Below are 57,671 nucleotides of genomic sequence, written 5' to 3'. Positions count from 1 at the left end.
CTCCAACGAGGCCGCACTGCGCGCCCTGTCTGAGACCGGGGCCGACATGAACGCGCTGGAAAACCGCGTCTATGACGTGCTGACCATCGCAGCGGTTGCGGACGATCCCGAAATGGTCTCGCTGGCGATGGGTCTGGGCAACCGACCGGATCTTATCACCAGCGTCTATGACGGTACTGCCCTGATTGCCGCAGCGCATCTGGGCCATGCCGAAGTCGTCCGCCGCCTGATCGCCGGTGGCGCACCGCTCGACCACGTCAACAATCTGGGCTGGACCGCGCTGATGGAGGCCGTGGTTCTGGGTGACGGCGGCCCCGATCATGTCGCCACCGTGCGTGCGCTGGTCGAGGCGGGCGCGGACATCACCATCCCCGACCGCGATGGCGTCACGCCACTGCAACATGCCGAGGCGCGTGGCTACCAAGAGATTGCAGCGATTATCCGAGCGGCGTAAGAACGCTGAGGTTTTTGATCACGCAATAGTTCGTCAGCGGGCCAAAACAGACACAGCCCTATTTTTGGCTGCGCGGCCTGCTGTCATGATGCGGCCATTTGCCCATCGAGGTCAGACGGCGGCAATGTTCGCGTCTTTCCAGTTCAGGCAACCCGATCAGCAGGTGCAAAGAGTAGCTTAAATTACGCCAGATCCTGTCCAGCCGATGGGGAGTAGCTCAGTAGCTGAACGTGCTTTCCGAGGGAACGAACCGCAATTCCATCAACATGCTGGTCGCATCGTCGATGAAGACGAGCAGAGTGCAGGGATCCGCGCGATCCTCGAACCAGCGATGATCCGCCCCGTCGATCTGGATCAACTCGCCAAAGCATTCCCGGCGTGATCTGGGCTGATGGAATGTCCGACGCTGCTTACTGGACAACCACAGACCTGCGTCCTGCATCCATTTGCGCAATGTCTCACGCGAAACCTTGAACCCGTGATGTTCCGCCAGCATCTCGGCCGCCAGCGTCGGTCCGAAATCCTCATACTTTTCTATGACCGGGGCCACGGCATAGTCGCGCTTGGCGGCATGGATCTGGTTGTTCGGTGCCTTGCCGCGCGCCTTGTGTCGGATGCCGGCGCCACCCTCGGTGCGATACGTTTTAAGCAACCGAAACATCTGCCGCCTGGTCACGCCCAACAGGTTCGCGCCGTTCTGGACGCTCAGCCGTCCATCATCGACCTGCGCCAACACCTTGACCCGGTGGAAGTCGCGCTCGCTCATCATCACCAATCCCACGGCCACACTCCAATCCTGCTTCAACAGGGAAGTGTGACACTTCTACTTTGCAGATGTGGGACATTCTAACTTTGCAATGTGAACTCACGGTGAAGTGCCAGTTCTGATATCCTATTTTAATCCAATCGGTTCTGAATTTCCATCAGCTGGCTTTCGAAGATCTCTGCTGGTGTCCGGTAGCCGAGACACTTGCGCGGCGTTGCATTGAGGCGATGGCAAATCGACCTTAAATATCGATTTGTCAGCGCTGTCGGTGGCGTCGATCTGGGAAGGTAGCGGCGCAATCTGCTGTTCGTGTTCTCGACCGTTCCTTTCTGCCAGGGTGCCTGCGGATCGCAAAACCAAGCGTCTGCGCCGATCCCGTCTTTTAACTGCTGCCAAGCTGAGAACTCTGTCCCGCGATCGAAGGTGATTGATTGACGCGCATCCGCGGGCAGGGTCGCCAGACCTTTAACTAAGGCTTCCATGATCGGTTTTGACTGGCGGTCCTCATTGCGCATGACGACGGTATAGCGGCTGACGCGTTCCACCAAGGATGTCACATTCACCTTTCCATGCTCTTTGCGAAACATCATCAGATCGCATTCCCAGTAGCCGAACTCCGTGCGCTCGCCGATGCTCTCAGGCCTGTAAGACAGACTTTGGGCCTCAAAAATATGGGTGCGGTTGTGCCGCCGTTGCCCACGTGGCCTGCGGCGTTTGCGATGTTCCGGCAGGTGCCTGTAGAACTGTTCGGCAAGACCGCCTTTCGAGTAGGCGAAGCGATAGATCGTCTCGTGGCTCACGCGGACACTATGGCATTCCAAGCGCATCCGACCGGCGATCTGTTCCGGTGACCACCCGGCATCCAGACCCGCACGTACAGCGGCCATAACCTGGGGATGCAGGACCAGTTTGCAATGTACTGCACGGCGGCGTTCGTACATGTCCTGTGCGCTCAAAGCGTAGTAGCCGTTCAACGCGGGTAGTTCCTTGTCATCGTAGTGGTTGCGACGCAGATCCCGATAGACAGTCGATGCATCGCGGCCCAGGCGATCGGCTATCTCTGCGATCGGCACTTTGGCTTCACGCCACTTGGCAATCCTGCGGCGTTCTTCCAGGCTCAGGTGAGAGTAGGTGCGTCCCATTGATCAACTCCATGCAATACTCTGTTTTGATACAGAACTTGCACTTCATTTGTGAATCCACCCAGCTACAGGTTTGTTGCAACCATCCAGAAATGTCACCTGCTGCGCAAAGCAGGAATGTCACCAAGAGCGCCGGCGGTAGCAAGGCTTAGCAGCCCGGAGACCTCAAATATCGCAGGGTTGATAAGCCTTGCGGGATCGCTAAGCGGACGTTCGGGCGAGACGCGGCGAAGGTCTGGAAAGAGCCCACCTCTTTGGTTGCTGCGGTCGACGCGAATGACCGAAGCGACTTTACTTAGGCAACCACACAACGCTATGAATGAGCATGGGTAAACGCGGATGCTCAAACCATGTGGCCTGACTTGCTGAGATGAGCCGACGTCGGCATATCGAGCGGCTTCTGCCGGAGCTGAAAGCCTATGCCTACTGGATCAGTGATCGGCGCGAGGATGGGGACGATCTCGTGCAGGACGCCGTGGCCCGGGCCCTGCGCGCGGACTCGCCGCCGCGGCGTCTTGGCGAGTTCAGACCCTGGATGTTCCGGACGATCCGCAACCTGAACATCGACGAATTGCGCAAGCGCCGCGTCCGCCGGGAATATCTCGAGCGCGAGACACGTCTATCCGGTGAGATCTCAGATGATCCGAAACACGAGCGGGACATGCATGTCCGTGCGGCCTTTGCGACCTTATCGAGCGAGATGCGAGAAATTTTGACCCTGATCGACATTCTGGGCCTCAAGTACGACGAGGCAGCGCGCGTCATCGACGTGCCGCGTGGAACGGTGATGAGCCGGATCAGCCGCGCACGCCGCGCGCTTCGCGACCGGATCACCGGAGTCGAGAGCATCAAGCGGAGAACACCGTGACTTATCCCTGCGACAAGGACTGGGAGACCCTGAACGCCTATCTCGACGGCGAGCTGCGGGGGGCCGAGCGCCGCGCCTTTGCCAGACGTCTGGCCCGGGAACCGGACCTGGCCACCGCCGCGGCAGAGCTGCATGCCCAATCCGAAAGCTTGGCGCGAATGCGTCCCGTCGCCGATGCGGGATCGACCGTCCGGGTGCGTCCCGTCGCTTGGGGCGGAGCGATCGCGGCAACCCTGGCCCTAGTCGCATTTCTCGCGATGCCCGGGGCAGACCGAACAGACTTGACCTCGATCCACGAGACCTTTCTTAGGCAAAGCTTTCCGACCTCGGATGATGCCCTCGCCGAAGCGGGCCTCAGCGGGGGCGGTCCACTTCCCGACTTGTCCCCGGCCGGATTGGCGCTCGTGGCCGTGCGCGAGGTAGAGGGTGGCATCGCCGGCCACTATGCGGGCCGCAATGCCTGTCGTCTTACGCTTCTGAGGCTGGAGGACGGGACTGCGGACGGACCCGATGCGCCGGATGTCTGGATTGTCGGTGGACTGCGCTATGCCGTCCAAGCCGAGGGCATGAAACCCGACCGCTTTGCGGCGATCGAGACATATCTCAAGGCCGTGACCGGTCCGGATGGCAGAAACGCGGACCGCCTTGCCTTCGCGCGGCAGGTCTCGGAGACCGAGACCTGCGTCTGACGGGCGAAGGGTTCAGTCCCCGCCGCCCGCGACCTTTGCAACATATGCCGAGACCGTTTCGATCTCTTCCTCGCTCAAGGTGCCCTCGAAGGCGGGCATGACACCCACTCCGCTCGTGACGGCGACACGAACCTGGTCTACGCTGGGCTGAAGCTCGTCGAGGTTCGGGCCCACCTTGCCCTCGGCCTCCGCATCGGCGAGGACGTGGCAGAGCGCGCATTGGGGCTGCGCTGTCTCGTTGAAGATCGTCCGGCCGGCCTCGGGACCGGCCTCCTGCGCAGCAAGCGGTGTCGCCAGAAACGCGAGGAGGACGGTCGAAAGGCCTGCCGGACGCCCGTGGGAGTGCCGTCGGAGTTCCTTAGAATAAATTTTCATCGTCTCTTCCTTATCCGACCGTCACATCGACGGCATGGCCGAGCCAACCGTTATGCCCGTAGCCACGCTCGTTAGGCTCGAACTCCTTGGGCTGGGTGTCGCCATTGCCGTTGGTGGCGCGGCTCGTGAGCGTGTGGGTCCCCGCGCCCAGATCTGCGACGAGGACGAAGGGCCGCCAAGCATAGCGGCCCATGTCGGGCCCGAGGAGTTCGGCCTCTTGCCAGCTCTCGCCGCCGTCGGTGGAGACCTCCACCCCCGTTACGGCACTGGTGCCCCCCATTGCGAGGCCTGCGATCCTGACCTGTCCGGTTCCGGCATCCTCGAGCGGGCCGGTAATCCATGACTTGACGCTCATCTCGTACATCGAGGGCTGGGACGGGTCGCCTGAGACGCCCACGGGACGAACGCGGTAGCCGGTCTGCTGAATCTTGGCAGGGCTCTCCTCAGGGGTGAAAGCGAGCCGTTTGAGATATTTGACGTTGTTGACGCCGTAATAGCCCGGAACGATCAGCCGCAGCGGACCGCCATGGGCCAGCGGAATCGGCTCGCCGTTCATGTCCCAGGCCAGGATCGCCTGCTCCATCGCCTCCATGGGCACGGAGCGTTCGACCTGAATGCTCTCGGGCGGCAGGCCCTCGGGGATCTCCTCGCCCCCGGTTCCGGTCAGGAAGGCCATGTCGCCCGCGACGCCGCCCATGGCTTCGGCCACGGCGCGGATCGGAACCCCCGTCCAGATCACGTTGCCGGCCGCGCCGGTCGCCCATTGCGACCCGCTCGTCTCGTGATCGAAGAACGCGCGCCCGTTGCCCGAGCATTGCAGGACCGCGACCACGGTTTCCGACCCGAGCAACTTCAACTCGCCGAGCGTCATCGTGCCGGGTTCTCCGACGCCTTCAATCGACACTTCCCACGCGTCGCGATCGGCGACGATCTCCTCGGAAGGCGCGGGCAGGTTGTTGCGGATGTAGAGATCGCTCGACGGCGTGACGAGCGCATCGCCTTGCGCAGCGCGCGTGGTCTCAAGCGTCTCGGACGTATGGACGATCATGTCGTCCGCGTCCTTCCAGGCGACATAGGCGGGCAGTTTTCCGCCTTCCTGCGCGATCGCCGGCAAGCCTGTCAGGCCTGCGCCGGCAAGGCCGGCCGAGCCGATCAGGAATTGGCGACGTTTCACCGGGTATATAGTGGTCATGATGTCCTCCCTCCATATTCAAAGCCGCAATGGACTCAATAGAGAGACGGTCTGCCCGCACAGATTATTCCCTCGCGACGAAGAATTTCCGCCGCGAGGTTCCTAGCCGGGGAGCGCTTACCTCTGCCAGCCTTCGGTGGCCATGAGTTCCTGCGCCTCATCAGTTACGAGGAAGTTCAGAAAGTCCTGCGCCGCCGGGTCCGCGTCCGGGGAAATCACCACGTTGACGTCGCGCCAGATTTTCCGGGCTTCGTCGAGTTCCACCATCTCCAGTACGTCCTGATGGGTCAGCGGCCAGTTCGGCCAGGTAATCCACGCATCGGCATCCTGGTCCTGGAACTGTTGAAAGCTCGCTCCCGAGCCAAGTGCGTAGGCGACGATGTTCTTCCGGAACGCCGCAATGTCGTCGAGCCGCCCGAGACGGCCCGCCACGTCCTCCCAGGTCCCCGTGCCGGAGGTGTTGTAGACGCCCGCCCCTTCGGTCACGACAATGCGGATGTCTTCGCCGAGGAGATCCTCGAAACCTTCGATACCCTTCGGATTGCCCGCTTTCACGGCAATTACGACGGGGCGGATGTAGATCGGCTCGACATCGGCGTGATCGAAGGCCGGATAGGTCAGTAGAAACGCAGTCATCGACTGCTCCGACGTGCCCCACAGGATGTCTGCGTCGGCCTGAGCGTCAGCACTCCAGTCCGCTTCTGGCCCGGCAACAATCTCGACTTCCGTGCCGGTCTCTTCCTGCCAAACATCGGCGACCTTCTGGAACGCGGTATGCGGCCCGCCCGCGCCATAGAGCTTGACGATGCCGTCCTCGGGAGCGTGGGTGATACTCGGATCGGCGAGGTCCGTTTTGCCGACACGGTCGGAGAACACGTCGGCAGCCGCCGGCAGAGCCACCAGTGTCGTGGTGGCGATGAGCATAGTGAGGCGTATCATGGAACTTCCTTCATTGGGGATCTTCGACGGTGATTTGGCTCCGTCATAGATACTGACGGCCAAAGGACGCGGCCTATTCCCGGACAGAGACTCACAGTCGCGTCATCAGAGGACACGAAGAGCAATACGGAAAGCCGCGGGAATACCCGGCCCGGGTCGCACGTCTGTTAGGTACGTGTCCCTGAGTGGGGCAAGCCAATATTCCGACAATGATACGAAAGCCTTCAATGACAGACACCACCGCCGATGCGGGGTCAAACAGATCGATCTGGCCTGGCCTCGCCCTCACCGCCCTGATTGCCGCCGCTGCCTTTGGACTGCGCCTCGTCCCCGGGATAGACGCGCTCTCGCCGCTGATCCTGTCGATCCTTATCGGTATGGCGCTGCACAACATGATGGGTACGCCGGGCGCGGCGAAGCCCGGCGTCAACGTATCTCTGAAGGTCATTTTGAAGGCGGGGGTTGTGCTGCTTGGCCTGCAACTCACTATCGGTCAGGTTATCGAGGTCGGCCTGCGCGGCGTGGGTATTATCGCGGCCGCGCTCATCGCGACGTTCCTTTTTACCAAGTGGCTCGGGCGGCAGCTCGGGGTAGGCACCAAGCTCACCGAGTTGATCGCCGCTGGCACCTCGGTCTGCGGTGCCTCCGCCGTGATCGCCACCAACACCGTCACACGGGCCTCCGACGAGGACGTGGCCTATGCGGTGGCCTGCGTGACGGTGTTCGGCTCGCTGTCGATGGTGTTGATCCCGGTGGTCGAGGCGACGGTGCTCCATCTCGGCCCCGATGCCTACGGGCTCTGGACCGGTGCAGTCATCCACGAGGTCGCTCAGGTCGTCGCCGCGGCCTTCCAACAGGGCGATGCGGCCGGGCATACGGGGACGATCGCTAAGCTCACCCGGGTGATGATGCTGGCGCCTCTGGTTCTGACGCTCGGCCTCCTGGCCCGGCGGCGAAACGAGGGTGCCTCGGGTGCCGGCGCCCCGATTCCGTGGTTCGTTTTTGGCTTCGTCGCCATGGTGGGGATCGCTTCGTTGGGGATCGTGCCAACGGCCGCGGAGCCTTGGCACAAGGGCCTGACCCAGTTCCTTCTGGCCATGGCGCTCGCGGCGATGGGGCTCGAGACGGACATTCGCAAGCTCGTGGCCGAGGGCGCGCGACCCGCGCTCCTCGGGGCGGCGTCGTGGCTCTTCATCGTCGCGCTCGGGCTTGGTCTCGTTCTTCTTCTCGGGCCGAGCGGATGACGGAGGAGCTTGCAAACGCCGCCGCCAGGTCCCGGCGCCTTTCAGCTTTGGATGCGCCGCACATGACCGCGCTCAACACCTATGCAGAGGGCCTGCGCGCGGAGGGTCGCGACGTGCCATGGTTCGATCCGCACGACGGCGGTACGACGGCACGATGCCTGATCCTGCTGGAGCGGCCCGCGCGGCGCGGGGACGCGCCTCGGTTCGTTTCGTGTGACAACCCTGCACCGGCGCAGCGCAACCTGCGGCGGTTCTTGGCGGAAGCGGGTCTGACCCGTCGGCGGATCGTGATCTGGAACGCCGTGCCCTGGCTGCCGCCTGCGGGCACGGTGCGCAACACACCGTCCCGCATGACCGAACTACGTGATGGGCTGGCCCATCTCCCGGCGCTTCTGGGGCTCCTGCCCGCGCTACGCGCGGTCGTTCTGGCCGGACGCTCTGCCGGACGCGCCTCGCCCCTCTGCGCGGTCCCCGTCTTGCGAGTTCCGCACCCGTCGCCTGTCTATGTAAACGCAAACCCATCAGCGCGAGGTCGAATCGTGGCTGGGCTCTCTGAAGCCGCTTCGAAAATAGAATGTCCGACGACTGGCCGTCACTAGAGCACGGCACTGGCAGATTATTCGGCTCCGCCAATCAGACCCTTGAAGCAGACATACATATACGGCGCAGCGAATGACTATTCCGTCCGCATAGCGGTCCTCGGTGCGGTCCGCCGCGAAGGTCCGGTTCGAGCCCATACTGTTGCTATTTCCTTGCGAACCACCGTCCAATAAGGAAATCGGCGGCCGCAAAAATCGCGACGAAAACCAGTATTTCCAGCCACCAAGGGCGATCCGATGGCAGTGTGTACTGGAGGGCAAAGATCAGAAAACAGAGGACAATGGCCCTCGCCAGAACTTTCATTGATTATCTACCGCCAGCAAAGTCATTCGTATCCTGCCCACTTCTACTGTTGCGTGACAGCGAAAAGTCGACTGATCGCTTCGTCCGCACAGCCGACTTTTGGCTAGATTATCCAACGTCAGCTTTCGGAGCCGGTCTGTGCCGCAGCTGCGCGCTTTGCCGCGTAATGCAACTCCAGCTTGGACGGTCGGCCGGGTGAGCGACCATTCTTGACGTAGCCGTTCTTGGCACTGACCGGTTTGACCTTCGGCTTTGGTGCAGCCTTGTCCTGCTCCTCCTTGATATGGGCCAGGACGGCGCTGAGGTGCTTGTTCTCGGTAATCGCCGCGTGGGTTATCCGGCGCTCGGGGTTCATGATCGTGTAGGGTAGGGCGACACCTTTGGCGCGGACCTGAATGCGCCCGTCGGCCAGTTCGTAGACATCGACATATGTCCCGGCGAGGCTGCGTGTTAGATCGTTCACCGCCAGCTTGATCCGTTTGCGGTCGTATTTAAGCATCAGATCCTTGGTCACATGGCGTTTGTCGCGCAGACAGAAGACTTCGCTGAACCGATCCGGCTCAATGTTCAAAGCCCGGTGCAGATTGTCCGACCGGGCCGGGGCCTTTGCGAATTTGGCGTTGTAGCGCTCGATGAAGCCCGGAAGAAAAACGTTTCCGTCTTCGATTGAGGATACGCCTGCGAGACGCAGTTCCTTGACCAGCCGATCCTGCAAAGTGCGGTTGGCGCGCTCTACGCGGCCCTTGGCCTGGCTGCTATTGGCGCACAGTATCTCGATGTTCAGCTCGGCCAGCGCGCGACCGAATTGGGTCATGCCCGTCATGTGCTGGTTCGGCTTTGCAACCCGAAAGACCGTGTGTTTGTCGCTGTAGAACGCCACGGGGCGACCGTATTTGAGCAGGTAGCTTTCCAAGGCCTCGAAATAACTGAACGTGCTTTCCGAGGGCACGAACCGCAATTCCATCAACATGCTGGTCGCATCGTCGATGAAGACGAGCAGGGTGCAGGGATCGGCGCGATCCTCGAACCACCGATGATCCGACCCGTCGATCTGGATCAGCTCGCCAAAGCATTCCCGGCGTGATCTGGGTTGATGGAACGTGCGGCGCTGCTTGCGTGACAACCACAGACCTGCGTCCTGCATCCAATTGCGCAATGTCTCACGCGAGACCTTGAACCCGTGATGTTCCGCCAGCATCTCGGCCGCCAGTGTCGGTCCGAAATCCTCATACTTTTCTTTGACCAGGGCTACGGCATAGTCGCGCTTGGCGTCATGGATCTGGTTGTTCGGTGCCTTGCCGCGCGCCTTGTGCCGGATCCCGGCACCGCCTTCGGTGCGGTACGTCTTGAGCAACCGAAACATCTGTCGTCTGGTCACGTCCAACAGATTCGCGCCGTTCTGGACACTCAGCCGTCCATCATCGACCTGCGCCAACACCTCGATCCGGTGGAAGTCACGCTCGCTCATCATCACCCATCCCATGTCTGCTCTCTCTGCTTGCTTTCCTCGGCAGGGAGAGTGACATTCCTGAATTGCACATGGGTGACATTTTAGCTTTGCGGCTACACAGGTTTGCTTCGCATAATCCGTCTTATGTTAAAATGGAACTTTTCATGTGTGGTTCAATGCAACAGATATTTCACGCCTGCGAGACCACATCCGATCGTGCCGGTAAAAGCACCGTGCATGAGACTGGGAAACACGCGACCATAGATGACCCAACCGATACTGTATCCATAGATCGCAAGTAGTCCAATTGCGGCGGCTTGCGCCAGTGCGACGCCCGTATCTAACGAATAGAGCCCCGGCGCCGCAACCAAGATCAGAACCGTCGGCACGGTGACGGCAGCGAGTGTTGGCGCGCTGTGATGCCAACCTTTTTTGATCTCGGACCAACCGAACGAGTGACGCGTTTGAACCGCGTCAGAGGATATCTTGGCGAAGGCTTCCGCAAGCACGATGGCAAAGATCGACCCGAACAGGATAACAGCCGTCTCGACCGGGCCGTCCGACCCGTGGCCGAGGGCAAGCAGCAACGCCATGACAGTGATTGACCCATAGATCACCCCATGCGCGTTGCGTCCAATTCGCGCGATTTTCGCCTCGACTTTTCGAAGGACGGTCTCGTCCGCGCTATCGTTCATGATCGCATCCCTGGTGAAAACCGCCATCACAATGTTCGATCAGGCGGGCCGTGTCGTCGTCGGTCCAGTCGTCGGGGTCTGTCACGGCGATCCAGGGCCCGATGTAGTCGGGTCCGTAATAGGCATGGCCATGACCGTCCGGTGCGGTGTTTGCCAGCGCCAGATCAATGGCTAACTGAAACTGGGTGACGACGGGCATGAACCGCATGTCGGGCGACACATCCGGTCCCGGTTCCTCGTTCATCCAGTCCGGCGCGCGCCAGAACGAAGCGGGTTCGTATAATACAATCGGATCGCTGGAATATTGCAGATAGACGATCCGCATATCGCCCCACCCATCCGGCCCGCCGCCATCATCGGTATGCGAGGCAAAACGCACCAGCTGGCCGTCCCCGAGAACGGGGGCAATCTCTGGCGTGCCTTCGTTGCGCGACGCGACAATTCCTTGCCACATGGTGGAAGGGAACGGCGGACCGGCCCACATCGCGCCGTCGATGGGATCGTCCAGCAGCGCGAACAGGTCGGTGCCGTGCATCGAGGACCAAGACCCAAGGCTGAGGCCGTGGATGTAGAGCCTTGGCCGCGCATCATCCGGCAAATCGCGCCAGTATTTGTGAACCGTGCTGATCAGCGCCTCGGCCTGGTCGAGGCCGGAGCGTGTTTCCAAGATCAGTGCGAGCGGTGATTGCAGGTAGGAATATTGCGCCGTGACCGTCGCAGTGTCGCCGCCGTGCATGTATTCGACGGTATCGACCGCGCCGGGGTCCATCCAGCCCGTGCCCGTCGGCAGCGCCAAAATCAGCACCTCGCGGTCGAAGCCGCCCTGCCGGACAAGTTCCGCCAAAGCAATGTCGGCGCGCTCCTGCGGGTCGTTCGACTGCGCCCGGCCGACATATACGCGGATTGGCTGTATTGCGTCGCGCCCGGTAAAGGCCGCAATGTCGTCGGCATCCGGCCCGGTCAGCACATAATCACGCCCCGGCTGGCCCAATGCACCCCAGTCCACATGCGATCCGTCGCCCCCTGTCGCCGTGCCCGGCGGAATGGGCGGTGCCGTATCGAACAGGTTCTGCGCAACGGTTACCGAATTATCGAGACCCGCAATAATCCGGTCCAACACGCCATCGCGTGTTACGATTACGACCACAAGGATCGTCAGCACCAACCCCGTCACATTCGCCGTTCGCGCAGGCATGAAGCGGTAGAGCCAACGCCGCAACCGGTTGAACAGCCACTGCAGCGCGTAACCGACCAGAACCAGTATGGCAAAGACCCCCAGCGCCACGAGGATCATCTGCACCGTGTTGACGGTCTCGACCGACTCCATGCCCATGCGGGTTCGGATGCCGTTCTGCCAGCCCCGTGCCTGCACCAAACACAGGGCAAGGATGATCCCCACCGGAATGCCCGTAAGCAGACGGGCGATCATCACGGTGCGGCCTTTCGGCTCCGGTAGCTCCATCAGTCGGTAAAGCGCAATCACGCCGCGCCCGATCAGATAGCCAATCGCCGTGACCACACCGCCAAGCACTCCCTGCACTATTGCGCCGCGCGGTATCAATGTGGGCGTCAACGAGGCCGCGAAGAACAACAGCCCCAAAAAGAGCGGCAGGACGTAAAGACCTGTCTTGTCAAAAAAGCGCATCGTGATCTCCTCAGTGGATCGAAAATATTGTCCGAAGTTAGGGTGAATAGAAACCCGAACGCGGCGACGGCACCGGACCAAACGTGCATCTTGTCGAAGGCTCAAAAGATTGACGTTTCGATCAACGTCATGAAAATCGTGCCTGCATCCGCCGCCCCGGCAGTCCCAAGGGAAACGGGATATAGTCCGTCTTCAAGTGAAGGATATTGACAGAACTTCAGCGGCCCCCGCGTCTGCGGCGTGGTGCGGACGTATCCGCATGGGCTTCGCGGCGGAAAATATAGATGCCCGATCCAAGGATGATCGCGAGACCCCACCACGTCAACGCATCGGGAAAATCGCCAAAGACAAGAAATCCGAGGGCGGTTGCCATCACGATCTCAAGATATTGAAACGGGGCCAGACCTGCCGCATCGTTCGTGCGGTAGGCAGAGGCGATCAATACGAAAGTGATCGCCGCGACGGCACCGGCGCACAGGATCATCGCGAAGGATCCGACGTCGCGCAGGTCCGGCACCAGCCCGTCCATGCCCGCGCCGTTCAACCCGACCGCAATTGCGATCATTACCAGCGCCGCGTAGACTGTCGCGCCGCATTGCACCGTCAGCCCGGACCGCGTGCGGGTGGCTATTTTCATCACGATCATGTTCAAGGCATATGCAACTGCGGATGTAAGCGGAAGCGCCGTCGCCCAGCCATAGGCCGCAAAGCCCGGACGGATCACGATAAGGGCGCCAAGCAGTCCGACTGCGACAGCAATCAGGCGGCGCCGCCCGATCGTTTCACCCAATAGAATTGCAGCCAAGATGGTCAGGATCAGCGGTTCGACAAAGAAGATGGCGATGGCCGTGGCGATGGGCATCACCGCAAAGGCGGCGATCAGGGCACTCAGCGAGATCGCGAGCAAACCACCCGACAGTGCCACGACGGGCGAAAACATCGCTCCTTCCAGCCGGTGCCGCAGCAACCACGCAACCGGAAACAGAAACACGCCCTGCGCCAGAATGCGCCAAAGCGTGACACCTGCGGGCGACATCGTATCACTCAGCAGCTTGGCAAAGGTATCTCCCACAGGCAGAAGAAGCATCGCGACAATCATGTAAACCATGCCGCGATTGACTTGATCGGCTACGGCGGGGCGCAGGATTGGCAGATTGGTCGTTTGAATCATCGTAGAACTCCAAACATAAAAGCGGCCCTTGAAAACAGGGGCCGTTCAAATCCGGGCGTTCGGGACAATGTGGTTCGGGAAGGTCGCACCCATGACGCCATCACGGGTCTTCCTTCGACCAGCTTTAGAAGATGAGACAAAGCATTGGCAAGCCTGTTCCTGCCATAGCAGGTATGCGCTGCCGCCATATCGGTTTCGGATTCCGAGCGGCCCGCAAGCGCCCTGAACAAGATTCCGAACGCGAAGGACAGAAAAGCCGACCAACCGGGCGACGGTCCATCCCGGTCACGCGGACGCGGCGACATCCCCCGTCAATTCTGCCCGCGCCGCGCAGCAAAAATATCCACTACAGCCGCGCAGGAACGAACCGTTACTCCTGTCATGTGCGTCACGCGATCTACCGACGGCGAGCGGTAAGGGTTTCGCCGTCCGTCGTCGTAAGGGTCAATGTGCCGGTCTCGTCGATCTCGTAGCCGGTCACGCCCGCAAGGATCGTCAACAGTTTCCGCTCCTGATCCAGCAAGGCAGGCGGACAGGCCATCATCGTGGTTCCGGTCTGGCCGATCGACAAAGCTTCGCCCGTATCTACAAAGCTGCCGATAATTTGGTTGCAGGTCGCGTTTCCCGTCAGGGACCCGTCGGCCGTGAACACCAGATGAGCGTTGCTGTTGTCGATCACCTCCGCACCATCGACGTCCTCGACGGCCCAAGGCTGTCCGACCAGGGTTGGATTGGCGGACTGTTCCATCAGGTAATCCGCAACAGCTTGGTAAGCGGGCAAGGACGTCGGATCGCTGGCCGCATTGCCCGCGACCGGATGCGACGCAAAGCGCACGATCACCATGTCTGCGGTTGGATCAATATAGATCGTCTGGCCGTGCACGCCGCGCGCCGCAAAGGCGCCGTTGTCGTTGTGGCTGACCCACCACATGCCGCGATAGCTCCATCCGGGCAGCAGATCATAGCCTGCCTTTGCAAAAGCATCCTTGTTCCCGCCTTTGCGGATCCGTTCAATCGCTGCGGCGGGGATCACCTGTTCGCCGTTCCATTTACCGTTCTGCAAAACAAGCTGACCAAGTCGGCCCATGTCCCGCAGAACGGCATTGAAACCACCCCCTGCAAACGAGGTGCCAATGCTATCCACAGTATAAAACCCGTCCCGCTCCGTTCCGATGCGGGACCAGATACGATTGGAAAGATATTCAGCCGCAGACACACCCGTCGTGCGTGCAACAAGCCACCCGGCTACATCCGCGTTGACTGTTTTGTAGCCGAACGCCTCACCGTGCGTGCCGTCCTGTTCTACCGTTTGCAGATACTCGAAATAACCACGCGGACCGGTGTAGCCTTCGGGCTTGGGTAAGGGGCTACCCGCTTCGGCGTAGGTCCAGACTTCTGCATCGGGATCAGCGTAATCTTCCGAATAATCAAGCGCCGTCGTCATTTCCAGCACCTGCCGGACGGTGGCACTGCCAAAGGCAGTGTCGGCCAACTCCGGTATCAGATCGGCCATCAGGGCTGTTTCATCGACCAGCCCCTCAGCCACCAAGACTTCGGTCATGAGGCCAGTCAGGCTTTTGGTGACGGACATGGCCCCGTGCAGCGTGTTTTCGTCAAGACAGCCGTCGTAGTTTTCATAGACGATCCGGCCCTTGTGCATGACCAGCAGACCTTCGGTGTAATTGTAATCGAACGCCTCCTCCCATGTCATCGTCGCGTCGCCGCCAAGCGGGCTGAACGTCACGTTGTCGATGTTCGGGTCCAGCGCCCGCGGCAGCGTCGTGACATCACCGGGTGCCGTGGGCACAGCGACAGACGGCATCAACTCTCGAAAATGACACACCGTCCAGCGCAGCTTGGGAAAGGCAAAGTAGTCCGGATCCGTGAACCGGATTGTTTTGTCCGGCGGCGGAGGAAACCCCTGCATCCATTGCATGGTGACCGGGTCAGACTCTGTCGCGTTCAATCTTTCCTGCGCCATGGCGGCACCTCCGAGCGTCAGCACAGCGGCAACTGTTGCAGTCAATTTTCTCAAGGTCATCCCATGTCCTCTCAATTCAATTCCTGAACGCCGCCGCCGGACACCGTCAAAATCTGACCGCTGATCCAGCTTGCGGCGGGAGAGCACAAGAACAGCGCCGCGTTGGCCATATCCTGCGGTTCGCCCAAACGGTGGATCGGCGTGTGTTGCAGCATCGCATTCTCAATGTCGTCGTTCAGGACCGAGTTCAGCGCCGCCGTGCGCGTAGCACCGGGGGCCACGCCATTAACGCGAATTCTGCGGGGGCCGAGGTCAAACGCGATATTGCGGATCAGATGGTTCGTGGCGGCCTTGGACGAACCATAGGACGCCATGCGCTGGTTTTTGTTTTCGCCCGCCATGGACGTGATTGCGAGCATTGAGCCCCCGCCCGCCTTCTCCATCTCGGGTGCGGCAAGCTGGGCCAGCCGGAACAGGGAAAAGACGTTCAAATCATAGGCAAACCGGAAATCATCCATCGACATGTCGAACGGCTTCGGACCACCGCCACCCGCATTGCTGACGAGAGTGGTCAGCTTGCCGAGCTGGTCCACGGTGTCACCGACCGCCGCCTTGAGATCGGCCTCCTTGGTGACGTTGCAGGTGCCATGCGCCGCTCGGCCACCATTCGCGGTGATGGCGTCTGCCACATCTTTGGCGGCATCGGCATCCAGATCGGTGATCATAACGGCTGCGCCTGCTGCGGCGAACGTTTCTGCGATTGCGCGTCCGATTCCCGCACCTGCTCCGGTAATCAATGCCACCTCGTTGCCGAGGGTGAAATCTACAGGATTATACATCATTTTCTCCTTTCGCGCAGTCGCGGTCGATCCGCGGTATGCGGCGGTTTCCGGGCGTTCAGGAAGATTTTTAAGGATCTGTATGCGACGCCATCGCTGTCCTTCGATTTTGGACGTATGGGCCAAATCGTTTCGGTCAAGGCGCAACAAATTCGCCCGAGTTTGCCGGATCGGCTCCTGAAATGGTCAAAGCCGGGGAACAATGCGGCAGATATCAAGCAAGAGCCCCAGAGCCCGAAAGCCCAAAGCTTGGAAGAATACGCGCGTTATCCGCGCAGCGTGCAATATCGCCACGCGCGGATTCCATGGACGCAAGAACCTTCAGACATATTTGAAAGTCCTTACGGCTTTCCCTCGCTTACATCAGGAATTGCATTTACGTATTCCCGAAGCCTTACCGTACACCGACGCATACAATATCAGGATACCAGCTATGGCACAGGCTCCAACTTACTTGAAACGGGACTCCTTGAAAGTAGATCCGTTGCTTGCCGAATTTGTCGAACAGCAAGTGCTGCCCGCGACAGCTGTATCCGCTGACGAATTCTGGCATGGCCTTGCAGAACTGGCCCACGAATTCGGCCCCCGCAACAGGGTGTTGCTGCAAAAACGTGCCGACCTTCAGGCGCAGCTGGATATCTGGCACCGATCCCACCGGGACGCCCCACATAAGGTGTCATCCTACAAGACCTTTCTGAAAGAGATCGGCTATCTTGTTCCCGAAGGCGATGATTTCTGCATCGAGACCGAGGATACCGACGCCGAAATCGGATCAATCGCCGGTCCGCAACTTGTCGTGCCATCGACCAACGCGCGTTTCGTCCTGAATGCCGCGAACGCCCGCTGGGGCAGCCTGTATGATGCGTTCTACGGCACCGACGCCTTGGGCAGCCTTCCCCGCAATGGTGGGTTCGACATGGGTCGTGCAGCGCGTGTCGTGTCGCGAGTCGCTGTGTTTCTGGATGAAAATTTTGCAGCCGAGGGCACCAGCCACAACGCCGCCGCGTCCTATACGGTCGAGGACGGCAAGTTGCTGGTCGACGGTCAGCCCCTGATCGAACCGGACCGATTTGCAGGATTTGCCGGCGATGTATCCGCACCCACCGCGATCGTCCTGCGCAACAATAACCTGCACGCGATCCTGCAATTCGATACCGATCACCCCATCGGCAAGGCTTCGCCTTCGGGCCTCTGCGATGTGATCCTCGAATCCGCGCTTTCCGCCATTGTCGATCTTGAGGACTCAGTCGCCTGCGTCGATGCCGAAGACAAGGTGCTGGCCTATTCCAATTGGCTCGGTCTGATGAAAGGCGATTTGTCTGACACGTTCGAAAAGAACGGCGAACGGATTACGCGCGCACTCAAACCCGACCGCCGCTATACCGCGCCCGATGGCACGGACCTGACACTGCACGGACGCGCACTGCTGCTGGTGCGCAATGTCGGCCATTTGATGACGAACCCCGCAATTCTTGATCGCAACGGCGAAGAGATTTTCGAGGGACTGATGGACGCGATGATCACGACGGCCATTTCCCTGCACGACCTGAGCAAGTTGAGCGGACAACGCAACAGCCGCACCGCATCCATGTATGTCGTCAAACCCAAGATGCACGGCCCCGAAGAAGTTGCCTTTGCAAACGACATTTTCACGCACGTCGAAAAGGTGCTGGGCCTGCCGCAATATACCGTGAAGCTGGGGATCATGGACGAAGAGCGACGCACTTCGGTCAACCTCAAGGAATCGATCCGCGCGGCGAAGCATCGCGTGTGTTTTATCAACACGGGCTTTCTGGATCGAACCGGGGACGAGATTCATACCTCGATGGAGGCCGGCCCGTTCAGCCGCAAGGATTTCATCAAGCGCAAGGGCTGGATCACGGCCTACGAAAACCAGAACGTCGACATCGGGCTGGAATGCGGGTTGAGCGGTCGCGCCCAGATCGGCAAGGGCATGTGGGCCATGCCCGACAAGATGGCGGCGATGTTGGAACAAAAGATCGAGCACCCGAAAGCGGGCGCAAACTGTGCCTGGGTCCCTTCGCCCACTGCGGCCACGCTCCATGCGATGCATTACCACCGTGTAAACGTCTTCGATGTGCAGGCCGGTTTGGCCAAAGGTGGGCGGCGCGCGTATGTCGAGGCCCTGCTGGACATACCGACGGCGGCCTACCGCAAATGGACACCCGAACAGGTCCGGCACGAGGTCGAAAACAACGCTCAGGGCATCCTCGGCTATGTGGTGCGGTGGATCGATCAGGGGGTTGGGTGTTCCAAGGTCCCCGACATCAACGACGTCGGCCTGATGGAAGACCGCGCGACCTGCCGGATTTCAGCGCAGCATATCGCCAACTGGCTGCATCACGGTATCGTCAGCCGTGACGACACGATGGAAATCATGGAGCGCATGGCCGAGGTGGTGGATCGCCAGAACGCAGGCGACCCAGCCTACACGCCCATGGCCCCAGGGTTTACCGGTGTCGCGTTCAGGGCGGCCTGCGATCTGGTATTCGACGGGGTGGCCCAACCCTCCGGCTATACCGAGCCGGTGTTGCACGCCCGCCGACTTGAATTGAAGTCGCGGTTGGCAGATTAAGCGGATCAGTTTGACACCTTTCGCGATTATCAAATGATTGCGAAAGGTGTTGTGTCGTTGCAGGTAGTGGTCGCGTCGGGTGATCTGGACCATCCTGCACACAACTCAGATTTCGGGATTTTATCATGTCAGCCACCTATTTCGCACCCACGGGCGGTCATCCACCGCAAACGCAACTGCTGACGGATCGCGCGATTTTCAAAGATGCCTATGCGGTGATCCCCAAGGGCACGATGCGTGATATTGTAACCAGTTTCCTGCCGTTCTGGGATCACACACGCCTATGGGTGCTGGCCCGGCCCTTGACAGGATTTGCCGAAACGTTTTCGCAATACATCATGGAAGTCCAACCCGGAGGCGGGTCGGACAAGCCCGAACTGGACGACCATGCCGAAGGTGTCCTGTTTGTCGTCGAAGGGTCGTTTACTCTGACCATCAACGGTAAGGATCACGAACTGGCGACAGGTGGATACGCCTATCTGCCCCCGTCGTCGGGATGGACCCTGCGCAATACCTCGCAAGCGGTGACGCGGTTTCACTGGATCCGGAAATCATACGAGTCTGTCGACGGCATTGATATACCCGACGTCGTGATCGCCAACGAAAACGACATTGATCCGACCGTCATGCCCGATACGAACGGTGCCTGGGCGACCACCCGGTTCGTCGATCCGGCTGACCTGCGCCACGACATGCATGTCACCATCGTGACATTCCAACCCGGAGGCGTGATCCCGTTTCTGGAAACCCATGTCATGGAACACGGGCTCTACGTGTTGGAGGGCAAGGCAGTCTATAATCTCAACAATGACTGGGTCGAGGTCGAGGCAGGCGATTACATGTGGCTGCGCGCGTTCTGCCCGCAAGCCTGCTATGCGGGCGGGCCGGGGCGCTTCCGCTATCTGTTGTATAAAGACGTGAACCGGCACATGAATCTGCGTCCCCTTTCCAAAGGTTAGCGTGGACGTATGCCCCCGATGGCAGCGGTCAGCTCACGGGCAGCATCAATCACCGCAAGGCTCAGACGCGGAATGTCATTCGCACCCACGCGACTGGTCGGGCCAGAGACGGAAATGCCGGCAACGGGTTCGGCGTTTACATCAAAGACGGTCGCGGCGATGCAGCGCATGCCGAGGTTTTTTTCTTCTCCGTCAAGAGCGTAACCACGGTCGCGCGTGGTTTCGAGGTCGGCCAACAGCGCGTCTTTATCTGTTATCGTATGCAGCGTGAACGCGGTAAGCGGTGCGCCGTCTATGGTCCGTTCCAGATGACCCGCATCCATTTCGGCGAGCAGCGCCTTGCCAATACCTGATGCATGCATGGGCGACAACGATCCGGGCGGAAAGAACGCGCGGATGTTTGAATGGGTCTCGACCTGACTGAGAAACAGGACCGATCCGTCCCGTTCGGCGCCAAGGTTTGCCGTTTCGCCCGTATTCTCCATCAGCTTGCGCAGGACCGGCCGGGCGCGATCGACCAACGACGTGCGCCGCAGGAACCGCGACCCGATCACAAAGGCCGTAGGACCGATGTGCCAGATCTGTTCCACAGCGTCGAATTCCACAAGACCCCGCCCCTCCAGCGTGACAAGCACACGGTAAACCGTTGCAGGCGCTTGACCCATCTCGGTCGCGATCGTTGTCAGCGCCTTGCCTTGCGCTTCGCTTAGAAACTCAAAGACCTCCATGGCGCGATCCAGCGACTTGATCGTGTTCTGGGATGTCTTGTCATCCCAATCGCGCGGTCGCCCGCGTGCACGTCGACCCGTCGAAGAAAGATTGTCTTGGGAATCCATAGAATGCCTCTAATTTTATTGGAAAGACTTTTTCACCTTATGAAAAATATAAGAGACTGACAACAAACCAAAATATATCCCGCACCTATTTTGAAATACAATTTCAAAAAAATAGCGTCGCAAGGGACGGACCCTTAGAACGGATGAAAATGACCCAGGAGTCCGCCATGAGCTTTCAAAACCCAGTCTTCATTCCCGGCCCGACCAACATGCCCGAGCATATCCGTCAGGCTTGCTACATGCCGACGATCGATCACCGCTCGCCGATGTTTGGCAAGATGCTGCACCCGATCCTGGACGGTGTTCGCCGGGTTATGAAATCGCAAAGCGCGCATATCTTCATTTTTCCGTCAACCGGCACCGGCGGCTGGGAAACGGCGCTGACGAATTGCCTCAGCGCAGGCGATAAGGTTCTGGCCGCCCGCAACGGCATGTTCAGCCATCGCTGGATCGACATGTGTCAGCGTCACGGGCTGGACGTTCAGATTGTGGAAACCGCCTGGGGCGACGGTCTGCCTGCGGACAAATACGAAGAGATACTGAAGGCGGACACCAACCGCGAAATCAAGGTCGTGCTGGCCACCCACAACGAAACCGCGACAGGCGTCAAATCCGACATCGGGGCCGTGCGAAAGGCGCTGGATGCTGCAGAACACCCGGCCCTTCTGTTCGTCGACGGTGTATCCTCTATCGGGTCAATGGATTTCCGGTTCGACGACTGGGGCGTTGATGTGGCTGTCACCGGTTCGCAAAAGGGCTTTATGCTGCCCGCCGGACTGGCGATCGTCGGGTTTTCCGACAAGGCGATGAAAGCTACTGAAACAGCCACCCTGCCCCGCACCTTTTTCGACGTGAAGGACATGCAGAAGGGGTATGACAACAACGCGTTCCCCTATACTCCGCCCGTCGGCCTGATGCGCGGGCTCGAAGCTTCGTTGAAGCTGATCGAGGATGAGGGTTTGGAGAATGTCTTGGCCCGTCACACCCGGATCGCAACAGGCGTGCGCCATGCGGTCGATGCGTGGGGCCTGAGACTTTGCGCCAATTCGCCCGAAGTTTATTCGGATTCCGTTTCGGCCATCCGCACGCCAGAAGGATTCAACGCGACGGACATCGTCACCCGCTCCGCCGACAAATACGGCATGGCGTTCGGCGTGGGCCTTGGCGAGGTTGCGGGCAAGGTTTTCCGTATCGGTCATCTTGGCCTGCTGACGGACGCGATGATGCTGTCGGGTCTGGGTGTCGCGGAAATGGTCATGGTGGACCTCGGGCTTGATATCAAGCTGGGCTCCGGCGTCGCCGCCGCCCAGGAATTCTATCGCCACGGATCGTGAAGGACATGAATGAGATGTATATCCCCACATATCAGGACATGCTGGACGCACATGAGCGGATCGCGCCGCATATCGTCCGCACACCCGTCTTGACGTCGCACTACCTAAACGAACTGACCGGAGCCGAGTTGTTCTTTAAATGCGAGAACTTCCAGACACCGGGTGCGTTCAAGGTGCGCGGCGCGACAAACGCTGTCTTCGGGCTGGACGATGCGCAAGCTCAGGCGGGCGTGGCGACACATTCGTCAGGCAATCATGCGTCCTGCCTATCCTATGCGGCCATGCTGCGCGGTATCCCCTGCAACGTGGTCATGCCGAAAACCGCCCCGCAGGCCAAGAAGGACACCGTGAAACGGTATGGTGGCAAGATCACCGAATGCGAGCCCTCTACGTCGTCGCGCGAAGAAACCTTCGCCCGCGTTCAGGCTGAAACGGGCGGTGATTTCGTCCACCCCTACAACGATCCGCGCGTGATCGCAGGACAGGGCACCTGTTCCAAAGAATTTATGGAGCAAACCGATGGTCTGGACATGATGGTTGCCCCCATCGGCGGAGGCGGCATGATTTCCGGCACTTGCCTGACGCTGTCCACTCTGGCCCCCGAGGTGAAGATCATAGCCGCCGAACCAGAGCAGGCGGACGACGCCTACCGCAGCTTCAAGGCCGGTCACATCATCGCTGACGACGCACCCAAGACGATCGCCGATGGTCTGCTGGTCCCACTGAAGGAACGGACCTGGCATTTCGTGTCCAACTACGTGACCGATATCCAGACGGCCTCGGACGCCGAAATCATCGACGCGATGAAGCTGACGTGGAAGCACCTGCGGATCGTGATGGAGGCCAGCTGCGCCGTGCCATTGGCCATCATTCTCAAGAACAAGGACTACTTTGCCGGCAAGCGCGTCGGCGTGATTGTAACCGGCGGGAATGTCGACCTCGACAAACTGCCATGGCTCAACTGAGGACCGACCATGAACAAGCAACCGGATTTTGAAGATTTTGAAGTCGGCTACGACATCCCCGCCAAACCAGGCATGGATGAAGCCGATATCCAGACCCCTGCCCTCGTGCTGGACCTGGATGCGCTGGAACGCAACATCAAGAAAATGGGCGACTACGCCAGGGACCACGGGATGCGTCACCGCACCCACGGCAAGATGCACAAGTCGGTAGACGTGCAGAAGCTGCAAGAAGACCTTGGGGGTGCCTGCGGTGTCTGCTGTCAGAAGGTGTCCGAGGCCGAAGTGTTTGCGCGTGGCGGCATCAAGGACATTCTGGTGTCCAACCAAGTGACCCAGCCGGCCAAGATCGACCGTCTGGCCCGTCTGCCCAAGCTGGGCGCGCGCGCGATCTGCTGCGTGGACGATGTGAACAATGTGGCCGATCTGTCGGCGGCGGCGGTCAAGCACGGCACGCAGATCGAATGTCTGGTCGAAATTGACTGCGGCGCCGGCCGCTGCGGCGTGACGACGACGCCCGCCGTCGTCGAGATTGCCAAGGCCATCGATGCGGCCGAGGGGCTGAAGTTCTCTGGCATCCAGGCCTATCAGGGCGCCATGCAACACATGGATGCCTACTCCGACCGCAAGGCGAAGATCGAAATCGCAGTGGCGCAGGTCAAGGACGCGGTCGATACGCTGAAAGAGGAAGGCCTTGAGTGCGATATCGTCGGCGGCGGCGGCACCGGATCTTACTATTTCGAAAGCAACTCGGGCGTTTACAACGAATTGCAGTGCGGCAGCTATGCCTTCATGGATGCAGATTATGGCCGTATCCTTGACGCGGATGGCAACCGCATCGACCGGGGCGAATGGGAAAACGCATTCTTTATCCTGACGTCCGTCATGTCCCACGCAAAGGCCGACAAGGCGATTGTGGACGCCGGCCTCAAAGCGCAGTCCGTGGACAGTGGATTGCCGGTGATTTTCGGACGTGATGACGTGGAATACGTCAAATGTTCCGACGAACACGGCGTCGTGGCTGACCCAAATGCAGTGCTCAAGGTAAACGACAAGCTGCGGCTTGTGCCCGGCCACTGTGATCCGACCGCAAACGTGCACGATTGGTATGTGGGCGTGCGCAACGGAAAGGTCGAAACCGTCTGGCCCGTTAGCGCCCGAGGCAAGGCCTACTGAACGGATAAAGGGGGCCCGGCAAGAAGCCGGTGCCAAGTCGTTCGCATGCGGTGGCCAACCCTTTGGTATGCATGCGGGCGCACGAACACGCGTGCGCCCCACCACTGTCCCGGGCGCGTGCCTTGAGCCATCGATATGGCTCACACATTGAGGGCCGGAAACAGCGGACCCCCGTTTTAACAAGAGGATTTGCCGGATGCTGATCGTTCCAGAACGCGAAATTTCTAATTTGATGACCCGCGATGCGGCCTTCGAAGCGGTGGAGAAGGCGTTCGCAGCCATGGCGTCCGAAGACGCCTATAACTTCCCCGTTATCCGCGAGGCAATCGGCCACGAGGACGCACTTTACGGCTTCAAGGGCGGGTTCGACAGGGCAGGTCTGACACTGGGTCTAAAGGCGGGGGGCTACTGGCCCCACAACCTCGAAAAGCGTGGCGAGATCAATCATCAATCGACAGTTTTCCTGTTCGATCCGGACACGGGCAAGGCCAAGGCGATGGTCGGCGGCAACCTTTTGACGGCCCTGCGCACGGCGGCCGCGTCTTCCGTATCGATCAAACATCTGGCACGCAAGGATGCGAAAGTTCTCGGCATGATCGGGGCGGGCCATCAGGCGACGTTCCAGTTGCGTGCGGCCCTTGAAACGCACAGGTTCAAGAAAGTTATCGGCTGGAATTTCCACCCCGACATGCTGCCCAACATCGAAAAGGTCGCGAATGAGGCAGGCGTTCCGTTCGAGGCGGTCGATCTACCCAGCATGCGCGACGCCGATGTTATCATCTCGATCACTTCCGCCTTTGCACCGTCGCTGATGGCCGATCATGTCAGTCCCGGAACTCACGTGGCCTGCATGGGCACCGACACCAAGGGCAAGCAGGAAGTCGAGGCGGCTTTGTTGGCGCGCGCATCCGTTTTCACCGACGAGGTCGCGCAATCCATTTCCATCGGCGAAGCACAACACGCCATTGCCGAAGGTCTGATAAAGGAAAGCGATGTGGCGCAACTGGGCGCTGTCATCAACGGCACTCACAAGGGCCGTGCGTCGGATGATGAAATTACGCTGTTCGACGGGACCGGCGTCGGACTGCAAGACCTTGCCGTCGCGGCCTCGGTCGTTGATCTGGCCGTGGCCAAAGGCATCGCCATCGAGGTCGATTTCTGATGACTGCTATCGCTGCAGACCGCTCGATCTGGCCCGGTCTGCCACACGTATGCTCAACCGCGACGGACGGCACGACCAAGGTTCGGCCGATGTCGCTGTCCGGTTGCGCGGGCAAGCTGGCTGAACCATGGATCTGACGACACTGCTATTGCCGGTGTCCTTATTGTTCGTCGGGGCGGTCCTCGTCCTGAACGGTCTGTGGATGCTGGGGCGGATCGAAGACCGCGAGATCACGATCATCAATTTCGTGACAGCCACCATCACGGGCGCTGTTGCCCTGTTGATCGTGCTGAACGCAGATAGCGCCGCCGATATCGGTGCTGCGGCGTTGACGATGCTGTTCAGCGTCACCTACCTGTGGGTCGGCTTCAATCGCGTGTTCAGGTTGGACGGGCGCGGTCTTGGCTGGTTCAGCCTGTTCGTAGCCGTCACCGTTCTTCCGCAGGGTCTATCCGTTCTGTCGAATGCGCAAGGCATCATGGAGATCTGGCTGGGCCTCAGCTGGCTGGCGTGGTCGGGTCTGTGGTTGATGTATTTCTTCGCCCTCGCCTTGCGGCGTAATATTGCAACGCACACGGCTTTTGCGACGCTGGGCACGGGGGTTGCTACCGCCTGGGTCCCTGCACTGGTGCGGATCTACGGAGTGGCGGCATGACGACACGCATCGTCATCAATGGCTTTGGCAGGATCGGGCGCACTGTGCTGCGGCAAATCCTGACCATACCCGCAAACGACGATATAGAGGTCGTGGCGATCAACGACATCGCTCCTCTTGAAACCTGCGCCTACCTTTTCAAATACGACAGCGTCTATGGCCCCTACCCTCTTGCCGTCGTCGGGATAGGCCATGCGCTGCGCATCGGTGATCTTAGCATTCCGGTCTGGTCCCAGCCCGATCTTGCCAAGGCCGATCTGTCAGAAATAGATGTCGTGCTGGAATGCACTGGCCGTGCAGTGACACAGGATGTAGCCGACGCAGGCCTGGTGGCGGGTGCGGCCGCAGTCCTGATCTCGGGCCCATCGCCCGCGGCGGAAGTCACCGTTGTGCTCGGGGCCAATACTCATGATCTTGGCACAGCGCGGATCATATCGAATGCCTCCTGCACGACGAACGCAATCGCACCCCTCTTGCGGATCATCGACCTTGGCCTCGGCATTGAACGTGCACACATCACAACAATTCATTGCTACACAGGCAGCCAACCTACCGTAGATTTGCCCGGACAGTCACTCGAACGCAGCCGGGCTGCTGCGGTATCGATGATCCCCACGACAACCAGCGCCGCTGAGCAGATTATTCAAGTTCTACCAGAATTCCTGCGTCGCATCAGCGTGTCGGCAGTCCGCGTGCCCAGCTTGTCGGTCTCTGCGATCGACGCCGTTATTCAGGTGGCCGAGGACTGTGAAAAGCGGCTCAGCGAATTCATTGAAGAAGCCTTCGAAGACGATCCAATCATCGGGCTGACGTATGACGCGTGCGTATCCACCGACATGCGAGGGCGGTCGGAATCACTTGTCATCGCAACCCGCGAAACGGCTGCGATACAGCACAAACAACTCCGCCTCTTTGGGTGGTATGACAACGAATGGGGCTTTTCGGCCCGCATGATCGACATGACCCGCCGCATTGCCGCGCGGGATGCAAAGAGGAAACACGATGGATCAAGCTGACGCACAAAAGCAAAAAGAACGTCAGGCGGCGTTGGACTATCATGAATTTCCCAAGCCCGGAAAACTTGAAATCCGCCCAACCAAACCGATGGCCACTGGCCGCGATCTGGCCCGTGCCTACAGCCCCGGAGTAGCAGAGGCTTGCATTGAAATCTCGAAAGACCCCGCCACAATAAACCGCTACACCGCCAAACGTAATCTGGTCGCGGTCATCACCAACGGGTCCGCGGTGCTGGGACTCGGCAACATCGGGGCAGCCGCGTCCAAGCCTGTGATGGAAGGCAAGGCCGTCCTGTTCAAGAAGTTCGCAGGTATCGACTGTTTCGACATCGAAGTGGACGAGGACGATCCGGTTGAACTGGCCAATCTGGTCAAACGGCTGGAGCCGACTTTCGGGGCCGTCAACCTTGAAGACATCAAAGCGCCAGAGTGTTTCATCGTCGAACGCCAATGCCGCGAAACCATGAACATCCCAGTCTTTCACGACGATCAGCACGGCACCGCAATCGTGGTCGCCGCCGCCGCGACCAACGCGCTGCACATCGCGGGCAAACGCGCCGAAGACATCCGTGTCGTGGGGCTGGGCGCAGGGGCTGCGGGCGTGGCCTGTCATACCATGTTGCACAAGATGGGCGTGCCGTTGGCCAACATCACTATTTTTGACAAGGACGGTGTATTGCACGCCGGACGCACGGATTTGTGCCCCGAACAAATGGCCTTCGCCAATGCAGACGCTGACGTTGATTTGCAAGAGGCGCTGGTCGGCGCGGATATGTTCCTTGGCCTGTCCGGCCCCGGTTTGCTGAAGCCAGAACAGGTCAAACACATGGCCGACAACCCGATCATCTTTGCACTGGCCAATCCCACACCCGAAATTATGCCCGACATCGCACGGGCGGCATCCCCAGGGGCGATGATCGCCACGGGCCGTTCGGATTTCGCCAATCAGGTCAACAACGTGTTGTGTTTCCCGTTCATCTTCCGCGGCGCGCTCGACGTCGAGGCAAGCGACATCAACGACGCTATGAAACTGGCCTGCGTGGATGCAATAGCCGGGCTGGCGCGCCAGACGACAAGCGCCGAAGTCGGCGAGGCCTACAAAGGCGAACGCCTGACCTTCGGTCCCGACTATTTGATCCCGAAACCTTTCGATCCGCGCCTGTTGCCGACGATCGCGACGGCTGTCGCCAAGGCGGCGATGGACAGCGGTGTCGCCAGACGCACCATCGACCTTGACGCCTACGCACACGCACTTCAGGCGCAGGTGTTCAAATCTGCGCTGATCATGCGTAACGTATTCGACGCTGCCCGTCAGGCGAAACGCAAGATCGTCTTTGCCGAAGGCGAGGACGAGCGCGTCCTGCGTGCGGCCCAAGCCATGATAGAGGAAAATGCGGACACGCCCGTGCTGGTCGGTCGCCCCGACGTTATTCAGGCACGCCTGGACCGGGCGGGGTTGCCGATCAAAGCCGGTGTGGATTTCGTGGTCGTGAACCCGGAACGCGACGATCGGTATCGTGACTATTGGCAAACCTATCATCAGGCGATGGATCGCAAGGGTGTGACCCCCGATCTGGCCCGTGCCGTGATGCGCACAAATACCACCGCGATTGCCGCCGTGATGGTCGCGCGTGGTGACGCGGACAGCATGATTTGCGGCACATTTGGACAGTATCACTGGCACTTGAACTACGCGCAGCAGATGCTGGCCACGGACGGCTTGCACCCTGTTGCGGCCATGTCGCTGATGTTGCTGGACCAAGGGCCGTTGTTTGTAGCCGACACACACGTGAATGTGGAACAGACACCGGAAACGCTGGCCGAAACGGTGATTGCCGCTTCACGTCACGTCCGTCGCTTCGGGGTCGAGCCACAGATCGCCCTGTGTTCCGGTTCGCAGTTCGGCAATAACGACTGCCTGTCCGGTCGCGTCATGCGGGGCGGCCTCGCAATTCTCGACGCTGCACCGCGCGGCTTCGCCTACGAAGGCGAGATGCACACCGATGCGGCGCTTGACCCCGAACTACGCGAACGCCTGCTGCCCGGCAACCGACTGACCGGCAAGGCCAATGTGCTGGTCTATGCCAACACCGACGCCGCCGGCGCTGCACGCAATCTGCTCAGGTCCGTTGCGGGCGGGATCGAGGTCGGTCCAATCCTGATGGGCATGGGCAATCGTGTGCATATCGTGACACCGGGTGTAACACCAAGAGGGTTGCTGAACATCGCGGCATTGGCCGGGTCGGACGTCTCCAGCTACGGCTGACGCCTCAGGTCAGAACGCATGGAAAAAGAATATCGCGCTCATCCCGAAACCGATGGTCGCGATGATAAACCGCAAGGTGCGCATCGGAATATGGCGGGCCAGCGGTGCACCTGCATAACCGCCCGCCGTAGCCGCGAGCATCATTACAATTGCAGCATTCCATTCCACCAGCCCAGCAACGGCAAAGGCCATGACGGAAATCCCAGACAACGCAAAGGACAAACCACTTTTCAAGCCGTTCATCCGATGCAGATCTGTCATGCCCCACAGTGCGAAAAGCGCCAGCAGCACGATCCCCAGACCGCCATTGAAATATCCACCGTAAACGGCAACCGCGAAAAGGGCGATATTTCCGTAAGGGGCAACGCCATGGGTAGTGGCGGCGGCCCACCCACGTATCCGTTCGCCCCAAAGGAACACCAGCGTTGCCGCCAGTAGCAGGAACGGCACGATAACCGAAAAAGCGGCGTCCGAAGAGACCATCAAAAGCAGACTTCCGACCAGACCGCCCGCCAGTGTCACCAGTGTCAGACGCAACAGCAGCGATCGGTCGAAACTGCGCATTTCCGGAAGAAATCCCAAGGCACCACCAGCGTAACCTGGAAAGACGGCAACCGCGCTGGTCGCATTGGCGGCGACGGGCGGTATGCCGATAAAGATCAGGGCGGGCAGCGTCAGAAAGGTGCCCCCGCCCGCGACAGTATTAAGCGCCCCTGCCCCGAACGCCGCGATGATCAGTATGATGATGTCCAAAATATTGTTCCTTTTATCCCGAACCTACGACGCGTATCTCACACAAAGACACGGACCGTTTCCGGCCCGTGTCCCGTCGTCGCAATGTCTTGTTACGCCTTAGATATTGGCGGCGTTCGTCTGTTCCTTGCCCTTCAAACCCGTGCCGTGGCCGTGCATTCCGCCCGAAACTTCCTCGGTCGATTCCGCGGCCAGTTCTTCGGGCAGGATCAGGTTCAGAACGATCGCGATAAACGCAGCCGGCAGCAGACCGGACGTCATGAGGATGCGCGCCGTTTCGGGCAGACCCGCGACCGCACCGGGCTCAAGCTGGAGACCCAGCCCGATGGACAGCGAAATCGCGAAGATCACCATGTTGCGCCGGTTCCAATCCACGTCCGACAGCATCGAGATACCGGCGGCCACGACCATGCCGAACATCACGATCACACCCCCGCCAAGCACTTCGATCGGCACGGTGCGGATTACGCCGCCCACTTTCGGGATCAGGCCGCAGATGATCAGAAAGATCGCCCCGCAAGTGACCACGTGGCGCGACATCACCCCCGTCATTGCGATCAGCCCGACGTTTTGTGAAAATGACGTGTTCGGAAAACCACCAAAGATGCCCGCGAAAGCGGTGCCGATACCATCGGCGTAGGTTGCACCTTCGATCTCCTTGTCAGTCGCTTCACGGCCAGCGCCACCTTTGGTGATCCCCGAGACATCCCCCACAGTTTCAATGGCGGAAATGAAGGCCATCAGGCAGAAGCCGATGATTGCAGCAGCAGAGAACTCGAATCCATATTTGAATGGCTGAGGAAATGCGAACGCCGCGGAACGCTCCCAAGAACCCGCAACGGCGGACCATTCGAGAATACCCACACCCAACGCATAGAAGTAGCCCACGATCAGGCCGATCAGAACGGCGGATATCGACAACATGCCAGAGGTGAAGAACTTCAGGCCAAGGGTCACAAAGATCACGACCAAAGCGGCTGACCAGTTCAGCAGGCTTCCGTATTCGGGTGTTCCGATAGCCGGAACGCCGCCAGCCGCATACTGAATGCCCACCTGAACCAGCGCCAGGCCGATCATCGTCACGACCAGTCCGGTAACCAATGGCGGCAAGGCAAAGCGGATCTTGCCGATGAACAGGCCAAGGAAAGCATGGAACAGGCCACCGACGATGACACCGCCAAACAGGGCCGCCAAACCATCGACACCTTTACCCGCAACAAGCGGGATCATGATTGGGATGAACGCAAAGGATGTGCCCTGAACGATAGGCAATTTTGCGCCAACTGGTCCAAGAGTCACAGTCTGCAAAAGTGTCGCAACGCCCGCAAAAAGCATAGACATCTGAATGAGATACAAAAGCTCGGGGAAATCGGGGCTGTTGGATCCGAACCCGAAGCCCGCAGCACCGGCAACGATAATCGCCGGCGTTACGTTGGACACGAACATCGCCAGCACATGCTGGATGCCCAGTGGAATAGCGCGCGAAAGCGCCGGGGTGTAGTTGGGATCGCGGAGCTGCTCCGGGGTCCCGATTGAATTAGCGGCCATAGTCATTGTCCCTCCCTATGAAACCTGTGCCAGCCCCTCGCCAGCGTCCTCCGTAACTGCTTCGACCGAGTATGGGGTATCGAACCAGTGTTCCTCCAAATTTGCGCCGGTGCCGATACGGTCGACGACCGCGAACAAGCCGGGCACGGACAGCGGGGTCAAAACCCCATGCCACGTTCCGCGATGAAAATTGATTGCCTGCCCGCGAGCGGCCAGAAACGCGCGCGGCGTTCCGGGCACGCCGTCCTCATCTGGGGCGACGATGACAAGAAATTCGGTTTCCGACATCGGAATGAAGGCCTGACTTCCGTCTGGATGCCGCTCAACCATCTCGACACTGATTGGAAACGACTCGATCTCCCCACGAAACAGGCTGATGCCTGCACGGCCACCGTCGAAGTCGAGCTTGCCAAGATCGTGAAAACGGCCGCATTTGCCTTGGTTGATGATCTTGTCCGGTTGACCTTTGGCTACCATCAGGTCGCCGAACGGCGCAAAGGCTTCGGCGGTCAACGACTCAAGGGCGAGTGTCTTTGGCATTATGCGAATTTCTCCTCAAGGCGAATTTCGGCGATACGTTCGACCTGACGGCAGGCCTCTGCAAATTCCACGTCGCGGTCGTTCTCTATGCGGCGATGAAACGCCTCAAGGATTGACGCCTTGTCGTTGTCCTTGACGGCAATGATGAACGGAAAACCGTGACGTTCGACGTATTGCGCGTTGAGGCTTTGGAACATGTCGCGCTCTTGGTCTGTCAAAAGATCAAGCCCCGCACCCGCCTGCTCAGCTGTGCTTTCGGCGGTCAGTTGACCGGCTGCGGCCAGTTTTCCAGCCAGATCGGGGTGGGCCGTCAATACGCCAAGACGCCGGTCCGTTGATGCGCTGCGAAACACGCGGGCCAAGGCGTTATGCACGCCCACCGCACTGTCGTGGGTTGGTCCCAGCTCAAGGTCGAATGCCCCTTCGGCGATCCACGACGAATGCTCGAACACGCCACCAAATTCAGCAACAAACTGATCGCGCGACATCTCAGAAGGGCGTGTTGTGGTCATCGGAGGGTGTTCCTTCGTCCAGTGTTCGGCAATCTGAAGACGGGTGGCGAACCAAACGCGGTCGTGCGATTTCATATATTCTATGGCACGGCGCAGGGCGGCCGCACGGCCCGGGCGACCTACGATCCGGCAGTGCAAACCGATGGACAGGATCGCGGGGCGACCCGCCTGCCCTTCCTCATACAAGTAGTCAAAGCTGTCCTTGAGGTAGCTTTCAAACTGCGCCCCGTTGGTAAAGCCAGCCTGAATTCCGAACCGCATATCGTTGCAGTCCATCGTGTAGGGCATAATCAACTGATCGACGCCGCTTTCGTTGACCCAATAGGGCAAATCATCTGCATAGCTGTCGGCCACGTAGGCAAACTGCCCTGTTTGTGCTGCCAGACGCACGGTATTGTTTGAACAACGGCCGGTGTACCAACCCCTCGGTGCTTCGCCGGTCACCTCTGTGTGCAGTCGGATGGCCTCGGCCATCTGGGTGCGTTCCTCGTCCTCGGCCATGTCCTTGTGTTCGACCCATTTATAGCCATGAGACGCAATTTCCCACCCTGCCCGCTTCATTGCCCTGACTTGTCCGGGCGCGCGCGCAAGGGCCGTGGCGACACCGTATACGGTCACGGGAAGGTCAGACAGCATACGGTGAACCCGCCAAAATCCGGCACGGCTACCGTATTCATACAGTGATTCCATATTCCCATGACGCTGCCCCGGCCACGGCTGAGCCCCCGTAATTTCGGACAGAAAGGCCTCGGATGCGGCGTCCCCGTGCAGAATGTTGTTTTCCCCGCCTTCTTCGTAGTTTAGCACGATCTGCACAGCGACTGCCGCACCATTCGGCCAGTTGGCCGCCGGTGGATTTTCGCCATAACCTGTCATGTCACGGGGGTAGCGGTTCACGGTAGAAATCCCTTGCTGAGGTAGGCTGACCGTAAATCAAAACAATCCGGCTTTCTTTCAAATAAAACAAGAAAGACCCATAAGCGCAGTCGTCTTTGCCGTTCAGGCGTTTTGTGACCTATAAGCCGATAACCATTTGTCACAGGAGTCGATCATGGCTGGATATCTGACAACGCACGTCCTCGACACGGCGCGGGGCTGCCCTGCCAAGGGGTTGAAAATCGAGCTCTTCAAAATTGACGGCGAGACGCGCACACACCTCAAGACGCTGACAACGAATGATGATGGTCGCACGGACGAACAAATCATGCCCAAAGACACGTTCGTGGTCGGCATTTATGAATTGGTGTTCCACGCGGGTGACTATTTAGACGCTTGCGGCAACCCCGCCGAAAATCCTCGTTTTCTGAACGTAATCCCGCTGCGGTTCGGCATGTCAGAAGAGTCACATTACCACGTGCCGCTGCTGCTGTCCCCGTTCAGCTATTCAACCTACCGCGGCAGCTGAGACTTGATGGTCGCATTGCGGATTATTTTCGCGATGCGGTCGATCACGAACTCCATGAACAGGCGGGACTTTGGGTCCTGCCTGCGACGGTGGGTGAACAGACAAGCCATCTGGATCGGTTCCGGCCGCATTTGGGTCATCACCGGCACCAAAGTGCCCGCCGAAATGTATTCGGCCACCTCGAAAACCGGCTTGAGCGTGATGCCGTGTCCGGCCAACGCCCAGTCGGTCAAAACATCCCCGTCATCGGATTCGTAGCGCCCGCTGACCGAATACTTTTTGACCCCATCGGGGGTGACCAAGGGCCATTGGAATTCGGTCGCACCGGGAAACCGCAAATTCAAGCAATCATGATTTCCCTTGATCAGGTCCGAACCATCCTTGGGCATGCCTCGCTCTTCAATATATTCGGGGGACGCACACAGCACTCTTTCGACATCCGCAATCTTACGAATGCGGAGGGTGCTGTCTTCGGGCTGACCGAGGAAAAACGACAGATCAAGACCTTCGGTCGTTAGGTCAACCTTTCGATCAGTGAGGCGCAAGCGAATATTGACGTCAGGGTATTTTTTCAAGAACGCTGGCACCTGCGGTGCAATCAACCTGCGTCCGACGCCAAGGGGGGCCGCGACATACAAAGATCCCTTTGGATTGTCAGTTATGTTCACGACCTGCGCTTCCGCAGCTTCAACTGTCTCCAGAATCTCGCAGGCACCCCCATAAAACGCCTTGCCCTGACCGGTTGGGGTCAGGCTTCTGGTGGTGCGTCGAAATAGGCGAACGCCAAGCTTTTCCTCGAGCTGGGAAATGCGCGACGACGTCAAAGCCGGCGATATACGCAAATCACGTCCCGCGGCCGACATGCTGCCAAGCTCGTAGACGCGGACAAAGGTTTGCACGTTATCTAAATACGACATTATTCTGACTTTTTTGATGCTGCTTGGTGTTAAGGCAGGATAGCAGAACAATTCAACCTCGCATAGGCTGACCGCGACCGGATATTGAGGGAGAACCGTCATGTATGACGTTGCAATTCTGTGGGACTGGATCGCGTTTTCCGTGCGTTGGCTTCACATCATCACCGCCATGGCGTGGATCGGCGCATCATTTTACTTTATCGCGCTTGATTTGATGCTGAAGCCTAACACAAACCTACCCAGGGGAGCGCATGGAGAGGAATGGGAAGTTCACGGCGGAGGGTTCTATCACACGGTGAAATACCTCGTCGCTCCTTCCGAAATGCCCGAGCATCTAACTTGGCATAAATGGCAAAGTTACTCTACGTGGCTGTCCGGTGCCGCATTGCTGATGATCGTTTATTGGGTCGGTGGCCAACTTTATTTGCTCGACCCGACCAAGGTTGATCTGACCCTATGGCAGGGCATCGTGATCTCGGCAGGCTCCCTTACCATCGGCTGGCTGATCTATGACGCCGCCTGCAAATCAAGGCTCGCCGACACGCCGACGGTTCTTATGCTTCTGCTGTTTGTGATGCTGGTCATCATGTCATGGGGCTACAACCAGATATTCACAGGCCGCGCTGCCCTGCTGCATCTTGGCGCCTTTACCGCGACGATCATGACCGCCAACGTCTTCTTTCAGATCATGCCGAACCAGCGTATTGTGGTTCAAGACCTGAAAGAAGGCCGCACACCGGACGCAAAATACGGCAAGATCGCCAAGGTGCGCTCGACCCATAACAACTACCTGACGTTGCCGGTGGTCTTCCTGATGTTGTCCAACCACTACCCGCTGGCGTTCGGGACGGAATACGCGTGGATCATCGCCTCGCTCATCTTTCTGACAGGCGTCACGATTCGGCATTACTTCAATACGATGCATCGCACCGGGTCTGGCCCCCACTGGACCTGGGGGGCCACGGTCCTGATCATGATCGTAATCGCATGGCTGTCCACGGCGTCCACATGGGACGGCGACTATGACGCGCTCGAATCTGCTGAACTAACCTCCTACGAACAGCAATATGCAAACGTCGCGTCCTTTGACGAAGCCTACAGCACCGTCCTCGGCAATTGTTCCATGTGCCACGCGCGTGAACCGGTCTGGGGCAGCATGCAATGGGCCCCCAAAGGCGTCCACCTTGAAACCGAGGCTGATGTCGCGCGTCACGCCGAAGCCATTTACCTGCAGGCAGGCGTCAGCCACGCGATGCCGCCCCCGAATGCCATTCAGATGCCGGAAGAGGCGCGAAAAACGATCGTCGCTTGGGTGCGTGAGGGCCGCGCGAATACGGAGTGAAGCGGCATGAAAATCGGTCTTATTGGTTTCGGCAGCATCGGACGTGAAGTTCACGCAAGGCTCAGCCAAGAGCCGGAATTTTCATTCTGCGCCCTTACCCGATCAGCCATTGTAGATGCGCCAAAAAACCTCAGACAGTTTCATGATCGGGATCCCTTTCTTGCAACCGCGCCCGATCTGGTCGTTGAATGCGCCGGCCATTCGGCCGTCGTAGATCATGCCGAGGCATTGCTTCTATCCGGCTGCCCTCTTCTTATTGCGAGCCTCGGGTCGCTGGCGGATGCGGCACTATCAGCCCGTCTAACTGCAGCGGCCAAGACCGCCGGCGCGCGACTGATCTATCCGTCGGGTGCGATCGGTGCTTTGGACGTTCTGCGTGCTGTCGCCGCCGAAGGCAGCGTCGAGGTGCGCTATACCGGGACTAAACCGCCTTCTGCCTGGGTCGGTTCACCGGCTGAAAATCTGTGCGATCTGTCTGCACTGACCCAGCCTTGCAAGTTCTTCAGCGGAACCGCCCGTGAGGCCGCCAAGGGCTTTCCCAAGAATGCAAATGTTGTCGCAGCTCTCGCGCTTGCGGGGCCTGGGTTCGATGCGGTGCAGGTCGATCTGGTAGCTGATCCTGCATCGCGTGGTAACACACACAGCTACATGGTCACATCGGCGGCCTGTGTCTATGATTTCCGAATTGAGAACGCCCCAAGTCCATCAAATCCGCGCACGTCCCTGACCACGATCCTGTCTATTGTCGAAAGCATCCGCGCTTTTTCACACATCTGAACTGTAAGGTCCAAGCCATGCCCCATCCGCTCTTGTCTGCAAACGATATCGAAACCTATCAACGTGATGGCGTCGTTCTTGTGAAAGGCCTATTCACCGATCAGGTTGACCTGCTGCGCGCTGGCGTGGAACGCAACATGATGGAACCGGGCCCCTATGCAGCCGAAAATCTGCGGGATGGAGAGGCCGGACGATTCTTTGACGACTACTGCAATTGGACCCGTATTCCCGAGTTCCAGCAGGCCATCGAGGCATCTCCTGCGGCGGCCGTCGCGGCGGACTTGATGGGGTCCAGCACCGTCCAGCTGTTTCACGATCATGTCCTCGTCAAGGAGCCCGGGACATCCAAGCCAACGCCCTGGCACCAGGACGCGCCGTATTACTTTGTCGAAGGCAAGCAGACGATCAGTTTCTGGTCACCACTCGATCCCGTGCGCAAGGCTTCGCTGCGGTGCGTCGCGGGCTCACACAAATGGGACAGACCGGTTCTGCCGACGCGTTGGCTTGCAGAAACGAGTTTCTATCCGAACGATGCTGACTATATGCCTGTGCCTGACCCTGATAACGAAGGAATGGACATTCGTGAATTCGAGATGGAGCCGGGAGACGCGGTTGCGTTCAATTTCAAGACGTTACACGGCGCGCGCGGGAACGATTCAGGCAGACGTCGCCGGGCGTTTTCCCTTCGGTTGATTGGCGACGACGCACGCTATGTCGAACGCCCGGGACCGACCTCCCCTCCATTTCCAGATCATGGCATGGTGGCCGGTCAACAACTGCGGACCGACTGGTTTCCCATGCTTTTGCAAAGCTCTGGCTGAGGTCGGGGCGCATGATTTCCGTTACCGCGCCGGGTTTGATGGCGCAATTCGGAAGTTGGTTCGGGATTCGTAGCACCGGGCGGTCCGTTCTGCCGCATCGCTAAATCGCTGCAATTTCGCGTTCGCAGGCCATGATGTGGACCTTATCCGTGGATAAGGTCTATTCCAGACCGTCGACCAGCGCCGCGATGGCGCGTTCCAGCCGGGCGCGGTCCATGGTGGAAAAATCGCGGTCCAGCTTGATTTCCAGCCGACCCTCGGCGGCGGTGCATTTGACGTGACCCCTGCTGGTGGCAAGGTTGAAGGTCGTGCGCGTCTTGGTCTTGCCCCGGCTTTTGGATGGGGCGGTGGCGGGTGCATCCGGCAGATCGCCGGCGTAGCGACGCAGGACGGTCAGTTCGTCCTGCACACTGCGGTTGTCCCAATCCCGCAGATCGTCACGGACCCGGTCCACGATGCCGGGGTTGTCGTCGATTGCGCGGGCCAGATCGACACCCAGCTTGCGCGGGATTTCGGTGGGGTAGGCCAGCGCGCCACCGATGCGATCCAACAGCGTGGCGAAGCTCTTGATATAGCTACGCTTGGAGTAGGGCGCGGATTGAAAAAGCGTCGCGATGGCCCCGCGCAGATCCTGTTCGGGGGTCGCGGGATCAGCCGCATAGTTCTGGGCGACGTAGGCCATTTCGGCAAAGGACAGATCCTTGCGGATCACGTTTTCATCGACCATCCGGCGATACAGCCCGGCGACACCTTCACCACGGGGAAGCACAAGCGCGGGGATCGTGGACCAGCCATCGCCGTCCGCATGAAGCACGCGGTAGGCGGACAGGCGGCGGAACCCCTGGATCAATTCATAGCCGTCGCCGTCTGCGCGCGGCTCTACCCGGATGGGGTTGGATAGTCCCAGTTCGCGAATGGATGTCACCAACTCCGGCAACTCGTAATCCTGACCGGGCATCCTGTCGCGCACCAGCAGATGCGTATGCACGTCGTCCAGCGGGATTTCGGCGACCACCAGACCGGCATCGCGCAGGCGCACGTATTCGTGGGCCAGGCTGTCGTTTTCGGCCCGGATCGCGGTTTCGGCGTCGCGCCGGGCCTGAACGGCCTCTGCATTTTCGGCAATGGCGCTGGCCATCGGGCCACGCCGCAGGCCGGGCTGGCTGACCTGTAGTGCGGGATCCGCCTCCTCTGGCATGTCGATATCGAAGATGCGTTTCTTGCGGCTCATGCTTTCTCTCCTGTCTCGACCTTATCCGCGGATAAGGGTTGCGTGCCCTGCCCCATTGCCTGCCAGTGCGGCAGCATCGTTGCGTGGAATTCGTCATAAGCCTGATCAAAGCTGGCCCGTGCGCGACGCCATGTTTCCCGCGTCATGTCGCGGTAATCCATTTCGTAGATCGAGGCGAGAAACCGTCCCGACTGTTCGACCGCACGTGTCATTTCGACCGGATGCTGCGCGAGCTTTTCGCCGAAAACCTTTCCAAAGGCCTCTTGCATCGCGCGGTGCAAATCGTTGCCCGGCTCATACCGCGTCAGCAGGAAGCGGATGTCGGCAAAGGATTTCGGCAAAGTGACCTTGTCCGCGGACAAGGTGTCGCCAAACCCATGGGCGAGATCCTCTAACGCTTCTGACAACTGCCCGATGAATGACGTGGTGGAATCGTATTCCCAGTAGCCGGGGCCGGACGGGATATAAAGCATGTCGGCTGCGAACACGGCGTTCATCGACTGATAGCCGATGGCGGGCGGGCAGTCGAAAAAGATCAGGTCCCACTGGTCGTCCGGCAGTTGATCCAGATAGCGGGACACGGCGGCGAAGAACGACCATTCGGGGTTCAGATGGCGATACTGGGCAGAGGCGAATTCGACAAAGGCCGCGTTGGCGCAGGACGGAACAATGTCGATGGTCGGCCACGCCGTCGGCTGAATGAAGTCCGCGATGCGCAGGTCCTGCAACCCAAGACCGGTGATCGACGCGGGCAGGGTGCGGCGGGGCAGGGCGGTCCCGGACCCGGCGGCGGATGGGGTGGCATTGCTCGCCTCTGTCTGGCGAACGAGGTCGCGGGCCATGATGCCCCAGACAGTCTGCTCCTCGCTGACGTCGGTCAGGCCCATCGAATGGGACAGCGTCGCCTGCGGGTCAAAATCGACGCACAGCACGCGGTAACCTTCGAGTGCGGCGGCGTGGGCGAAATGCAGCGCGACTGTCGACTTGCCGGCCCCACCCTTGAAGTTGGCGATGGCGGTGCGAAAGGCGCGGCCCTTGGGGCGGGGTGGCATCAGGGACCGCCCGCGCGATCCCAGCTTGCGCCGCAGGATGTTGACTTCTTCCATCGTGAACCAGCGCTGGCGACCGTCCGGTTCGACCTTACCCGCGGGTAAGGTCGGGTCGGCGGCAAGGCGGCCACGGAACGTCGACTGGTTCATATGCAGGATCAGTTCCGACACCTCCCAACTGGAAAAGCGGCGCAGGGTCTTGGCGTTTTCGGGCGAGAAGGTCTGCTGCCGGATCCACCCCTGAAGCTTGAGCGATCGCGCCTGAATCTCGCGCAGGTCGGTATGAGTGAACATGATGCCTCGGACGTTAATTCTGTTACTTCGCCGATTTATGACGGATTTGCACAAAATGTCGAGATGTGTTTGTCTTCTCCATATCCTTATCCGCGGATAAGGGTCTGGCCCTGCGATAAATGAAAGCCGCAGGGCAGACCGATTCGCCGGGCTGGCAGGCGCGGGGCCATCGGGACGGTGTCGCTACCGTATCTTGGGGGGACACCGGATGCGGGATACCGCCGATTGAGGGGACATGGGGGCGATTTGACGGGACATTCTGAGCGTCCCCCAATACCAATATTATACCTGAAATTGATCTATGGATTTTTTGGGATGCCACTGAAACCGCGAATCCTTGACAGACGGGCGGGTTTCAACGCTAATCATGAAAAGTATCGCAAAAGCGTTTGAAGTGATGACCGCACGGTCGCTGCATAGTCCAGAAGGCGACATCCGGTCAGGTTGCCGGTGACACCCAAGGAGAACGCAAAAGACGATTCGATAAGAGGCACAGCATGCGGCAGGAGCGGGACCATGCAAACGAAACATGCGGCTGGACCCGGGGCAGGGGCCGTCAAATACGACATACTGACCGCGTTGCTGGTCATGGCAGCACAGGGCGATCCGGTCGAGGGGCGGTTGGCGCTGCGGCTGTCCTTGCTGATCACCGCGCGATACAACTGGCGGATGGGGCGGTTTTCGACGGGCCAGCGCGAAATCGCGCGGCTGTGGGGCGTTACCGAACGGACGGCGAAACGGGAACTGGCGCAGATGCGCACGCGCGGCTGGATCAGGGTCACACAACCTGCGGCACGCGGACGGGTCGCGACCCATGCGATCGACCTGGACCGGATCATCCGCGATTCCATGCCGTTGTGGCCGCAAGTCGGACCCGACTTTGAAGAGCGGATGACCGGTGCGCCGGCCCCGGTGGCGCCCCTGCCCGATAACAAGATCGTTCCGCTGCATCCGGCACGTGCCGCCGAAACGGGTGTCTGGGCGGGAGCGCAGGCGTTGTTGATGGCCCAAGACGGCGCGCTGTATCGCGCGTGGTTTGCGAGTCTGATCGGGACCGACGACGGGGCAGGGGGTCTGACCCTGACAGCACCGACACGGTTCATCGCGGATTACGTGCGTGAGCATTACATGCCGCGGCTATACGCGGCGGTCCGCCAGAGTGATGCGGCGATCGTGCAGATTACGATAGATAGCTCACCTGCATAATTTGGTGATCCGTTGATGCTGATGTGCAGGTTTTGCCGATCAGCCTGTGGCAGCTCCTCAAGCGGATCATGATTGAGGCGGAACTTCCGAAAGTGCCTTACCGTCGTTCAACGCGGTTTCGTGACGGGATCGGGACAGACGCAACAGTTGGTGAATAGAAAAAAGCTCGCTGCCAGGATGCAAGGGTGGGGGGACATCTTGTCAGATAGGTCCAAGAAGCAGACGACACATCGGTCACTATTGAACCCAAATAATTAAGATCTACTGTCGTTAGTCCCGTTACGCTTATTTCACATATTTCACATATTTCTATTGAAAGCTTTGCGTTCTGACCGCATATCTTTGAACAAAGAGGGAGATACGGAATGAACGAGAATACGCAGACTGAAGTCGAAAAAGGACTCGAAAAGCGCCTTCCGACCCCCGAAGAAATCAACAGTGCCGCCCATGCGGCCACGGCAATCGCGGTGGCGATGGATGCCGATGGAAATCTGAAGGTCTCTGGTCAAGATGGAGATTTCGTGCATATCGCGCCCGCCGTCGGTCACCTGATCGTCGACCTTCTGGGCCATGTGGCGTCAGGAAATATGGTCACGCTGGTTCCGGTTGGAACGATGCTAACGACACAGGAAGCGGCTGACATGTTAAATGTCTCGCGTCCTCATCTCACCAAACTTTTGAAATCGGGCGAGATCGAATTCGAGGAAGTCGGCAAACACCGTCGCGTTCCCCTTGAGGCGCTTGTCGCTTATCGAGATCGGAAGCGGCAGGATCGGGAAAATGCTCTGGATGAACTGGCGCGTCTGGGACAGGCGTTCGACGCGGCTTGAGTATTGTAGCCAATCCATTTGTCGTGATCTTGGACGCGAACGTGCTTTTCCCATTTCGCGTCCGGGATGTTCTTTTGACTTTTGCGCATGAGGGTCTGTTCCGCGCCAGGTTTACAGAGGAAATCATGGATGAGTGGACCCGGAATGTAATCGCGTTGAAGCCTGACCTCAGGGACAGTATCGATTCGCAAGTCGATGCCATCCGTCGGGCCTTTGATGAATGCTTTGTGACCGGTCACATGCCGCTTATTGACGGCCTCAAAATGCCTGACGAAAATGACCGTCATGTTTTGGCCGCTGCGATCCGCTGTTCTGCTCAAGTCATCGTCACAGAAAACAAGCGCGACTTTCCGCAAGCTCTGCTTGAAGAATACGATATCGAAGTGCTTGGCGCCGACGATATGCTTGCGACGACTTATGAACTATTCCCGTCAGTGGCTGCCCGTGCGCTTGGAAAAGTGCGCAGGCGATACCGGAACCCACCGATGGGCGTGAGTGAATTCCTGCTTGACCTGACAAGAGCCGGTCTTCCGAAACTGGCTGCGATCGGCAGGCAGGATATTGACTTGCTTTGAGTGGTTCGACCGCAAGAAAGCCAAGCATTTCCGGATTAGAAGCTAAGCTGCTTCCCATGAGGTGGACAGTTTCTGGCGTAAATCAAGCTGCTTTTCGCATCTGCTGATTGTGTTGAATATCCCTGGTTCTTGGTCAGTGGATCAGGACAGGCGGCCTGCCGCGGAAAGCCGTGTGTGACTTTAGTGGGTCATCCATTCCGAACGTCAAGGAGTATCCAGAACGCCTGGACGAACCCTCGCAAGGTTTCATTCTCCTGTCTTATCTTGCGCAATTCGCGTTGAACGACGGTGGCTTTTGCGGGAACGAAAAATTCCACGCCTTCAGGTTGGCTTTGGACCGCCTCATAGGGCAGGATGCTGACCCCAAAACCACGGCGCACGAACGACAGGATCGCGGTCGTGTTGCGGGCCTCCAGTGTGCTTGCGGTCATTGCCGCATCGATCATCGGTTCTCCGACAAGTCGGCATAGTGGATTTGCAATCAAAGGTTCCCGCAACAGCACGTCCCAATCCGATGCGCCACCCTGCGCCAGATGCGCCTGGTGAACCGCGCCTCCCTCTTTGCAAACGATGCCAAGATCATCGCACGCGATCACCTCGCCATGTGATACCTCGCCTTTGCGGGCAGAGATGATGCCGATATCCGCTTCGTCCCGTTGCACGCGGCGGCGCACTGCACCGGTGTCAACGTCGCTAATTTCGATGCGCACCTTGGCGTGTGTTTTGCGAAAAAGCGCGATCACATCCGGGATGAGCGAAACAGTGGCCGAAGGCACGGCAGCAACACGAACGATGCCCGCAGACGAGAGGGCGTGACGCCGAATGGCCAACGTGCTTTTGTCGAAGGTCTCTGTGGCGCGGCTGCTTTCTTCCAGCACCAATCGGCCCAGCGGGGTCAGGCGGCTTTTGCGGTCAGTTTCGAACAGGGGCGCGCCGATGTCGCTTTCCAGTTGCGCAAGCGTCATCGAGATGGCCGAGGGGGTGCGGTTTAACGCGCGTGCGGCGGCGGCCAAAGTTCCGGTTTCGGCAACCGTTCGGAACACGCGCAGCATCTCCAGTTTGATCGACATTCAGATTTCCTGTAGCTTCGTTCAATATTTTTAGAATGACTTAAGGCTATCAGAAGGTCTAGGCCATGGGCGAGCAATCAGGAGATTCCCATGACCGAGCGCACCCAGCTTTACATCGACGGCACCTGGACGGAGGGGGCATCGCAAATCGAGAACCGCAATCCGTCCGACACGTCAGATTTGATCGGGATGTATGCGCAGGCGGATGCCGGTCAGCTCGATCAGGCGTTGGAAGCCGCGCGCGTGGCGCAACCTGCGTGGTGGGCAGCAGGTATTCAGAAACGCCATGATGTCCTGATGGCGATCGGCACCGAGTTGATGGCCCGCGCCGAAGAGATTGGGCGGATGTTGTCGCGTGAAGAAGGCAAGCCGCTGGCCGAGGGCAAGGGCGAGGTCTACCGCGCGGGGCAGTTTTTTACTTATTTCGCGGCAGAGGCCCTGCGCCAGCACGGCGATCTGGCCGAGAGCGTGCGGCCCGGCATCGAAATCGATGTGCGCCGCGAGCCTGTGGGCGTGGTCGCGATCATCAGTCCGTGGAATTTTCCGGTTGCAACGCCTGCGTGGAAGATCGCGCCAGCGCTGGCATTTGGAAATGCGGTCGTGTGGAAACCGGCCAATGTCACCCCTGCCAGCGCCATCGCGCTGACCGAAATTATCGCGCGTCAGGACATCCCCAAGGGGTTGTTCAACCTGGTGGCAGGGCCGGGCCGTGACGTGGGCCAGCGTCTTGTCGAGAGCGCCCATGTGGATGCGATCAGTTTCACCGGCTCCGTGCCCGTAGGCCGGGGGATCGCGGCTGCGGCAGTGCAGAACATGACCAAAGTGCAGATGGAGATGGGCTCGAAGAACCCGTTGATCGTCATGGATGACGCCGATCTTGATCTGGCGGTGATGCACGCCGCAGGGTCTGCCTTTGGTGGCACGGGGCAGAAATGCACCGCCGCCAGCCGACTGATTGTGCATTCTGCTGTGCATGACCAATTCGTTGAAAAACTGGTCGCGGCAGCAAAGGCGATGAAAGTCGGTCACGCGTTGGAGGAGGGCACACAACTGGGCCCGGTCGTCAGCGAAAGCCAGCTGAACGGCAACCTTGAATATATCGCTATCGGCAAAGCCGAAGGTGCTGAACTGCTTTGCGGTGGCGATCGTCTGGAGATGGCAACGACAGGCTATTATATGGCGCCCGCCGTGTTTGCAGGCACAGCCAACAACATGCAGATCAACCGCGAGGAAATGTTCGCGCCGATCACCGCCGTTCAGAAAATCGGGAGTTATGAAGAGGCGTTGTCGGTCGCCAATGACACACAATTCGGTCTGACCGCTGGCATCATGACGACCTCGCTGGCGCGTGCCAGCCACTTTCGCGCCAATATGCGCGCGGGCTGCGTGATGGTGAACCTGCCCACGGCGGGCACCGATTACCACGTTCCCTTCGGCGGGCGCGGTGCCTCCAGCTTTGGTCCGCGCGAGCAGGGGTCCTATGCAGCCGAGTTCTACACGGCCGTCAAGACCGCTTATGTCTCGGCAGGTGAGCCGTCATGACATATCTGATCGACGGGCTGCAATATGCGAACTGGTCCGAAAAGATCTTTCGCCAGATGCGCGAGGGGGGCGTGGACGCGGTCCATGTCACCATCACTTACCACGAGACATTCCGCGAAACGGTTCTGATGATCGAAAGGTGGAACCGCTGGTTCGAGCAGTATCCTGATCTGATCTTTCAGGGCCGCACCGCCGATGATGTCCGCATCGCCCGCGAAACAGGCCGCACGGCGATTTTTTTCGGTTCGCAGAACCCGTCTTGCATTGAGGACGACATCGGGCTGGTTGAGGTGCTGCACACGCTGGGCCTGCGGTTCATGCAGCTGACCTACAATAACCAGTCCTTGCTGGCGTCGGGCTGTTACGAAGACGAGGACACGGGCCTCACCCGCATGGGCCGTCAGGTCGTGGCGGAAATGAACCGCGTAGGCCTGGTAGTGGACATGAGCCATTCTGGCGAACGGTCCACATTTGAGGCGATCGAGTATGCGACCCGCCCCATTACCATCAGCCACGCCAATCCGGCGAGCTGGCACAAAGCGCTGCGCAACAAATCCGACGAGCTGCTGCGCGCATTGGGCGTGAGCGGCGGGTTTCTGGGGCTGTCTGCGTATCCGCACCATCTGAAGGACGGCAGTAAATGCAGCTTGCAATCCTGGTGCGATATGGTCGCGCTGGCCGTTGATCTGGTCGGGCCGCAGAACGTCGGGATCGGCACGGACCTGTGTCAGGACCAGCCCGACAGCATCGTGGAATGGATGCGCGTGGGTCGCTGGACCAAGACCATCGATTACGGCGAGGGCAGTGCGGACAATGCAGGTTTCCCGCCCATGCCTGACTGGTTCCACGACAACCGCGATCTGGCAGGCATCCGCGCAGGGCTGCGCGCCGCGGGGCTGGACGAGGCCACCACCGACGGGGTGATGGGCGACAACTGGCACCGGTTTTTCGAGGCCAGCTTTGGAACGCAGACGAAGACGAAGGACATTCAACGCGCCGCTGAATAGCGCGCATCATCACCAGGGGGAGGACTTGAGATGAGCGATACGACCAACACCACCGGGAGGGGGCCCGGCACGACCAACACGACGCTTTTTGCCATTACCGGAGGATTCATCGCGCTATTCTGCGCCTATGCCTTTTTCGATCTCGAAGGATTGTCGGCACTTGTTGACAGCAGCTTTGCGTTCTCGGCAAAATACTTCGGCCTCTATTGGCAGGTGCTGTTGCTGGCGACCTTCTTGATAGGCCTTGTGCTTTGCGTCCTTCCGGGGTCGCGCAGCGTGATGGGCGGGATGAGCGTGCCCGAATTCAAGACGTTCAGCTGGGCTTCCATGATCATGTGCACTCTGCTTGCAGGCGGAGGCGTATTCTGGGCCGCCGGAGAGCCGATTGCGCATTTCATCTCGCCCCCGCCGGTTTTCGGCGATCTGGGCGGCGATGTAACTGCGCAGGCTCATGCCGCCCTTGCACAAAGCTTTCTGCATTGGGGGTTTCTGGCCTGGGCAATCCTGGGTTCGCTGACCACGGTGATGCTGATGCACTACCACTACGACATGGGCCTGCCGCTTGCACCACGGACGCTGCTTTACCCCGTGTTCGGCGACCGCGCGATCAACGGTCCCATCGGGCTGATTGCGGATGCGTCCTGCATCATCGCAGTGGTTGCGGGCACCGTGGGTCCCATCGGCTTTTTGGGGCTGCAGATGTCCTATGGCCTGAACGAGCTGACGGGCATCCCCGACAACTTCACCACGCAGGCGATTGCGATCCTGTCGCTGGTCGGCCTTTACACAATTTCTGCCATCACGGGGCTGGCAAAAGGCATCAAGATCCTGTCGCAGATCAACGTGGTCCTTGCGGGCGTGCTGCTGGCGTTCATGCTGATCGCAGGTCCGACGATGCAGATTTTCGCAGGCTTCTTTGGCGGCATGCGGGTCTATGCCACGCATTTCTTTGACATGGCGCTTTATCGCGGGGATGCGGGCCTGTTCGGCGATGCGGGCTGGCTGGGCTGGTGGACCGTGTTCTTTTGGGGATGGTTCATGGGCTACGGGCCACTGATGGCGGTGTTCATCGCACGCATCAGCCGGGGTCGGTCGATCCGCCAGATCATCCTGACACTGTCGGTGATGGCACCACTGATCACGAACTTCTGGTTCACGATCATCGGTGGTTCGGGCATCTTCTTCGAGATCGCCGAGCCGGGCGTCATCTCGGGCCCGTTCGAGGGGTTCAATCTGCCTGCGGGCCTGCTGGCAATTACGCAGGCCATGCCCATGGGCATCATCCTGTCGGTCCTGTTTCTGGTGCTGACAATGTGCTTTGTCGCGACCACCAGCGACTCGATGAGCTATGTGATCTCGGCCACAATGACGACGGGTGAGCCGTCCAGCGCCATGCGCGCGTTCTGGGGGCTGGCGATGGGCGTGATGGCGCTGATCCTGATTTCCTCGGGATCGGGCGGCATCGGCAAGCTGCAAAGCTTTATCGTGGTCACGGCGGTGCCGGTGTCTCTGATCCTGCTGCCATCGCTTTGGGACGCGCTGCGCATCACGGTTATGCTGGGCAAGGCCCCGAAAACGGCGGCTGCATAAGCCTTTTGGGGGGCGCGCTTTGCTGCGCGCCCCCCGACAATTCATCTGCATATTCGGGAGGAATTGCTATGTCTGTCACACCCTTTGGTTCTGCCCCGCAGATCGCACCTGATGTGGCCCGTTTCATGCGTCCCGCGTCCAAGGTGATGCGCCTTGCCCGCATGGGCAGCGCGCATCCGACGCGACTGTCGTTTCTTCGCGTCCTGCTGCGACGGTTGCAGGCGGCGGAATGGCAGATCGATCGTCCCGTCTGGAACGTGGAAGCCAACGGTGTAGGACACGCGGTCTACCGTGTCAGAGGCGCAGAGCGGACCTACAGCCTTGTGGCGTTTGCTCATGACCTGCCGCCGGAGTTGCGATCGGACCGGGTGATTGCAACCGCGTGGGACGCGACATTTACCCTGTTCGATGGGGACCCGACGCCCGAGGATATCGCGCGACTTGCTGAAAATGTCCCTTTTCAGGAGGCTGGCCGTATCAGTGACTGCGAGCTGACGCTGGCACGCGCCAACCGCTCGGTGCGGCTCTTCGATCATGTTGTGAAAGCCCTGTCCGAGGGCCGGCAACCTGACACGTCCGAAATTGACGCCGTCGGCTATCTCATGCGCACGACTGCCGTTTATGGATCGGGAAAATTCGGCGCGGCTGATCGCGCCGATATCGCCGCGCGCCCGGAACTCGCCCCGCCGTTTCAGGTGGAGATGCTGACGGTGTGGCTTATCCGTGCCTTTACGGTCGATATCGTCGAGCATATCGCCGCTGCCAAAGGCGGCGCGCAAGCTGCAAAGCTGGATCGTGACACGCGTCGTAGACTTGGCGTCGGCAATTCCACGGGGCTTGGCATGGCGCCATTTATCGTGCGGCACCCGGTCCTGCTTAACAATTGGATGATGGCCCGCGAAGAGGCGCTGGCCCGAGTGCGCGCGCAGACCGCTGCGTTGCCGGACGCCATTTCCGAGTTGACGCAAGAGAGTCAGGCCGCGACGCAAAATGCCGCCGTCTGGCATTCCGCGCATCCTGTCCAACTGCGCAAGCTACACGACCTGCGCCGCGATCTTGCGTTGATTTCACAGGTGCTGGACACCCACGACTGGACAGCACGGAACCCGTGGGATGCCCTTTGGACATGGGGAGAAGATGCGCTGACCCTTGAGGGGCAAGAGGCGCTCTTGTCGCTGATGCTGGAGCCGCATGGCGCGTTGATTGACGATCTGGCCGAGTGTATGGGGGCGGATGAGGCCGCCAGCTTCCGCATCGCGGGCGCGATGTCTGTCCGCGATTTGTGCCACATCCTGGAAACCGGCTATGGCTGGGCGCTGGAAATTGATTTCGCCGCGCCCGAAAATACAGCGCGGTTCTGGTATGTCTCGGAAGAGAAGCTGGAACCGCGACTGGGCGAACGCGCCACCGAGGACGGCGCGACGCTGGAGCAACCCCTGTGCATCGCACGGTTGATATCCGAGTTGTATGCAACGGTCAAAGGCATGGACGGCGCGCAGCCTGTCGCAGCACTTTTGCTGGCCCACCCAGAGCATCGGTTCGCCGTGCGCCGCGCCCAGACGGCGCAGAACCACCCTTATGCAGAAGTGCATGACAATCTGATCGCCGCTGACATGCTGCCGATTGATTTGCTGCGCTGCAAGCTTGCGTTCTTTGGGGCGAACCAGTTCGATCCACGCTCGGACCGGTGGGTGCGGATCAATCTATTTGCCGGCGCGCCTTTTCCGGACGAGCTACACGCGGGTGGTGCAGTATGACCGCGACCCCACATGATCAGACGCGTGGCGATTCCACGCCGTTCTTTCGCGATTCCGCACCGGCGCCCTTATCGTGCAACGAGGCCGTATCGTTATGCATGAAGGCCGCACGCGGTGCCGGTATGAGCTGGGGCATGGCCGAGGAAGCCGGGTTCTCGGCTGCCTGGCTCGTCTCTCATGGGGTCGATGGCCCTTCGCATCTTTGTGCCCATCTGATGCAGGCCGACGGGCGCGATTGGGCTGATTTGTGTCCCGCCATCACACCGGGCGACTGGCAAAATGCGCGCGGCCGCACCAACTGTCCAATCATCCTGGGTGCGACGTTGTGCGATTTCGTGGAATTGCCCGAAGGACTGACAGCCGGATCGGATATGGCCCTGGGCGTCGTCAGCACGCCTATCCTGTTGTTGCCGTTTCTATTTGAATTGGCGCGGATGAAACCGGTTTGCATCACACTGACTGGAAGTGCCGGACAGATCAGCACTGACGACAAGGATGCATGCCTGCAAAAAATGACGCAGATTCTGGGCCAAGGTAGCGACGCGCTGACGCTCTCTTTCATACCAGCCGCGGTGCAAACTCAAACGCCCTTTGTGGCGGGTCTTATGGTGGCCAAGGCGACGACCACGGCCGAGACCATCCAGACGCTCAATACCTTCGCAATGCGCACCGTCGTTCCCGCGTCCGACGCGTCGCGGGCCGGTGCCGGATCAACCCTCAGTGACAATGATTAACAAAGGACACATCATGACACTCTCCCGCCTCAACCCCGGTGCTCGCATGAGCCAGGCCGTTACCATCGGCAACATCGCCTTTTTGGCCGGACAGGTCCCCGATGACCTGACCGCCGATATCGAGACGCAAACGCGTTCGGTGCTGGACAAGATGGATGCGGTGGTGGCCGAGCTTGGTGCCGCCAAATCCGACATCGCCACTGTTCAGGTCTGGTTGGCCGACATGGCCGATTTTCAGGGCATGAATGCTGTCTGGGACGAATGGGTCAGCAAGGATGCGCCGCCTGCGCGTGCTACGGGCGGTGTTGCCCTGGCCCGCCCCGGCATGCGTGTCGAGATGATCGCCGTGGTCGCCGTGCCGTAAACGACACCGACCTGAGGAATTGAAAAGCGAGAGCACTGAAATCAGCGTTCTGGCTTTTCTTTTGACATGCGTCGCGGCGCAACAGCGTGATTGCTCACCTGCACCAGATAGAAGAAACGCTTGCATGATTGTGAAAGACCAGCCTTCGGGGTGGACCCTGTTTTTCGATATGCAAGGCTCTGTGGTTCCGCAGATCATGCCCAAGATCGCGGGCCTTGCGGGCTTCTCCGTGATCGTCATGGCGCTGGACTACATTGCCGTGCCTTTCCCGCACGTCTCGCTGACCGCGCTTGGCGTTTTTGGTGTTGCCTTGTCGCTGTTCCTGGGCTTTCGCAACAACGCTGCCTATTTGCGCTGGTGGGAAGGCCGGACATTGTGGGGCGGGATCATCGCCGATGTGCGCAGCCTGGCGAAAAGTGCCGAAATTTTCATATCTGATCCGAGCGACCGCAAAGACTTGTTGAACTGCGCCGTGGCCTTTGCGCATTTTCATCGTTCCGCCTTGCGCGGTGTTGCAGTTGACGACAATGTCGCTGCATGGATTGGCGCAGAAGATGGGGTCCGTCTGGGGAACAAGGCCAACAGCACGGACGCGGCTCTGCGCGACATGTCCCGGAAAATCAGACACTCGCACGACCGGAGCGGTATTGATCGCTTTGGTCAAATGACGCTTGCGCGGATTGTGACATCCCTTGGTCACCATCAGGCGGGATGCGAGCGGATTGCCACGACCCCGCTTCCTTTCGTTTATTCCCTGCTGGTCCGTCGCACGACGTATCTTTGTTGCCTGCTGCTGCCATTTGCATTGTTGGAAGCCGCGGGGCCGTTTGTGCCGATGTTCGTCGCGGTGGTGGCTTACGTTTTCTTCGGCCTGCAAGCGGTCACAAATCAGTTGGAGCATCCGTTCCGGGATATGGAGAACGGTCTGCCTCTCGATGCGATGTGCCGGATCGTCGAGATTTCCGTGGCCGAGGCAACGGACCGCGATCCGCCCGCGCCATTGGCCGCCATCGACAATGTTCTGAAGTGATCGGGAGCAGGTTGGAAACATCCCGTCATCTGAGGGGCTTGTGCAAACCGCTCGAAGAACGCCCGGACATAACAGGTATCGCAGGGCTCGGAATGCCCGATGGCTGACCCGGTATGGGGAACGATCCGGCGGCGGTGCTGGAGAAGGCGTGGTTTTTTATCAGGCCGGTCTGTAAAGTGGATCGCGCTTATCGCCAATGTGAGGCGGTCCTGATCGGGGCCGCCTCTCTCCGATATCGCTATCGGGGTTGCGACTGTAGCGATGATGGCGGTCAGCCCTCGACTAAAACTCCCAGATCGCAGGCATGGCGGACAAAAGAAACCTGCTTGATCCGTCCGTGATCGCCCTGCGGACTTAACCGACCTTCGCTGTATGTGTGCCAAGGTCGGCTTTGGTTTTCAGGCGGAAAGACCGTTGCTCACTGCGTGAGCCAGCATCATGTGACCACGTTAAATTCCGGTCCGTAGGGGTAGCCGGTGATATTCTCATTCCCGTCGTCGGTAATGATCATGATGTCATGTTCACGGTAGCCACCGGATCCGGGTGTTCCCTCTGGAACAGTCAGCATCGGCTCCATCGAAATCACCATGCCCGGCGTGAGCACGGTATCTATGTCCTCGCGCAGTTCCAGACCTGCCTCGCGGCCGTAGTAGTGGGACAGCACGCCGAAAGAATGACCGTAGCCAAAAGTGCGATATTGCAGCAGATCACGTTCATTAAGGAATGTGTTGATCTGCTCCGTAACCTCCGCACAACTTACACCCGGCTTGAGAAGGCTGATGCCCAGCTCATGTGCCGCAACGTTGGCTTCCCATATCTTCAAACTGGCGTCATCTACGGTTTCTACGAACAGTGTGCGTTCGAGTGCTGTGTAATAAGCGCTGATCATCGGGAAGGTATTGAGGCTGAGGATATCGCCCGCTTGCAACGCGCGGCTTGTCACGGGGTTGTGGGCGCCATCGGTGTTGATGCCGGACTGAAACCAGACCCAGGTATCGCGGTATTCAGCATCTGGAAATCGTTTGGCGATTTCCAACTCCATCGCGTCGCGGCCCGCCATGGCGACGTCGATCTCGCGGGTGCCTACCTCAATCGCATCCTTAATCGCATATCCGCCCACATCGGCGACCTGCGCACAGGACCGGATCAGCGCGATTTCAGCATCGGACTTGTGCATACGCTGGCGCATCGTCATCGGGGCAACGTCCGTGGTCGTTTTGGGCGCCAGGAAATCGTTCATCAAGTCACGCTGAGATAGTGTCAGGTGGTCCGCCTCGTATCCGATAGCCTTGCCCTGTCCCGTGACCGATCGCACGGCGCGCCAGTAGTTGTTCCGCTGCCAGTCCGTGTAGGTGATGTTATCGCCATGACTGCGCCGCCACGGTTGTGCCGCGTCAATGCCGGCGCTGATTGTCACGTCCTCCGTTTGCGTCACGACCAAGGCATATGGCCGGCCGAACGCACAGTATAGAAAACCCGAATAGTAAGCCACGTTGTGCATTGAGGTGAAGACACAGGCATCCACCCCATTTGCCTCCATGTCCGCCCGTAATCGCGAGAGGCGGTCCGCGTATTCTTGCGGCGCAAAGGGAAGGGTTTTTTCACCCTGATGAAAACGGTAAAATTCTGGACGATCCATTTGTGACTCCTTCATCATCATGCGACAGCACAATCAGAAGAAGTCGACCTTCCCCGACTGCGCAGCAGCAAAGAAAAATCCCGGCGTTCAGGAAGGGGAACGGGCTCGCATGTAAATGCTGGCGACGCCATCGCCGGCCCTTGGTATCTCATCTCTGAAATAACGGCTAAATGCAAGCATTTTAGGGAAAGTTGAAATCCGACCGCACCGCAGCATCGGTAGGTCTGGGCTCGAACCGGTCATTTGCTGCAGAATACACGAGTGTCTTCTATCCCGGCGACCTCCGGCATGATGCGAGGTTTTGACACTCTTGGCCCACCAGAACCTTTAATGCAATTGACGGCCTTCAAACGATCACCAACTTTGCCGGAGTGGTTTACGATCATGAGGTGCCCTTTAGCCTTGCTGCGTGTATCCTCACTCCAATGTGCAACCTTTATTCAAACACGATGCCCGCAGCCGCAATGCGCCAGTTGTTCTCAATCGATGCGGCGCAGGACGCGCTCGGCAACGCAGAGCCACTACTGGCGATCTTTCCGAAGGGCATGGCACCCATCGTCGGGATGAGTGACGACGGCACGCGGTGGCTTCAGAACGCGCACTGGGGCTTCGTCATGCCGCAAGTCTCGAAGAAAACTGGCAAGCCCATCCAGCCAAAGGCGGTGAACAACGCGCGGGACGACAAGCTGCGCACGTCCTCGTTTTGGAAGAAAAGCTTCGAGGAGCGGCGCTGCCTGATCCCGGCGACCAGCTTCTGCGAGGCGAAGGGCCGGAACCCGGCGACCTACGTCTGGTTCGGTGCTACTGGTGATGAGCCACGACCACCTTTCGCGCTGGCGGGCATCTGGCGCGCCTACAAGGGTAACTATGGCGGCGGCGATCTGCGTGAGATGATTACATCCTCTATGGTCACGACAACGCCGAACGCACTCACGAAGAAAACCCACCCCGATCGGATGCCCGCCATTTTGGCGCCGGAAGATTATGCGCAGTGGTTGACGGGGTCACCCGATGAAGCCTTCGACCTGATCCAGCCTTTCCCGGCCGAGCGGATGGTCATTCATCAGCAAGGTGAAGGGCTGAAGTCTGACCACGGTGGGTTTGATGGGAATGGATCATGATCCTGACATCCGATCACCGAATGTTCATGCGGGTTGAGGCGCTCAGCACCCGTTGAAGTTAGTAATCCTTCAACCGGCAACCAAAGGCGTGCTGGCGGCGATGGACCACGCGAGAATGATGCCAAGCGCCAGACCGACCGACACGGGATCGCTGCGTCGGCGAACCGAGGCCCCCGCAACTCCGTAGACTAGCCAGAACAGGACCATCACGGCGATCACGGTGAAGGCGATCCCCAAGGCTGGTGCAATCAGCATCGCGCCCAGCAGGACGATCAGTGGCTGGATCCGCTGAATTCCTGCGGCGATCCAGCCAGACCGGGTGACCACCATAGCGTCTGCAAGACAGAACAGCACGGTTCCGGGCAGAAGCGCCCACATTACCCACAGCCGCGGACCGACTGGCACGAAGGCCGCGCCATAGCGGTCGAGTGCCAGCGCAAAGAGCCCGAGGCCCCAGATCAGTAACATCCCGATGGCCAACGGGCGCGGTCGCTCTGGCAACACATTCGCTCGCCACAAAAGCGCCAGCTGAACCGCGCCCCAGGTCCCCAGATATCCCGCCAAGGCGCCGAAGGCATAGAGACCTCCCAGTCCCGGCGGGATCAGGATCGCGACCAGCAAGGCTGGAACGACCGGGGCGGTCAGGATCAGAACAAGCCTTCGGCCCATCCGCACGGGCCCGGCACGCTTTGGCCCCAGCAATCCACTCGCCTGCCACATCACAGCAATCAGCGAAACCAGAAGCGCCGCGAGCCAGGGCGCGATCCGGGGAAGGGGCCCGGACAAAGTCCTGTCCGTCGCCATCCCGATCCAGTCGCGCACCTCAGCAAGAGTGACGGGGCTGTAGAGCACGCCGACATGCCCGACGCCGGGACTCGCAACAGCGCGCCGCGCGATCCGACCTTCGGTGACGGTCTCTCCCTCCACCGCCTCGGGCGCGATCTGGCGCAGACGGTCCAGCGCAACCGCGCGCAGCCGCCCCTCGCGCGCGCCCGAAATAATCAGCAACTGCTCCGGCGCGGTCGGTGTCACGGCGTCGGAATACATCGAGATCGCGACGACCGCCGCGACCCCTTGGCTCCTCTCAGCCGCACGGATCACCACGTCGGTCGCCATCGAGTGCCCGACGAACGAGACTGGGCCCACGACCCCCGTGGCATCCTGCGCGGCCTCGGTCACGGCGAGGGTCTGCTCTACCAGCCGAGCGGTCGTCCCCTCGATCGAGGTCACATCGCCTGTCATCGGCGCGCGGTTGCGCCCGTGGCCCAGAAAATCGAAAGTAGCGACGGTGAATCCTGCCTGTGTCAGCGCGATGGCCACCGGTTGCATCATTTGCCGCGATCCCGCGTAGCCATGCGCCACCACGACCAGCGGACCGGCCTTCATGGTGTCCGACCGCCAGAGCGTCACTGGCGTCTCGGCAAGGATCACCCGTTCTGCCGAAACCCCGTCGCGCTGTTGTTCGAGCCGGACGATGGACAGCATCGCGACAAGGCACATCGCCATCGCAAAACCCACCATCACCGCGCGTGTCTTCCACATCGCTCTGAGTGTAGGTCTGAATGCTCTCTATCGAAAGAGGTTGAAGCTGCGTCTCCGTTATTTTGTGGCGGGGCGTTAAAAGGTTGCGAAGTGCGTGTCTTCATCGGCGATCTTCGGACCGCTGAAGTCCGCCTCGTCCGGAATGCGGCCAAAGGCGATCTTTGCGCCGACATAACCGCCCGGCACCTCGGTTTGCGGTCCCATTGACAGCGCTTGCGGTCCCAGCTTCGCACGTAAATCATCCATGACGTCGCTGACCTTTTCCCACTTTGCCTGGCCGGTCGTTGCGGATGCTCCGTGCGAGACATCCGTAGATGAAGCGAAGAGATCGGTCATGATCTCGTTTTCGCCGATCAGGCCATGAATCATGGCGCTCACGGATCGTGGCTGGAACGGCAGTCTTCTCTCCGCTTCTTCCAGTCCTTTGTCCAAGGCCGTCAGGAATGTGTGGTCATCGCGGGCCGGGGCAAATACCTCTTCCCGGCTCCACTGCTGTGCATCCGACCGTCGGCCCGACGCATCGGTCACTCTGCTCCCCCGGAAGCTCAACGTCAGTTCGGTCGCGCGGACATCGGCGCGGCGCACACGGCGGCCGGCACTCTCGGTCAGTAGGCGCGCGCAGATCTTCACCTTCTCCGGGTTCCGCCAGTCGTGCGGCAACATGCGACTGTGACCGAACATGCTCTTTTTGGTCTCCGGGCGCTCGGTATGGAAGCCGTGCAGGCCGTTCCAGAATCGCTCCCCCTCCACGCTGCCCCAGATGGCCCGCGCCTGCTTGGGTGCCAAGGCCCAAAGGCCTGTGAAATCTTGGACACCAGCGGCCAAAAGGCGGGCTCCCATCCCCTTGGAGATACCCGGCAGATCATTCAGTTCAACGTCAGCAAGCGCCGCAGGCAGGTCTGCGGCACTGATGATTTCGATACCATCCGGTTTGTGTAGCTCAGCGGCGATCTTGGCCAACAGTTCGGTGTGGGCCATGCCGATGGAGCAGGTCAGCACCTCGCTGAACGCTGCCGCGCCAGATCCTCGGCGCGGTCGCCTTCTGATGGCAGTAGGTTGCAGACAACCTCGTCGATGGATCTGACGTGCACAACTGGCACGACCGTCTCGATGACGTCGAGGATACGCTTGTGCAGGCGAACATAAACATCGTGCCGGGC

The 57,671-nt window shown here is 59.7% G+C and carries 51 protein-coding genes and 1 pseudogene (1 of these 52 running past the window's edge); 29 read left to right on the top strand and 23 right to left on the bottom strand.

What is annotated here, in order from left to right:
• Positions 1-454: the 3' portion of an ankyrin repeat domain-containing protein gene (locus BMX27_RS16075; RefSeq protein ID WP_090161374.1), read on the top strand. 218 nt of this gene lie to the left of the window's left edge; the window shows 454 of its 672 coding nt (coding positions 219-672); the start codon falls outside the window, past its left edge; the stop codon is at positions 452-454.
• Positions 455-674: 220 nt separating this feature from the next.
• On the opposite strand, the pseudogene BMX27_RS16070 reads toward BMX27_RS16075, so the two are convergent.
• Positions 675-1,235, bottom strand: a pseudogene (locus tag BMX27_RS16070) (helix-turn-helix domain-containing protein); the annotation flags it as partial.
• 116 nt (positions 1,236-1,351) lie between these two features.
• The gene (locus BMX27_RS16065; protein WP_090161371.1) at positions 1,352-2,362 is read right to left on the bottom strand and encodes an IS30 family transposase; all 1,011 of its coding nucleotides are present in this window, start codon (positions 2,360-2,362) and stop codon (positions 1,352-1,354) included.
• Between the two features lie 370 nt (positions 2,363-2,732).
• Here BMX27_RS16065 and BMX27_RS16060 point away from each other — a divergent pair, with 370 nt between their 5' ends.
• Positions 2,733-3,230 carry an RNA polymerase sigma factor gene (locus BMX27_RS16060; RefSeq protein WP_090161368.1) on the top strand — a complete coding sequence of 166 codons (498 nt, stop codon included), beginning with the start codon at positions 2,733-2,735 and terminating at the stop codon, positions 3,228-3,230.
• On the top strand, positions 3,227-3,919 hold the full coding sequence (locus tag BMX27_RS16055) for a hypothetical protein (RefSeq protein ID WP_090161365.1): 693 nt from the start codon (positions 3,227-3,229) through the stop codon (positions 3,917-3,919). Before BMX27_RS16060 ends, BMX27_RS16055 begins: the two co-directional genes overlap by 4 nt.
• 12 nt (positions 3,920-3,931) lie before the next feature.
• Here the strand turns inward: BMX27_RS16055 and BMX27_RS16050 are convergent, their stop codons facing one another.
• From BMX27_RS16050 to BMX27_RS16040, 3 genes are all read right to left on the bottom strand, one after another.
• Entirely contained in the window at positions 3,932-4,294 is a 363-nt protein-coding gene (locus BMX27_RS16050; protein ID WP_090161363.1) for a SorU family sulfite dehydrogenase c-type cytochrome subunit, read from the bottom strand.
• A gap of 10 nt (positions 4,295-4,304) precedes the next feature.
• Complete coding sequence (locus BMX27_RS16045; RefSeq protein WP_090161360.1) at positions 4,305-5,486, bottom strand: SorT family sulfite dehydrogenase catalytic subunit; 1,182 nt, start codon at positions 5,484-5,486, stop codon at positions 4,305-4,307.
• 117 nt (positions 5,487-5,603) lie between these two features.
• Positions 5,604-6,425: a substrate-binding domain-containing protein gene (locus BMX27_RS16040; RefSeq protein WP_090161357.1), complete on the bottom strand. Its 822-nt coding sequence runs from the start codon at positions 6,423-6,425 to the stop codon at positions 5,604-5,606.
• 227 nt (positions 6,426-6,652) lie between these two features.
• On the opposite strand from BMX27_RS16040, the gene BMX27_RS16035 reads away from it, so the two are divergent.
• Together BMX27_RS16035 and BMX27_RS16030 are read left to right on the top strand one after the other, a co-directional pair.
• Positions 6,653-7,669: a YeiH family protein gene (locus tag BMX27_RS16035; RefSeq protein WP_090161354.1), complete on the top strand. Its 1,017-nt coding sequence runs from the start codon at positions 6,653-6,655 to the stop codon at positions 7,667-7,669.
• Positions 7,670-7,731: 62 nt separating this feature from the next.
• The gene (locus BMX27_RS16030; RefSeq protein WP_218144669.1) at positions 7,732-8,268 is read left to right on the top strand and encodes a uracil-DNA glycosylase family protein; all 537 of its coding nucleotides are present in this window, start codon (positions 7,732-7,734) and stop codon (positions 8,266-8,268) included.
• Positions 8,269-8,690: 422 nt separating this feature from the next.
• On the opposite strand, the gene BMX27_RS16025 is transcribed toward BMX27_RS16030, so the two are convergent.
• From BMX27_RS16025 to hdhA, 6 genes are all read right to left on the bottom strand, one after another.
• Positions 8,691-10,055, bottom strand: a complete 1,365-nt coding sequence (locus tag BMX27_RS16025; RefSeq protein WP_090161345.1) for an ISNCY family transposase — start codon at positions 10,053-10,055, stop codon at positions 8,691-8,693.
• A gap of 140 nt (positions 10,056-10,195) precedes the next feature.
• Positions 10,196-10,744 carry a hypothetical protein gene (locus BMX27_RS16020; RefSeq protein ID WP_143056843.1) on the bottom strand — a complete coding sequence of 183 codons (549 nt, stop codon included), beginning with the start codon at positions 10,742-10,744 and terminating at the stop codon, positions 10,196-10,198.
• A complete protein-coding gene (locus tag BMX27_RS16015) occupies positions 10,707-12,362 on the bottom strand; it encodes an alpha/beta hydrolase (RefSeq protein ID WP_090161338.1) in 1,656 nt (551 codons plus the stop codon). The genes BMX27_RS16020 and BMX27_RS16015 overlap by 38 nt, the downstream gene beginning before the upstream one ends.
• A gap of 217 nt (positions 12,363-12,579) precedes the next feature.
• The gene (locus tag BMX27_RS16010) at positions 12,580-13,533 is read right to left on the bottom strand and encodes a DMT family transporter (RefSeq protein ID WP_256212597.1); all 954 of its coding nucleotides are present in this window, start codon (positions 13,531-13,533) and stop codon (positions 12,580-12,582) included.
• Between the two features lie 397 nt (positions 13,534-13,930).
• On the bottom strand, positions 13,931-15,574 hold the full coding sequence (locus BMX27_RS16005) for a serine hydrolase (protein WP_177172766.1): 1,644 nt from the start codon (positions 15,572-15,574) through the stop codon (positions 13,931-13,933).
• Between the two features lie 11 nt (positions 15,575-15,585).
• A complete protein-coding gene (hdhA, locus tag BMX27_RS16000; RefSeq protein ID WP_090161336.1) occupies positions 15,586-16,353 on the bottom strand; it encodes a 7-alpha-hydroxysteroid dehydrogenase in 768 nt (255 codons plus the stop codon).
• A 433-nt stretch (positions 16,354-16,786) separates the two neighbouring features.
• On the opposite strand from hdhA, the gene BMX27_RS15995 reads away from it, so the two are divergent.
• Together BMX27_RS15995 and BMX27_RS15990 are read left to right on the top strand one after the other, a co-directional pair.
• Positions 16,787-18,949 carry a malate synthase G gene (locus BMX27_RS15995; protein ID WP_090161333.1) on the top strand — a complete coding sequence of 721 codons (2,163 nt, stop codon included), beginning with the start codon at positions 16,787-16,789 and terminating at the stop codon, positions 18,947-18,949.
• A gap of 125 nt (positions 18,950-19,074) precedes the next feature.
• The gene (locus BMX27_RS15990) at positions 19,075-19,908 is read left to right on the top strand and encodes a bifunctional allantoicase/(S)-ureidoglycine aminohydrolase (RefSeq protein WP_090161329.1); all 834 of its coding nucleotides are present in this window, start codon (positions 19,075-19,077) and stop codon (positions 19,906-19,908) included.
• On the opposite strand, the gene bhcR is transcribed toward BMX27_RS15990, so the two are convergent.
• Entirely contained in the window at positions 19,905-20,744 is an 840-nt protein-coding gene (bhcR, locus tag BMX27_RS15985) for an HTH-type transcriptional regulator BhcR (RefSeq protein ID WP_090161325.1), read from the bottom strand. The two genes, BMX27_RS15990 and bhcR, sit on opposite strands and share 4 nt — an antisense overlap.
• Positions 20,745-20,911: 167 nt before the next feature.
• Between bhcR and bhcA the strand changes: the two genes are divergently transcribed.
• From bhcA to BMX27_RS15950, 7 genes are all read left to right on the top strand, one after another.
• Positions 20,912-22,078, top strand: a complete 1,167-nt coding sequence (bhcA, locus tag BMX27_RS15980) for an L-aspartate--glyoxylate aminotransferase BhcA (protein WP_090161322.1) — start codon at positions 20,912-20,914, stop codon at positions 22,076-22,078.
• 14 nt (positions 22,079-22,092) lie between these two features.
• Positions 22,093-23,043: a beta-hydroxyaspartate dehydratase BhcB gene (gene bhcB, locus BMX27_RS15975; protein ID WP_177172765.1), complete on the top strand. Its 951-nt coding sequence runs from the start codon at positions 22,093-22,095 to the stop codon at positions 23,041-23,043.
• Positions 23,044-23,052: 9 nt separating this feature from the next.
• Positions 23,053-24,216 (top strand): 3-hydroxy-D-aspartate aldolase BhcC, encoded by a 1,164-nt coding sequence (gene bhcC, locus BMX27_RS15970; protein WP_090161317.1) that lies wholly within the window; start codon positions 23,053-23,055, stop codon positions 24,214-24,216.
• A gap of 196 nt (positions 24,217-24,412) precedes the next feature.
• Positions 24,413-25,378 (top strand): iminosuccinate reductase BhcD, encoded by a 966-nt coding sequence (bhcD, locus tag BMX27_RS15965; protein WP_090161314.1) that lies wholly within the window; start codon positions 24,413-24,415, stop codon positions 25,376-25,378.
• A gap of 127 nt (positions 25,379-25,505) precedes the next feature.
• A complete protein-coding gene (locus BMX27_RS15960) occupies positions 25,506-26,033 on the top strand; it encodes an AmiS/UreI family transporter (RefSeq protein ID WP_256212596.1) in 528 nt (175 codons plus the stop codon).
• Positions 26,030-27,049 (top strand): type I glyceraldehyde-3-phosphate dehydrogenase, encoded by a 1,020-nt coding sequence (locus tag BMX27_RS15955; protein ID WP_090161312.1) that lies wholly within the window; start codon positions 26,030-26,032, stop codon positions 27,047-27,049. Before BMX27_RS15960 ends, BMX27_RS15955 begins: the two co-directional genes overlap by 4 nt.
• Positions 27,036-29,315: an NADP-dependent malic enzyme gene (locus BMX27_RS15950; protein WP_090161309.1), complete on the top strand. Its 2,280-nt coding sequence runs from the start codon at positions 27,036-27,038 to the stop codon at positions 29,313-29,315. Before BMX27_RS15955 ends, BMX27_RS15950 begins: the two co-directional genes overlap by 14 nt.
• A 9-nt stretch (positions 29,316-29,324) precedes the next feature.
• Here BMX27_RS15950 and BMX27_RS15945 read toward each other — a convergent pair whose 3' ends face one another.
• From BMX27_RS15945 to puuE, 4 genes are all read right to left on the bottom strand, one after another.
• Positions 29,325-30,068: a sulfite exporter TauE/SafE family protein gene (locus BMX27_RS15945; protein ID WP_256212595.1), complete on the bottom strand. Its 744-nt coding sequence runs from the start codon at positions 30,066-30,068 to the stop codon at positions 29,325-29,327.
• Between the two features lie 99 nt (positions 30,069-30,167).
• Positions 30,168-31,616, bottom strand: coding sequence for a uracil-xanthine permease family protein (locus BMX27_RS15940; protein ID WP_090161304.1), 1,449 nt, complete (start codon positions 31,614-31,616; stop codon positions 30,168-30,170).
• A 15-nt stretch (positions 31,617-31,631) separates the two neighbouring features.
• Positions 31,632-32,156, bottom strand: coding sequence for an ureidoglycolate lyase (locus BMX27_RS15935; RefSeq protein WP_090161301.1), 525 nt, complete (start codon positions 32,154-32,156; stop codon positions 31,632-31,634).
• A complete protein-coding gene (gene puuE / locus BMX27_RS15930) occupies positions 32,156-33,565 on the bottom strand; it encodes an allantoinase PuuE (RefSeq protein ID WP_090161298.1) in 1,410 nt (469 codons plus the stop codon). The genes BMX27_RS15935 and puuE overlap by 1 nt, the downstream gene beginning before the upstream one ends.
• Positions 33,566-33,719: 154 nt before the next feature.
• On the opposite strand from puuE, the gene uraH reads away from it, so the two are divergent.
• On the top strand, positions 33,720-34,073 hold the full coding sequence (gene uraH / locus BMX27_RS15925) for a hydroxyisourate hydrolase (RefSeq protein WP_090161295.1): 354 nt from the start codon (positions 33,720-33,722) through the stop codon (positions 34,071-34,073).
• Here uraH and BMX27_RS15920 read toward each other — a convergent pair.
• Positions 34,058-34,990 (bottom strand): LysR family transcriptional regulator, encoded by a 933-nt coding sequence (locus tag BMX27_RS15920; protein ID WP_090161292.1) that lies wholly within the window; start codon positions 34,988-34,990, stop codon positions 34,058-34,060. The genes uraH and BMX27_RS15920 overlap by 16 nt on opposite strands.
• 100 nt (positions 34,991-35,090) lie before the next feature.
• Between BMX27_RS15920 and BMX27_RS15915 the strand changes: the two genes are divergently transcribed.
• From BMX27_RS15915 to BMX27_RS15905, 3 genes are read left to right on the top strand one after another with little or no spacing between them, the layout of a single operon-like run.
• On the top strand, positions 35,091-36,332 hold the full coding sequence (locus BMX27_RS15915; RefSeq protein ID WP_090161289.1) for a urate hydroxylase PuuD: 1,242 nt from the start codon (positions 35,091-35,093) through the stop codon (positions 36,330-36,332).
• Positions 36,333-36,338: 6 nt separating this feature from the next.
• A complete protein-coding gene (locus BMX27_RS15910) occupies positions 36,339-37,109 on the top strand; it encodes an aspartate dehydrogenase (RefSeq protein ID WP_090161286.1) in 771 nt (256 codons plus the stop codon).
• 17 nt (positions 37,110-37,126) lie between these two features.
• Complete coding sequence (locus BMX27_RS15905; protein WP_090161282.1) at positions 37,127-37,930, top strand: phytanoyl-CoA dioxygenase family protein; 804 nt, start codon at positions 37,127-37,129, stop codon at positions 37,928-37,930.
• A gap of 160 nt (positions 37,931-38,090) precedes the next feature.
• Here the strand turns inward: BMX27_RS15905 and BMX27_RS15900 are convergent, their stop codons facing one another.
• Positions 38,091-39,161: a ParB/RepB/Spo0J family partition protein gene (locus tag BMX27_RS15900; protein WP_090161280.1), complete on the bottom strand. Its 1,071-nt coding sequence runs from the start codon at positions 39,159-39,161 to the stop codon at positions 38,091-38,093.
• Complete coding sequence (locus BMX27_RS15895; RefSeq protein ID WP_090161279.1) at positions 39,158-40,504, bottom strand: AAA family ATPase; 1,347 nt, start codon at positions 40,502-40,504, stop codon at positions 39,158-39,160. The genes BMX27_RS15900 and BMX27_RS15895 overlap by 4 nt, the downstream gene beginning before the upstream one ends.
• 516 nt (positions 40,505-41,020) lie before the next feature.
• Here BMX27_RS15895 and BMX27_RS15890 point away from each other — a divergent pair.
• The 3 genes from BMX27_RS15890 to BMX27_RS15880 all read left to right on the top strand — a co-directional run bounded on the left by BMX27_RS15890 (position 41,021) and on the right by BMX27_RS15880 (position 43,115).
• Entirely contained in the window at positions 41,021-41,710 is a 690-nt protein-coding gene (locus BMX27_RS15890; RefSeq protein ID WP_090161276.1) for a DnaA N-terminal domain-containing protein, read from the top strand.
• Between the two features lie 365 nt (positions 41,711-42,075).
• On the top strand, positions 42,076-42,540 hold the full coding sequence (locus tag BMX27_RS15885) for a helix-turn-helix domain-containing protein (protein WP_090161273.1): 465 nt from the start codon (positions 42,076-42,078) through the stop codon (positions 42,538-42,540).
• A 23-nt stretch (positions 42,541-42,563) separates the two neighbouring features.
• Positions 42,564-43,115, top strand: coding sequence for a PIN domain-containing protein (locus BMX27_RS15880; protein WP_256212600.1), 552 nt, complete (start codon positions 42,564-42,566; stop codon positions 43,113-43,115).
• 188 nt (positions 43,116-43,303) lie between these two features.
• On the opposite strand, the gene BMX27_RS15875 is transcribed toward BMX27_RS15880, so the two are convergent.
• A complete protein-coding gene (locus tag BMX27_RS15875) occupies positions 43,304-44,185 on the bottom strand; it encodes a LysR family transcriptional regulator (RefSeq protein ID WP_090161266.1) in 882 nt (293 codons plus the stop codon).
• Positions 44,186-44,275: 90 nt separating this feature from the next.
• Here BMX27_RS15875 and BMX27_RS15870 point away from each other — a divergent pair, with 90 nt between their 5' ends.
• The 7 genes from BMX27_RS15870 to BMX27_RS15840 all read left to right on the top strand — a co-directional run bounded on the left by BMX27_RS15870 (position 44,276) and on the right by BMX27_RS15840 (position 52,209).
• Positions 44,276-45,727, top strand: coding sequence for an aldehyde dehydrogenase family protein (locus tag BMX27_RS15870; protein ID WP_090161262.1), 1,452 nt, complete (start codon positions 44,276-44,278; stop codon positions 45,725-45,727).
• Entirely contained in the window at positions 45,724-46,734 is a 1,011-nt protein-coding gene (locus BMX27_RS15865; RefSeq protein ID WP_090161259.1) for a membrane dipeptidase, read from the top strand. Before BMX27_RS15870 ends, BMX27_RS15865 begins: the two co-directional genes overlap by 4 nt.
• Positions 46,735-46,764: 30 nt before the next feature.
• Positions 46,765-48,324, top strand: a complete 1,560-nt coding sequence (locus tag BMX27_RS15860; RefSeq protein WP_090161256.1) for a BCCT family transporter — start codon at positions 46,765-46,767, stop codon at positions 48,322-48,324.
• 68 nt (positions 48,325-48,392) lie between these two features.
• Complete coding sequence (locus tag BMX27_RS15855; protein ID WP_371260155.1) at positions 48,393-50,081, top strand: hypothetical protein; 1,689 nt, start codon at positions 48,393-48,395, stop codon at positions 50,079-50,081.
• Positions 50,078-50,815, top strand: coding sequence for a DUF3726 domain-containing protein (locus BMX27_RS15850; RefSeq protein WP_090161254.1), 738 nt, complete (start codon positions 50,078-50,080; stop codon positions 50,813-50,815). The genes BMX27_RS15855 and BMX27_RS15850 overlap by 4 nt, the downstream gene beginning before the upstream one ends.
• A 13-nt stretch (positions 50,816-50,828) precedes the next feature.
• Complete coding sequence (locus BMX27_RS15845) at positions 50,829-51,179, top strand: RidA family protein (protein ID WP_090161252.1); 351 nt, start codon at positions 50,829-50,831, stop codon at positions 51,177-51,179.
• A gap of 124 nt (positions 51,180-51,303) precedes the next feature.
• The gene (locus BMX27_RS15840) at positions 51,304-52,209 is read left to right on the top strand and encodes a bestrophin family protein (protein WP_090161250.1); all 906 of its coding nucleotides are present in this window, start codon (positions 51,304-51,306) and stop codon (positions 52,207-52,209) included.
• Between the two features lie 436 nt (positions 52,210-52,645).
• Here BMX27_RS15840 and BMX27_RS15835 read toward each other — a convergent pair whose 3' ends face one another.
• On the bottom strand, positions 52,646-53,848 hold the full coding sequence (locus tag BMX27_RS15835; RefSeq protein WP_090161248.1) for an aminopeptidase P family protein: 1,203 nt from the start codon (positions 53,846-53,848) through the stop codon (positions 52,646-52,648).
• 425 nt (positions 53,849-54,273) lie between these two features.
• Between BMX27_RS15835 and BMX27_RS15830 the strand changes: the two genes are divergently transcribed.
• On the top strand, positions 54,274-54,969 hold the full coding sequence (locus tag BMX27_RS15830; protein WP_090161246.1) for an SOS response-associated peptidase: 696 nt from the start codon (positions 54,274-54,276) through the stop codon (positions 54,967-54,969).
• A 69-nt stretch (positions 54,970-55,038) separates the two neighbouring features.
• Here BMX27_RS15830 and BMX27_RS15825 read toward each other — a convergent pair whose 3' ends face one another.
• Both BMX27_RS15825 and BMX27_RS15820 read right to left on the bottom strand, forming a co-directional pair.
• Positions 55,039-56,490 (bottom strand): alpha/beta fold hydrolase, encoded by a 1,452-nt coding sequence (locus tag BMX27_RS15825; protein ID WP_256212599.1) that lies wholly within the window; start codon positions 56,488-56,490, stop codon positions 55,039-55,041.
• 96 nt (positions 56,491-56,586) lie between these two features.
• A complete protein-coding gene (locus BMX27_RS15820) occupies positions 56,587-57,489 on the bottom strand; it encodes a DinB/UmuC family translesion DNA polymerase (protein ID WP_256212591.1) in 903 nt (300 codons plus the stop codon).
• Between the last annotated feature and the right edge of the window lie 182 nt (positions 57,490-57,671).

Origin of the sequence: Loktanella sp. DSM 29012 (assembly GCF_900110705.1) — a bacterium.
GTDB classification, from domain to species: domain Bacteria; phylum Pseudomonadota; class Alphaproteobacteria; order Rhodobacterales; family Rhodobacteraceae; genus Loktanella; species Loktanella gaetbuli.
The sequence above is the reverse complement of the archived record's forward strand: the minus strand, read 5'-3'. Positions and strand labels throughout refer to the sequence as shown.

What these genes read in the sequence shown, in the direction of transcription:
- BMX27_RS15915 (WP_090161289.1), top strand. Translation starts at nt 35,091, where the DNA reads ATGTATGACGTTGCAATTCTGTGGGACTGGATCGCGTTTTCCGTGCGT.
- BMX27_RS15940 (WP_090161304.1), bottom strand. Translation starts at nt 31,616, where the DNA reads ATGGCCGCTAATTCAATCGGGACCCCGGAGCAGCTCCGCGATCCCAAC.
- BMX27_RS15960 (WP_256212596.1), top strand. Translation starts at nt 25,506, where the DNA reads ATGGATCTGACGACACTGCTATTGCCGGTGTCCTTATTGTTCGTCGGG.
- bhcR (WP_090161325.1), bottom strand. Translation starts at nt 20,744, where the DNA reads ATGGATTCCCAAGACAATCTTTCTTCGACGGGTCGACGTGCACGCGGG.
- BMX27_RS15865 (WP_090161259.1), top strand. Translation starts at nt 45,724, where the DNA reads ATGACATATCTGATCGACGGGCTGCAATATGCGAACTGGTCCGAAAAG.
- hdhA (WP_090161336.1), bottom strand. Translation starts at nt 16,353, where the DNA reads ATGTATAATCCTGTAGATTTCACCCTCGGCAACGAGGTGGCATTGATT.
- BMX27_RS16015 (WP_090161338.1), bottom strand. Translation starts at nt 12,362, where the DNA reads ATGCGCTTTTTTGACAAGACAGGTCTTTACGTCCTGCCGCTCTTTTTG.
- BMX27_RS15905 (WP_090161282.1), top strand. Translation starts at nt 37,127, where the DNA reads ATGCCCCATCCGCTCTTGTCTGCAAACGATATCGAAACCTATCAACGT.
- BMX27_RS16010 (WP_256212597.1), bottom strand. Translation starts at nt 13,533, where the DNA reads ATGATTCAAACGACCAATCTGCCAATCCTGCGCCCCGCCGTAGCCGAT.
- BMX27_RS15835 (WP_090161248.1), bottom strand. Translation starts at nt 53,848, where the DNA reads ATGGATCGTCCAGAATTTTACCGTTTTCATCAGGGTGAAAAAACCCTT.
- BMX27_RS16035 (WP_090161354.1), top strand. Translation starts at nt 6,653, where the DNA reads ATGACAGACACCACCGCCGATGCGGGGTCAAACAGATCGATCTGGCCT.
- BMX27_RS15910 (WP_090161286.1), top strand. Translation starts at nt 36,339, where the DNA reads ATGAAAATCGGTCTTATTGGTTTCGGCAGCATCGGACGTGAAGTTCAC.
- BMX27_RS15995 (WP_090161333.1), top strand. Translation starts at nt 16,787, where the DNA reads ATGGCACAGGCTCCAACTTACTTGAAACGGGACTCCTTGAAAGTAGAT.
- BMX27_RS15860 (WP_090161256.1), top strand. Translation starts at nt 46,765, where the DNA reads ATGAGCGATACGACCAACACCACCGGGAGGGGGCCCGGCACGACCAAC.
- BMX27_RS16050 (WP_090161363.1), bottom strand. Translation starts at nt 4,294, where the DNA reads ATGAAAATTTATTCTAAGGAACTCCGACGGCACTCCCACGGGCGTCCG.
- BMX27_RS15830 (WP_090161246.1), top strand. Translation starts at nt 54,274, where the DNA reads ATGTGCAACCTTTATTCAAACACGATGCCCGCAGCCGCAATGCGCCAG.
- BMX27_RS16065 (WP_090161371.1), bottom strand. Translation starts at nt 2,362, where the DNA reads ATGGGACGCACCTACTCTCACCTGAGCCTGGAAGAACGCCGCAGGATT.
- BMX27_RS15845 (WP_090161252.1), top strand. Translation starts at nt 50,829, where the DNA reads ATGACACTCTCCCGCCTCAACCCCGGTGCTCGCATGAGCCAGGCCGTT.
- bhcB (WP_177172765.1), top strand. Translation starts at nt 22,093, where the DNA reads ATGTATATCCCCACATATCAGGACATGCTGGACGCACATGAGCGGATC.
- bhcD (WP_090161314.1), top strand. Translation starts at nt 24,413, where the DNA reads ATGCTGATCGTTCCAGAACGCGAAATTTCTAATTTGATGACCCGCGAT.
- BMX27_RS15885 (WP_090161273.1), top strand. Translation starts at nt 42,076, where the DNA reads ATGAACGAGAATACGCAGACTGAAGTCGAAAAAGGACTCGAAAAGCGC.
- BMX27_RS16020 (WP_143056843.1), bottom strand. Translation starts at nt 10,744, where the DNA reads ATGGCGGTTTTCACCAGGGATGCGATCATGAACGATAGCGCGGACGAG.
- BMX27_RS15820 (WP_256212591.1), bottom strand. Translation starts at nt 57,489, where the DNA reads ATGGCCCACACCGAACTGTTGGCCAAGATCGCCGCTGAGCTACACAAA.
- BMX27_RS15990 (WP_090161329.1), top strand. Translation starts at nt 19,075, where the DNA reads ATGTCAGCCACCTATTTCGCACCCACGGGCGGTCATCCACCGCAAACG.
- BMX27_RS16040 (WP_090161357.1), bottom strand. Translation starts at nt 6,425, where the DNA reads ATGATACGCCTCACTATGCTCATCGCCACCACGACACTGGTGGCTCTG.
- BMX27_RS16005 (WP_177172766.1), bottom strand. Translation starts at nt 15,574, where the DNA reads ATGACCTTGAGAAAATTGACTGCAACAGTTGCCGCTGTGCTGACGCTC.
- bhcA (WP_090161322.1), top strand. Translation starts at nt 20,912, where the DNA reads ATGAGCTTTCAAAACCCAGTCTTCATTCCCGGCCCGACCAACATGCCC.
- BMX27_RS16030 (WP_218144669.1), top strand. Translation starts at nt 7,732, where the DNA reads ATGACCGCGCTCAACACCTATGCAGAGGGCCTGCGCGCGGAGGGTCGC.
- BMX27_RS15895 (WP_090161279.1), bottom strand. Translation starts at nt 40,504, where the DNA reads ATGTTCACTCATACCGACCTGCGCGAGATTCAGGCGCGATCGCTCAAG.
- BMX27_RS15870 (WP_090161262.1), top strand. Translation starts at nt 44,276, where the DNA reads ATGACCGAGCGCACCCAGCTTTACATCGACGGCACCTGGACGGAGGGG.
- BMX27_RS15955 (WP_090161312.1), top strand. Translation starts at nt 26,030, where the DNA reads ATGACGACACGCATCGTCATCAATGGCTTTGGCAGGATCGGGCGCACT.
- BMX27_RS15920 (WP_090161292.1), bottom strand. Translation starts at nt 34,990, where the DNA reads ATGTCGTATTTAGATAACGTGCAAACCTTTGTCCGCGTCTACGAGCTT.
- BMX27_RS15875 (WP_090161266.1), bottom strand. Translation starts at nt 44,185, where the DNA reads ATGTCGATCAAACTGGAGATGCTGCGCGTGTTCCGAACGGTTGCCGAA.
- BMX27_RS16025 (WP_090161345.1), bottom strand. Translation starts at nt 10,055, where the DNA reads ATGGGATGGGTGATGATGAGCGAGCGTGACTTCCACCGGATCGAGGTG.
- BMX27_RS15935 (WP_090161301.1), bottom strand. Translation starts at nt 32,156, where the DNA reads ATGCCAAAGACACTCGCCCTTGAGTCGTTGACCGCCGAAGCCTTTGCG.
- BMX27_RS15890 (WP_090161276.1), top strand. Translation starts at nt 41,021, where the DNA reads ATGCAAACGAAACATGCGGCTGGACCCGGGGCAGGGGCCGTCAAATAC.
- uraH (WP_090161295.1), top strand. Translation starts at nt 33,720, where the DNA reads ATGGCTGGATATCTGACAACGCACGTCCTCGACACGGCGCGGGGCTGC.
- BMX27_RS16045 (WP_090161360.1), bottom strand. Translation starts at nt 5,486, where the DNA reads ATGACCACTATATACCCGGTGAAACGTCGCCAATTCCTGATCGGCTCG.
- BMX27_RS15840 (WP_090161250.1), top strand. Translation starts at nt 51,304, where the DNA reads ATGATTGTGAAAGACCAGCCTTCGGGGTGGACCCTGTTTTTCGATATG.
- BMX27_RS16060 (WP_090161368.1), top strand. Translation starts at nt 2,733, where the DNA reads ATGAGCCGACGTCGGCATATCGAGCGGCTTCTGCCGGAGCTGAAAGCC.
- BMX27_RS15855 (WP_371260155.1), top strand. Translation starts at nt 48,393, where the DNA reads ATGTCTGTCACACCCTTTGGTTCTGCCCCGCAGATCGCACCTGATGTG.
- BMX27_RS15825 (WP_256212599.1), bottom strand. Translation starts at nt 56,490, where the DNA reads ATGGTGGGTTTTGCGATGGCGATGTGCCTTGTCGCGATGCTGTCCATC.
- BMX27_RS15850 (WP_090161254.1), top strand. Translation starts at nt 50,078, where the DNA reads ATGACCGCGACCCCACATGATCAGACGCGTGGCGATTCCACGCCGTTC.
- BMX27_RS15950 (WP_090161309.1), top strand. Translation starts at nt 27,036, where the DNA reads ATGGATCAAGCTGACGCACAAAAGCAAAAAGAACGTCAGGCGGCGTTG.
- bhcC (WP_090161317.1), top strand. Translation starts at nt 23,053, where the DNA reads ATGAACAAGCAACCGGATTTTGAAGATTTTGAAGTCGGCTACGACATC.
- BMX27_RS15900 (WP_090161280.1), bottom strand. Translation starts at nt 39,161, where the DNA reads ATGAGCCGCAAGAAACGCATCTTCGATATCGACATGCCAGAGGAGGCG.